61 protein-coding genes (2 of these 61 cut by a window edge) are annotated in these 54,079 nt (G+C 65.0%); 28 read left to right on the top strand and 33 right to left on the bottom strand.

The window, feature by feature from the left end:
• From E5675_RS17630 to E5675_RS17615, 4 genes are all read left to right on the top strand, one after another.
• Positions 1 to 674: the 3' portion of a phage tail protein gene (locus E5675_RS17630; RefSeq protein ID WP_136175644.1), read on the top strand. It extends 1,504 nt beyond the left edge of the window; only the last 674 of its 2,178 coding nucleotides appear in the window; its start codon lies beyond the left edge, outside the window; its stop codon occupies positions 672 to 674.
• A gap of 9 nt (positions 675 to 683) precedes the next feature.
• Positions 684 to 1,136, top strand: a complete 453-nt coding sequence (locus E5675_RS17625) for a DUF2793 domain-containing protein (RefSeq protein WP_136175643.1) — start codon at positions 684 to 686, stop codon at positions 1,134 to 1,136.
• Between the two features lie 131 nt (positions 1,137 to 1,267).
• Positions 1,268 to 2,383: an OmpA family protein gene (locus E5675_RS17620; RefSeq protein WP_136175642.1), complete on the top strand. Its 1,116-nt coding sequence runs from the start codon at positions 1,268 to 1,270 to the stop codon at positions 2,381 to 2,383.
• A 231-nt stretch (positions 2,384 to 2,614) separates the two neighbouring features.
• Positions 2,615 to 3,049 (top strand): biopolymer transporter ExbD, encoded by a 435-nt coding sequence (locus E5675_RS17615; RefSeq protein ID WP_136175641.1) that lies wholly within the window; start codon positions 2,615 to 2,617, stop codon positions 3,047 to 3,049.
• 20 nt (positions 3,050 to 3,069) lie between these two features.
• Here the strand turns inward: E5675_RS17615 and E5675_RS17610 are convergent, their stop codons facing one another.
• Together E5675_RS17610 and E5675_RS17605 are read right to left on the bottom strand one after the other, a co-directional pair.
• Positions 3,070 to 3,606, bottom strand: a complete 537-nt coding sequence (locus tag E5675_RS17610; RefSeq protein ID WP_136175640.1) for a DUF1993 domain-containing protein — start codon at positions 3,604 to 3,606, stop codon at positions 3,070 to 3,072.
• Between the two features lie 19 nt (positions 3,607 to 3,625).
• On the bottom strand, positions 3,626 to 5,425 hold the full coding sequence (locus tag E5675_RS17605) for an ABC transporter transmembrane domain-containing protein (RefSeq protein WP_136175639.1): 1,800 nt from the start codon (positions 5,423 to 5,425) through the stop codon (positions 3,626 to 3,628).
• A 174-nt stretch (positions 5,426 to 5,599) separates the two neighbouring features.
• Here E5675_RS17605 and phaZ point away from each other — a divergent pair, with 174 nt between their 5' ends.
• Positions 5,600 to 6,820, top strand: a complete 1,221-nt coding sequence (gene phaZ, locus E5675_RS17600) for a polyhydroxyalkanoate depolymerase (RefSeq protein ID WP_136175638.1) — start codon at positions 5,600 to 5,602, stop codon at positions 6,818 to 6,820.
• 16 nt (positions 6,821 to 6,836) lie between these two features.
• Here phaZ and E5675_RS17595 read toward each other — a convergent pair whose 3' ends face one another.
• Entirely contained in the window at positions 6,837 to 7,232 is a 396-nt protein-coding gene (locus E5675_RS17595; RefSeq protein WP_136175637.1) for a DUF1232 domain-containing protein, read from the bottom strand.
• A 24-nt stretch (positions 7,233 to 7,256) separates the two neighbouring features.
• Here E5675_RS17595 and E5675_RS17590 point away from each other — a divergent pair, with 24 nt between their 5' ends.
• Positions 7,257 to 8,249 (top strand): dipeptide epimerase, encoded by a 993-nt coding sequence (locus E5675_RS17590; protein ID WP_136175636.1) that lies wholly within the window; start codon positions 7,257 to 7,259, stop codon positions 8,247 to 8,249.
• Between the two features lie 2 nt (positions 8,250 to 8,251).
• On the opposite strand, the gene E5675_RS17585 is transcribed toward E5675_RS17590, so the two are convergent.
• Both E5675_RS17585 and E5675_RS17580 read right to left on the bottom strand, forming a co-directional pair.
• Entirely contained in the window at positions 8,252 to 8,716 is a 465-nt protein-coding gene (locus tag E5675_RS17585; protein ID WP_136175635.1) for a pyridoxamine 5'-phosphate oxidase family protein, read from the bottom strand.
• 65 nt (positions 8,717 to 8,781) lie between these two features.
• Positions 8,782 to 9,177 (bottom strand): VOC family protein, encoded by a 396-nt coding sequence (locus E5675_RS17580; RefSeq protein WP_136175634.1) that lies wholly within the window; start codon positions 9,175 to 9,177, stop codon positions 8,782 to 8,784.
• 85 nt (positions 9,178 to 9,262) lie between these two features.
• Between E5675_RS17580 and soxR the strand changes: the two genes are divergently transcribed.
• Positions 9,263 to 9,733 carry a redox-sensitive transcriptional activator SoxR gene (gene soxR, locus E5675_RS17575; RefSeq protein WP_136175633.1) on the top strand — a complete coding sequence of 157 codons (471 nt, stop codon included), beginning with the start codon at positions 9,263 to 9,265 and terminating at the stop codon, positions 9,731 to 9,733.
• Positions 9,734 to 9,770: 37 nt separating this feature from the next.
• Here soxR and E5675_RS17570 read toward each other — a convergent pair whose 3' ends face one another.
• From E5675_RS17570 to E5675_RS21575, 9 genes are all read right to left on the bottom strand, one after another.
• On the bottom strand, positions 9,771 to 10,130 hold the full coding sequence (locus tag E5675_RS17570) for a hypothetical protein (protein ID WP_136175632.1): 360 nt from the start codon (positions 10,128 to 10,130) through the stop codon (positions 9,771 to 9,773).
• A gap of 76 nt (positions 10,131 to 10,206) precedes the next feature.
• On the bottom strand, positions 10,207 to 10,497 hold the full coding sequence (locus E5675_RS17565) for a putative quinol monooxygenase (protein ID WP_136175631.1): 291 nt from the start codon (positions 10,495 to 10,497) through the stop codon (positions 10,207 to 10,209).
• A gap of 18 nt (positions 10,498 to 10,515) precedes the next feature.
• Positions 10,516 to 11,100 carry a carboxymuconolactone decarboxylase family protein gene (locus tag E5675_RS17560; protein WP_136175630.1) on the bottom strand — a complete coding sequence of 195 codons (585 nt, stop codon included), beginning with the start codon at positions 11,098 to 11,100 and terminating at the stop codon, positions 10,516 to 10,518.
• Positions 11,101 to 11,115: 15 nt separating this feature from the next.
• Positions 11,116 to 12,297 (bottom strand): acetyl-CoA C-acyltransferase, encoded by a 1,182-nt coding sequence (locus E5675_RS17555; protein ID WP_136175629.1) that lies wholly within the window; start codon positions 12,295 to 12,297, stop codon positions 11,116 to 11,118.
• Between the two features lie 65 nt (positions 12,298 to 12,362).
• On the bottom strand, positions 12,363 to 12,821 hold the full coding sequence (locus tag E5675_RS17550; protein WP_136175628.1) for a MaoC family dehydratase: 459 nt from the start codon (positions 12,819 to 12,821) through the stop codon (positions 12,363 to 12,365).
• Positions 12,822 to 12,916: 95 nt separating this feature from the next.
• Entirely contained in the window at positions 12,917 to 14,131 is a 1,215-nt protein-coding gene (locus E5675_RS17545; protein WP_247594674.1) for a mechanosensitive ion channel domain-containing protein, read from the bottom strand.
• A gap of 37 nt (positions 14,132 to 14,168) precedes the next feature.
• Positions 14,169 to 15,179, bottom strand: a complete 1,011-nt coding sequence (locus tag E5675_RS17540) for a DNA topoisomerase IB (RefSeq protein WP_136175627.1) — start codon at positions 15,177 to 15,179, stop codon at positions 14,169 to 14,171.
• A gap of 38 nt (positions 15,180 to 15,217) precedes the next feature.
• Positions 15,218 to 16,600, bottom strand: a complete 1,383-nt coding sequence (locus E5675_RS17535; protein WP_136175626.1) for a putative O-glycosylation ligase, exosortase A system-associated — start codon at positions 16,598 to 16,600, stop codon at positions 15,218 to 15,220.
• Positions 16,593 to 16,757 carry a hypothetical protein gene (locus E5675_RS21575; RefSeq protein ID WP_168707917.1) on the bottom strand — a complete coding sequence of 55 codons (165 nt, stop codon included), beginning with the start codon at positions 16,755 to 16,757 and terminating at the stop codon, positions 16,593 to 16,595. The genes E5675_RS17535 and E5675_RS21575 overlap by 8 nt, the downstream gene beginning before the upstream one ends.
• A 331-nt stretch (positions 16,758 to 17,088) precedes the next feature.
• Between E5675_RS21575 and E5675_RS17525 the strand changes: the two genes are divergently transcribed.
• Together E5675_RS17525 and E5675_RS17520 are read left to right on the top strand one after the other, a co-directional pair.
• The gene (locus E5675_RS17525) at positions 17,089 to 18,294 is read left to right on the top strand and encodes a TIGR04063 family PEP-CTERM/XrtA system glycosyltransferase (RefSeq protein WP_136175625.1); all 1,206 of its coding nucleotides are present in this window, start codon (positions 17,089 to 17,091) and stop codon (positions 18,292 to 18,294) included.
• 59 nt (positions 18,295 to 18,353) lie between these two features.
• On the top strand, positions 18,354 to 19,190 hold the full coding sequence (locus E5675_RS17520; RefSeq protein WP_136175624.1) for a hypothetical protein: 837 nt from the start codon (positions 18,354 to 18,356) through the stop codon (positions 19,188 to 19,190).
• Here E5675_RS17520 and E5675_RS17515 read toward each other — a convergent pair.
• Positions 19,187 to 19,513 (bottom strand): hypothetical protein, encoded by a 327-nt coding sequence (locus E5675_RS17515; protein WP_247594673.1) that lies wholly within the window; start codon positions 19,511 to 19,513, stop codon positions 19,187 to 19,189. The genes E5675_RS17520 and E5675_RS17515 overlap by 4 nt on opposite strands.
• Positions 19,510 to 19,773, bottom strand: coding sequence for a hypothetical protein (locus E5675_RS21830; RefSeq protein ID WP_247594900.1), 264 nt, complete (start codon positions 19,771 to 19,773; stop codon positions 19,510 to 19,512). Before E5675_RS21830 ends, E5675_RS17515 begins: the two co-directional genes overlap by 4 nt.
• A gap of 138 nt (positions 19,774 to 19,911) precedes the next feature.
• On the opposite strand from E5675_RS21830, the gene E5675_RS17505 reads away from it, so the two are divergent.
• Positions 19,912 to 20,580, top strand: a complete 669-nt coding sequence (locus tag E5675_RS17505) for a S24 family peptidase (RefSeq protein ID WP_136175622.1) — start codon at positions 19,912 to 19,914, stop codon at positions 20,578 to 20,580.
• A 3-nt stretch (positions 20,581 to 20,583) separates the two neighbouring features.
• Here the strand turns inward: E5675_RS17505 and E5675_RS17500 are convergent, their stop codons facing one another.
• A complete protein-coding gene (locus tag E5675_RS17500) occupies positions 20,584 to 20,889 on the bottom strand; it encodes a hypothetical protein (protein WP_136176558.1) in 306 nt (101 codons plus the stop codon).
• A 181-nt stretch (positions 20,890 to 21,070) separates the two neighbouring features.
• On the opposite strand from E5675_RS17500, the gene E5675_RS21940 reads away from it, so the two are divergent.
• Together E5675_RS21940 and aqpZ are read left to right on the top strand one after the other, a co-directional pair.
• Positions 21,071 to 22,357, top strand: coding sequence for a methyl-accepting chemotaxis protein (locus tag E5675_RS21940; protein ID WP_281727859.1), 1,287 nt, complete (start codon positions 21,071 to 21,073; stop codon positions 22,355 to 22,357).
• A gap of 99 nt (positions 22,358 to 22,456) precedes the next feature.
• Complete coding sequence (aqpZ, locus tag E5675_RS17490; RefSeq protein ID WP_136175621.1) at positions 22,457 to 23,182, top strand: aquaporin Z; 726 nt, start codon at positions 22,457 to 22,459, stop codon at positions 23,180 to 23,182.
• A 34-nt stretch (positions 23,183 to 23,216) separates the two neighbouring features.
• Here aqpZ and galU read toward each other — a convergent pair whose 3' ends face one another.
• The 6 genes from galU to E5675_RS17460 all read right to left on the bottom strand — a co-directional run bounded on the left by galU (position 23,217) and on the right by E5675_RS17460 (position 28,240).
• The gene (galU, locus tag E5675_RS17485; protein ID WP_136175620.1) at positions 23,217 to 24,080 is read right to left on the bottom strand and encodes a UTP--glucose-1-phosphate uridylyltransferase GalU; all 864 of its coding nucleotides are present in this window, start codon (positions 24,078 to 24,080) and stop codon (positions 23,217 to 23,219) included.
• Positions 24,081 to 24,137: 57 nt separating this feature from the next.
• A complete protein-coding gene (locus tag E5675_RS17480) occupies positions 24,138 to 24,638 on the bottom strand; it encodes an OmpA family protein (protein WP_136175619.1) in 501 nt (166 codons plus the stop codon).
• Between the two features lie 16 nt (positions 24,639 to 24,654).
• Positions 24,655 to 25,884: a diguanylate cyclase gene (locus tag E5675_RS17475; protein WP_247594672.1), complete on the bottom strand. Its 1,230-nt coding sequence runs from the start codon at positions 25,882 to 25,884 to the stop codon at positions 24,655 to 24,657.
• A complete protein-coding gene (locus E5675_RS17470; protein ID WP_136175618.1) occupies positions 25,881 to 26,417 on the bottom strand; it encodes a YfiR family protein in 537 nt (178 codons plus the stop codon). The genes E5675_RS17475 and E5675_RS17470 overlap by 4 nt, the downstream gene beginning before the upstream one ends.
• A 243-nt stretch (positions 26,418 to 26,660) precedes the next feature.
• A complete protein-coding gene (gene msrA / locus E5675_RS17465; protein WP_136175617.1) occupies positions 26,661 to 27,194 on the bottom strand; it encodes a peptide-methionine (S)-S-oxide reductase MsrA in 534 nt (177 codons plus the stop codon).
• A gap of 56 nt (positions 27,195 to 27,250) precedes the next feature.
• Complete coding sequence (locus tag E5675_RS17460; RefSeq protein ID WP_136175616.1) at positions 27,251 to 28,240, bottom strand: M48 family metallopeptidase; 990 nt, start codon at positions 28,238 to 28,240, stop codon at positions 27,251 to 27,253.
• A gap of 104 nt (positions 28,241 to 28,344) precedes the next feature.
• Between E5675_RS17460 and E5675_RS17455 the strand changes: the two genes are divergently transcribed.
• The 4 genes from E5675_RS17455 (at position 28,345) to rpsI (ending at position 31,340) form a co-directional block, all read left to right on the top strand.
• Positions 28,345 to 29,394 carry a COX15/CtaA family protein gene (locus E5675_RS17455; protein ID WP_247594671.1) on the top strand — a complete coding sequence of 350 codons (1,050 nt, stop codon included), beginning with the start codon at positions 28,345 to 28,347 and terminating at the stop codon, positions 29,392 to 29,394.
• Positions 29,395 to 29,417: 23 nt separating this feature from the next.
• Positions 29,418 to 30,197: a hypothetical protein gene (locus E5675_RS17450; protein WP_136175615.1), complete on the top strand. Its 780-nt coding sequence runs from the start codon at positions 29,418 to 29,420 to the stop codon at positions 30,195 to 30,197.
• Positions 30,198 to 30,363: 166 nt separating this feature from the next.
• A complete protein-coding gene (gene rplM, locus E5675_RS17445; protein WP_136175614.1) occupies positions 30,364 to 30,843 on the top strand; it encodes a 50S ribosomal protein L13 in 480 nt (159 codons plus the stop codon).
• On the top strand, positions 30,843 to 31,340 hold the full coding sequence (rpsI, locus tag E5675_RS17440) for a 30S ribosomal protein S9 (protein ID WP_136175613.1): 498 nt from the start codon (positions 30,843 to 30,845) through the stop codon (positions 31,338 to 31,340). The genes rplM and rpsI overlap by 1 nt, the downstream gene beginning before the upstream one ends.
• 61 nt (positions 31,341 to 31,401) lie before the next feature.
• Here rpsI and E5675_RS17435 read toward each other — a convergent pair whose 3' ends face one another.
• The 4 genes from E5675_RS17435 to E5675_RS17420 form a co-directional block, all read right to left on the bottom strand.
• Positions 31,402 to 32,445, bottom strand: a complete 1,044-nt coding sequence (locus E5675_RS17435) for a phosphotransferase (protein WP_136175612.1) — start codon at positions 32,443 to 32,445, stop codon at positions 31,402 to 31,404.
• Positions 32,442 to 33,533 carry a hypothetical protein gene (locus E5675_RS17430; protein ID WP_136175611.1) on the bottom strand — a complete coding sequence of 364 codons (1,092 nt, stop codon included), beginning with the start codon at positions 33,531 to 33,533 and terminating at the stop codon, positions 32,442 to 32,444. Before E5675_RS17430 ends, E5675_RS17435 begins: the two co-directional genes overlap by 4 nt.
• Before the next feature lie 65 nt (positions 33,534 to 33,598).
• On the bottom strand, positions 33,599 to 34,447 hold the full coding sequence (locus E5675_RS17425; protein WP_136175610.1) for a metallophosphoesterase: 849 nt from the start codon (positions 34,445 to 34,447) through the stop codon (positions 33,599 to 33,601).
• On the bottom strand, positions 34,444 to 35,277 hold the full coding sequence (locus E5675_RS17420) for a diacylglycerol kinase family protein (RefSeq protein ID WP_136175609.1): 834 nt from the start codon (positions 35,275 to 35,277) through the stop codon (positions 34,444 to 34,446). The genes E5675_RS17425 and E5675_RS17420 overlap by 4 nt, the downstream gene beginning before the upstream one ends.
• A gap of 120 nt (positions 35,278 to 35,397) precedes the next feature.
• On the opposite strand from E5675_RS17420, the gene E5675_RS17415 reads away from it, so the two are divergent.
• Genes E5675_RS17415 through E5675_RS17405 form a run of 3 tightly spaced genes read left to right on the top strand, consistent with a single transcriptional unit; the run spans position 35,398 to position 37,873 of the window.
• Positions 35,398 to 36,321, top strand: coding sequence for an alpha/beta hydrolase (locus E5675_RS17415; protein WP_136175608.1), 924 nt, complete (start codon positions 35,398 to 35,400; stop codon positions 36,319 to 36,321).
• The gene (locus tag E5675_RS17410; protein WP_136175607.1) at positions 36,318 to 37,112 is read left to right on the top strand and encodes a nucleotidyltransferase family protein; all 795 of its coding nucleotides are present in this window, start codon (positions 36,318 to 36,320) and stop codon (positions 37,110 to 37,112) included. The genes E5675_RS17415 and E5675_RS17410 overlap by 4 nt, the downstream gene beginning before the upstream one ends.
• Positions 37,109 to 37,873: a phosphocholine cytidylyltransferase family protein gene (locus E5675_RS17405; protein WP_136175606.1), complete on the top strand. Its 765-nt coding sequence runs from the start codon at positions 37,109 to 37,111 to the stop codon at positions 37,871 to 37,873. The genes E5675_RS17410 and E5675_RS17405 overlap by 4 nt, the downstream gene beginning before the upstream one ends.
• Here E5675_RS17405 and E5675_RS17400 read toward each other — a convergent pair.
• From E5675_RS17400 to E5675_RS17380, 5 genes are read right to left on the bottom strand one after another with little or no spacing between them, the layout of a single operon-like run.
• The gene (locus tag E5675_RS17400; protein WP_136175605.1) at positions 37,861 to 38,289 is read right to left on the bottom strand and encodes an HIT family protein; all 429 of its coding nucleotides are present in this window, start codon (positions 38,287 to 38,289) and stop codon (positions 37,861 to 37,863) included. The genes E5675_RS17405 and E5675_RS17400 overlap by 13 nt on opposite strands.
• Positions 38,286 to 39,383 carry a CDP-alcohol phosphatidyltransferase family protein gene (locus E5675_RS17395; protein WP_136175604.1) on the bottom strand — a complete coding sequence of 366 codons (1,098 nt, stop codon included), beginning with the start codon at positions 39,381 to 39,383 and terminating at the stop codon, positions 38,286 to 38,288. The genes E5675_RS17400 and E5675_RS17395 overlap by 4 nt, the downstream gene beginning before the upstream one ends.
• Complete coding sequence (locus E5675_RS17390; protein ID WP_136175603.1) at positions 39,380 to 40,519, bottom strand: hypothetical protein; 1,140 nt, start codon at positions 40,517 to 40,519, stop codon at positions 39,380 to 39,382. Before E5675_RS17390 ends, E5675_RS17395 begins: the two co-directional genes overlap by 4 nt.
• Positions 40,519 to 41,229 carry an HAD-IB family phosphatase gene (locus tag E5675_RS17385; RefSeq protein ID WP_136175602.1) on the bottom strand — a complete coding sequence of 237 codons (711 nt, stop codon included), beginning with the start codon at positions 41,227 to 41,229 and terminating at the stop codon, positions 40,519 to 40,521. Before E5675_RS17385 ends, E5675_RS17390 begins: the two co-directional genes overlap by 1 nt.
• Positions 41,226 to 42,773, bottom strand: coding sequence for an oligosaccharide flippase family protein (locus E5675_RS17380; RefSeq protein WP_247594670.1), 1,548 nt, complete (start codon positions 42,771 to 42,773; stop codon positions 41,226 to 41,228). Before E5675_RS17380 ends, E5675_RS17385 begins: the two co-directional genes overlap by 4 nt.
• A gap of 124 nt (positions 42,774 to 42,897) precedes the next feature.
• Between E5675_RS17380 and E5675_RS17375 the strand changes: the two genes are divergently transcribed.
• Genes E5675_RS17375 through zapE form a run of 4 tightly spaced genes read left to right on the top strand, consistent with a single transcriptional unit; the run spans position 42,898 to position 46,281 of the window.
• A complete protein-coding gene (locus tag E5675_RS17375; protein WP_136175601.1) occupies positions 42,898 to 43,680 on the top strand; it encodes a succinate dehydrogenase iron-sulfur subunit in 783 nt (260 codons plus the stop codon).
• The gene (locus E5675_RS17370; protein ID WP_136175600.1) at positions 43,680 to 44,657 is read left to right on the top strand and encodes an MBL fold metallo-hydrolase; all 978 of its coding nucleotides are present in this window, start codon (positions 43,680 to 43,682) and stop codon (positions 44,655 to 44,657) included. Before E5675_RS17375 ends, E5675_RS17370 begins: the two co-directional genes overlap by 1 nt.
• The gene (locus E5675_RS17365) at positions 44,654 to 45,145 is read left to right on the top strand and encodes a PaaI family thioesterase (protein WP_168707916.1); all 492 of its coding nucleotides are present in this window, start codon (positions 44,654 to 44,656) and stop codon (positions 45,143 to 45,145) included. Before E5675_RS17370 ends, E5675_RS17365 begins: the two co-directional genes overlap by 4 nt.
• A complete protein-coding gene (zapE, locus tag E5675_RS17360; RefSeq protein WP_136175599.1) occupies positions 45,142 to 46,281 on the top strand; it encodes a cell division protein ZapE in 1,140 nt (379 codons plus the stop codon). Before E5675_RS17365 ends, zapE begins: the two co-directional genes overlap by 4 nt.
• Here the strand turns inward: zapE and E5675_RS17355 are convergent.
• Entirely contained in the window at positions 46,234 to 47,280 is a 1,047-nt protein-coding gene (locus E5675_RS17355; protein WP_136175598.1) for a polysaccharide deacetylase family protein, read from the bottom strand. The two genes, zapE and E5675_RS17355, sit on opposite strands and share 48 nt — an antisense overlap.
• 333 nt (positions 47,281 to 47,613) lie before the next feature.
• Here E5675_RS17355 and mdh point away from each other — a divergent pair, with 333 nt between their 5' ends.
• The 5 genes from mdh to lpdA form a co-directional block, all read left to right on the top strand.
• Positions 47,614 to 48,576: a malate dehydrogenase gene (mdh, locus tag E5675_RS17350; RefSeq protein ID WP_136175597.1), complete on the top strand. Its 963-nt coding sequence runs from the start codon at positions 47,614 to 47,616 to the stop codon at positions 48,574 to 48,576.
• A gap of 64 nt (positions 48,577 to 48,640) precedes the next feature.
• Positions 48,641 to 49,531 carry a succinate--CoA ligase subunit alpha gene (gene sucD / locus E5675_RS17345; RefSeq protein WP_136175596.1) on the top strand — a complete coding sequence of 297 codons (891 nt, stop codon included), beginning with the start codon at positions 48,641 to 48,643 and terminating at the stop codon, positions 49,529 to 49,531.
• A gap of 86 nt (positions 49,532 to 49,617) precedes the next feature.
• On the top strand, positions 49,618 to 52,440 hold the full coding sequence (locus tag E5675_RS17340) for a 2-oxoglutarate dehydrogenase E1 component (RefSeq protein ID WP_136175595.1): 2,823 nt from the start codon (positions 49,618 to 49,620) through the stop codon (positions 52,438 to 52,440).
• A 33-nt stretch (positions 52,441 to 52,473) separates the two neighbouring features.
• On the top strand, positions 52,474 to 53,724 hold the full coding sequence (odhB, locus tag E5675_RS17335) for a 2-oxoglutarate dehydrogenase complex dihydrolipoyllysine-residue succinyltransferase (RefSeq protein ID WP_136175594.1): 1,251 nt from the start codon (positions 52,474 to 52,476) through the stop codon (positions 53,722 to 53,724).
• A 42-nt stretch (positions 53,725 to 53,766) separates the two neighbouring features.
• Positions 53,767 to 54,079: the 5' portion of a dihydrolipoyl dehydrogenase gene (lpdA, locus tag E5675_RS17330; protein WP_136175593.1), read on the top strand. The gene runs 1,085 nt beyond the window's last position; only the first 313 of its 1,398 coding nucleotides appear in the window; the start codon lies at positions 53,767 to 53,769; its stop codon lies beyond the right edge, outside the window.

The raw sequence follows: 54,079 nt of genomic DNA, 5'->3' as shown, positions 1-54,079 counted from the left end.
GCACGGTGACGGTCGAACTGGTCAATTCGTCGATGATGCTCGAATCGGTTGACGATGCCGCGCTGCTGGCTGGTGCCAACCGGGCAATGGTGGGCGGCGAGCTGCTGCAGTTCGGCGAGGCCGAGGTCGTGGGGCCGCGGATATGGCGTTTGACGCGCTTGCTCCGCGGGCGTTCGGGGACCGCGAGCCAGCTGATTCATCCGGTGGGCGAGCCATTTGTCCTGCTCGACGATCCGGCGTTGCTGATGCTGCCCGAGGTGCTTGCCGCGATGACAGCGGGAGAGGGTGCGGCGCTTCAATGGGCCGCGCGGAACGATACTGCATTCACCGAGATCGAGGTAGTGGCAGCCGGACAAGCGTTGCAACCGCTTTCGCCCGTACACGGGCAAGTCCGCGAGGACGGCGCGGGCGGAATCACGATCGGATGGACAAGACGAAGCCGCGTCGACACCGGCTGGCGCGATCATGTCGACCTGCCGCTGGGCGAAGCCCGGGAAATGTGGCGCGTTTCGATGGTGCCGCCGGTTCCCGGCGTCGGGCCATGGGAACTGGAGACACCGACGCTGAATATCGGCGCCGACGAGTTGGCAGCGCTGGCACCGGGACACGCGATGGAAATTCGTCAAACGGGGGATTTTTCTCAGTCACCACCGCTCTTTCTGACTTTGACATAAGGACAGATCATGACCGACATGCCGATCACGCCGCGCTTTGCGTTACCGTTACTTGCCGTTGCGCAAGCGCAAAAGGAGGTAACTCACAACGAAGCTCTGACCTTGCTCGACGCGCTCGTTCACGCAACGGTCGAAGGGGGGCCGCTTGCGACACCGCCCGCGAATCCGGTTGCCGGAGAATGCTGGGTCGTCGGTGCAGCGCCGGCTGGGGCCTGGGCCGGGCGTGGCAATGCAATCGCGATCTGGACGTCGGGCGGTTGGCGATTTACGGTGCCGCGCGAGGGGATGCGCGTCATCCGGATCGTCGATGGAGCGCGGCTCCGATTCGAGGGCGGGGCATGGGTCGAGCCGGCAATGGTCGCCGCGCCCGCTGACGGCTCGGTGGTCGATTCCGAAGCGCGGAGCGCGATCGCGGCGCTGATCGCGCAGCTTGTCGCGGAGGGTATCTTGATTTCAGGCTGAATTTCCGTGCGTTGACAGAAAAAGTGCGACTTTTTGGCAACAGATTGACGATTTGTTTCACTTGCACGGAACCAAAGCGGCGAGTAGGACGTCTGCCGAGACGTATATCTCAAATTGAAAGGGGAATTACTATGAGGAAGCTTGCCGTCGCTGTGGCGTTGGCCTCCACCACCCTGGCGTCGCCGGTTCTGGCGCGCGACAACTCCTGGTATGTTGGTGTTGGTGCCGGCGCAATGCTCGTCGAGGACCTGGATCTCGATATCGGCACCTTCAACAATGCCGGTACGCTCGATCATCGCGCTGGCTATGATGTCGAAGGTACCGTCGGTTATGACTTCGGCGGTTTCCGCGCGGAAGTCGAAGTCGGTTACCGCGAAGCCGACATCAAGTCGGGCCGCTTCACGAGCCCGGGTATTCCGAGCCGCGCTGACGGCACCGGCGCTTTCACCGGTAGCGCTGATCTGAACGGCGATTCGAACGCACTCAGCTTCATGGTCAACGGTCTGCTCGACTTCGGCGACGACGATGGTCTTCAGGGCTTTGTCGGCGGTGGTGTCGGTGTTGCCCGCGTTTCGGTCGAACCCGTTCTGGCAGGCCCGTTCCTCGACGATTCGGACACGGGCTTTGCCTGGCAGGCGATCGCGGGTGTCCGCGCTCCGCTTAGCGACAGCATCGATGTCGGCCTGAAGTATCGTTTCTTCAACGCCGACAACCTCGATCTGGTCGACCAGGCGGGTCGCGACGTTTCGACGCGCTTCCGTTCGCACTCGATCCTCGGCACGTTGACGTTCAACTTCGGTGGTGCAGAGCCGCCGCCGCCGCCGGCTCCGCCCCCGCCGCCCCCGCCGCCCCCGCCGCCCCCGCCGCCTCCGCCGCCGCCGCCGGTCGTGGAATGCGCGCCTGGGCCGTACATCGTGTATTTCGACTGGGATCAGTCGAACATCACGCCGGAAGCGGCTTCGACCCTCGACAACGCGATCAGCGCCTACAACCGTGGTTGCACGGGTACGCAGGTCATGCTCGCCGGTCACGCCGACCGTTCGGGTTCGGCCACGTACAACGTCGGCCTGTCGAACCGCCGCAACGACGCGGTTCGCAGCTACCTGACGGCTCGTGGCATTTCGGATGGCTCGATCAGCGCGCAGGGCTTCGGCGAAACCCGCCCGGCCGTTGCGACCGCCGATGGTGTCCGCAACGACCAGAACCGTCGCGTGGAAATCACTTACGGTCCGAACTCGGGCATGTAAGACCGATTTCTATCCCCGACGGGATTGGAAAAAGAGGGGCGGCACCGAAAGGTGTCGCCCTTTCTTTATGCGCGATTCGCGCGGGGAGTTATTGGAAGGTGCTTGCGATTTTTCTTGCCGATCTGGAATAATGATATACCATCACGTCTTGGCTATGGGGTGACCCCCAAGTTCTTGACGGGGTGGGGTGCTGATCGATTACGGCGCTCATTCCCGAGCGGGAGAGAGACGATGCGCAAACGCAGCATGTTCCATCGCAGCATTTTTCGCGCCGACCCCAATGGTGATCCCGACATCAACACGACGCCGCTGATCGACGTGATGCTGGTAATGCTGGTGATGTTTATCATTACCATTCCGCCGCCGACGCACAGCGTCGATGTGACGTTGCCGGCCGATGATGTCACCGGCAAGATACTCGACCAAAATCGCGTGACGATCGATACGCGCGACGTGATCCGCTGGAACGACGAAGCGATCGACCTCGCCGAGCTGGGGGTTCTGGTAAGGCAGGCATCGGAGCGTGCCGAGCCGGCGGCGATCCTGCTCGAACCCGATGCCCGGGCGCGTTACCTGCGCGTCGACGAGGCAATCGGAGCAATCCGGCGCAATGGCGGGACCAAGCTCGCCTTTCCAGGTATCGAGGGTTACGCCGGGCTGATCTGAGATTTGAAGGGCGTCGTCGTTTAGGCGGCGGGCGCCGTTCCGGGGCGAAGGTGGCGCATCATATAGGCGACATAGTCGGCCTTGCCGAGCGGGACGCCCATGTGGCGCAATACGGCATAGGCGGCGACGCGATGGAAGTAGAATTGCGGCTGCGCCCAGTCGCGGACATAGTCCGCCGCGCTGAGATCGAAGATCATGCCGTTCGGCAGGTCGAAGCTGACGGCCCGCTCCAAGTCGTCACCAAGTGCGGTGCGATCGACGCTATCGAGGACCGCCAGCGTCGCGGCGATCTGCTCCTGCATTCCGGCGAAGTCTGTCGCATCCTCGGGAAGCTCGTGGATCGCGATGCCCCCGAGCCGGCTCAGCGGCTGCAGTGCCTGGGCGCAGGTAAACCGGATCTGCGCGGCGAGGGGAAACATGTCGGGGGCAAGCCGGGCGATCGCGAACTGCAACTCGCCGATGCCGTTTTCCGTACCCCATGCGCTTGCCTTCGACAGCTCTCCGGACAGCGCCTTGAGGCCGTTCTGGTAGGCCGGTATGGTCAGGTCGTAGAGCATCGTCTTCCTCCGATTCTTGTCAGGCCGCGGCGAGATTGTCCTGGAACTGAAGCCGCGCAAGGCGAGCGTAGAGGCCGTCAGCCGTGACGAGTTCATCATGGCGGCCTTCCTCGACGATGCGGCCATCGTCCATCACGATGATGCGGTCGGCGGCGCGCACGGTCGCGAGGCGGTGGGCGATGACGATTGTCGTGCGATCGGCCATCAGCGTCTCGAGCGCGTCCTGCACGAGCTTCTCGGATTCGGCGTCGAGCGCCGAGGTCGCTTCGTCGAGCAGCAGGAGCGGCGCACGGCGCAGCAGCGCACGGGCGATCGCGATGCGCTGGCGCTGGCCGCCCGAGAGGCGCGCGCCGCCTTCGCCCATGAAGGTGTCGAGTCCTTGCGGCAATTTGCGGAGGAATTCCTCAGCATTGGCAGCGCGCGCGGCGTTCCACAATTCCTCGTCGCTTGCGGTCCAGTTGCCGTAGCGCAGGTTGTCGCGCGCTGAGGCAGCGAAGATCACCGTTTCCTGCGGCACCATTGCTATGCGCGCGCGGATGTCGGCGGGGTCGGCCTCGGTCAGCGGCACGCCGTCGAGCAGGATTTGCCCCGCCTGCGGATCATAGAAACGTTCGGCAAGCTGGAAGAGCGTCGACTTGCCAGCGCCTGAGGGGCCAACGATCGCGACCGTCTCGCGCGGGCGGATCGCGAGCGTGAAATCGTGGAGCGCCGGCGCATCGGGACGGGTCGGATAGTGAAATTCGACCTTCTCGAATTCGAGCATGCCGAGAGCCGGTTCGGGGAAGAGGCGTGGGCTTGCCGGTGCGGCGATCGTCGGTTCGGCATTTAGGAGTTCGCTGAGCCGCTCGGCGGCGCCCGCGGCGCGGAGCAGGTCGCCATAGACTTCGGTGAGCGCGCCGAACGCCCCCGCGACGAGCCCGCCGGTAAGGACGAAGGCTGCGATGGTGCCGCCGGTGATCGTCCCTTGCGCCACGCCTTCGGCGCCGTACCAGAGCAGGGTCGTGATCGCACCGAAAAGCAGGCCGATGACCGTCGCGGTGATGATCGCGCGAAGACGGATGCGGCGCTTTGCGGTCGCGAAATTGGCCTCGACCGCGGCAGAAAAACGATCAGCCTCGCGCGCTTCCTGGCCGAACGCCTGGACGATTTTCATTGCCCCCATCTGTTCGGCGGTTGTCGCGCCGATGTCGGCGACGCGATCCTGACTGGTCCGCGAGACTTTCTGAAGCCGCCGGCCGAGCAGCACAATCGGCAGGATGATGACTGGAATACCTAGAAGGATGCCCGCGGTGAGTTTTGGCGAGAGGCTGAACAGATAGATGATGCCGCCGACGCCCATGACCATGTTCCGCAACGCGACCGACACGGTGGTTCCGACCACCTGCTCGATGATGGCTGTATCAGACGTCATGCGCGACGCAATTTCGGAGGGGCGGTTCTCTTCGAAGAAGCCGGGTGCGAGGCGTAGCAGGTTCTGCTGCACTGCCTGACGGATGTCGGCGACGGTGCGTTCGCCGAGCCAGCTGACGAAATAGAAGCGCAGCGCGGTTGCAAGGGCGAGCGCGACGACGATCGCGTAAAAGAGCCGGAAATGGGGGGCCACGTCGCCGCCGCCGGCGATGAACCCGCTGTCGATCATCTCTTTGAATTGATAGGGAATCGCAAGCGTTGCGAGTGCCGCAATCCCGAGCGCGATCGCGGCGACGATCAGTTGCAGCGGATAGCGGCTGGCATGATGCCAAACCATGCGCAAGCTACCGAGCTTGCGGCGGGGTTCGGCGGAAGCGTTTGCGACGGAAAGATCGGATTGGCTAGCCATTACACTGCCCCTAGCAGCGGCGCCAAGCGCGCTCAACGACCCAGAGCGGCACTTTCACTGCAAAGGGTTTGAAGCATTACGAAATGATGCGTTGCACAATGGCAGTGATTGCCTAGACTGTGAAGCATCAGGGCGCCGGAAGAGCGCCCCCCAGGACGCAAGGAATGTCGATCGATGCTGTACCACGCCTTTGATATGCAGAAAAACTGGCTTGCGGGGGCCAGCGCGCTTGCGACCGCGGGTGCTCAGGTGATGCAGCATCCGGCGAATCCGCTCGGCTATTTCGGCGGCAGCCCGATGTTCGCCTCGGCGCTTGAAGTCTTCGCACATGCGGCGGCGCCGCGCGGCAAGCCGGGGTTCGAACTCTATGACACCGTCGTCAACGACGAGACCGTGCGTGTCGCCGAAGCGATCGAGGCACGCAAGCCTTTCGGCCAGCTCAAGCATTTCAAGCATAAGGGTACGAAGGACGCGCCCAAGCTGTTGATCGTCGCCCCGATGTCGGGTCATTATGCGACACTGCTGCGCGGAACGGTCGAACGGATGCTGCCCGGGCACGATGTGTGGATCACCGACTGGCGCGATGCGCGGAACGTACCGCTGGAGGCGGGCAAGTTCGATCTCGATGATTATGTCGACTATCTGATTTCGTGGCTCGAGCACATCGGGCCCGGTGCACATGTGCTGGCAGTGTGCCAGCCGTCGGTTCCGAGCCTCGCCGCAGCGGCGATCATGGCGGCGAACAAGCATAAATGCCGGCCCAAAACGCTGACGATGATGGGTGGGCCGATCGACACGCGCAAGGCTCCGACCGCGGTGAACGACCATGCGATGACGCGGCCGCACGCCTGGTTCCAGGAAAATGTGATTGCGACGGTGCCGGCCTATTATCCCGGCGCCGGCCGTCGCGTCTATCCGGGCTTTCTGCAGCTCGCCGGTTTCATGTCGATGAACCTTGGCAACCATATGATGAGCCATTGGGAGATGTTCAAACATCTGGTCGAGGGCGACGGCGAAAGCGCGGACAAAACCAAGGAATTTTACGACGAGTATCGCGCGGTATGCGACATGACCGCCGAATTCTATCTCCAGACGGTGGACATCGTGTTCCAGCGCCATCTGCTGCCCAAGGGCGAGATGAGGCACCGTGGCCAGCCGGTTGATGTCGGCGCGATTGAGGACATCGCGATCCTCGCGATCGAGGGCGAGCGCGACGATATTTCGGGGATCGGTCAGACCAAGGCTGCGCTGACGCTGGCGAAGGCGCTGCCGGTGAAGAAGAAGAAATATCTGATGGCGAAGGGCGTCGGCCACTACGGCATCTTCAACGGCCGCAAATGGCGCGAGGAAATCGCGCCGGTGGTCGAGAAATGGATCCGGACGCACGGCGGCTGACGACTGGAAGCGTCGGTCAATGCCAGGGCGAAGTCCGCACAGCCCAATAGACGATATAGAGCAGCCCTGCCCAGAGCAGGAGGATGAACGCCATGCCGGCGCGGCTCGACGGGCGCTCGCCGGCGGTTTCGGCGGTGGCATGGAGTTCTGCCCATAGCGGAGCGGGGATCAATCGCCGGACCACGAGCAGGCCGAGCGGGACGATAACGAGATCGTCGAGCCAGCCGAGCACCGGGATGAAGTCGGGAATAAGGTCGATCGGTGACAGCGCATAGGCGGCCACCGCGATCGCGAGCGCGCGTGCGATCAGAGGCACCCGCGGGTCGCGCGCCGCTAGCCAGGCGGCATGCCCCTCGATCGCGAGGCGGTGGCCGAGATCGCCGATGCGTTCGGAAAGGGATTTGCCGGTCATAGCGATCTACACTAGCCTTCCTGCATGGCTATCCAACTGAAAAGCGCGCGCGTCGAACGTTGGGCCGTCGCCGGTGAGTTCGTTATCAGTCGTGGCGCCAAGACGCATGTAGACGTCGTCGTCGCGGAGATCGAAGGCGGAGGCGAGATCGGGCGCGGCGAGGGAACCCCCGTCTATTATCTCGGCGAGGATGCGGCGGGGTGCCGCGACCAGATTCTGCTCGCCGCGCCGCATATCGGCAATATGGGCGCTGCCGAGGCGCGCGCAGCGGTTCAGGAGCTGATGGCGCCGGGCGCGGCGCGCAACGCGCTCGATTGCGCGCTGTGGGATCTGGAAGCGCGGCAACGCGGGCTCCGGCTCTGGCAGCTCGCCGGGTGCGACGGCGCCCCCACTTCGCGGGTCACGGCCTATACGATCTCGCTCGGCACGCCGGGGGCGATGGCCGAACAGGCGGCGACGGCGGCCGCCGACGGCTATCGATTGCTCAAGATCAAGCTCACCGGCGAAGGCGACCGGCTGCGCGTCGCAGGGGTGCGCAAAGGCGCACCCGAGGCGCGGCTGATCGTCGATGCGAACGAAAGCTGGGGCGAGATCGATATTTTGAGTGAGGCCGAGTCGCTTGCCGATATGGGAGTCGAAATGATCGAGCAGCCAGTGCCGGTGGGGGCCGATGCGCTGCTCGATCCGATTTATGCGCCGCTGCCCTTCATCGCCGACGAAAGCTGTCAAACCGCAGCCGACGTGGTGCGGATCGGACCCTTCTACGACGGAGTCAACATCAAGCTCGACAAGGCGGGCGGGTTGACCGAGGCACTCAGGATTGCGGACGCCGCCGACGCGGCGGGGCTGTCGATCATGGCCGGATGCATGCTTTCGACAAGTCTCGCGATCGCGCCGGCGTTCGTGCTGGCGCAGCGCGCGAAATGGGTCGACCTCGACGGTCCCGCGTTGCTGGCGCGGGACCGCGAAGGCGGGTTCGAATTTCGCGAGGGGCGGATCGGCCCGCCGTTGATCTGACCCTAGAGCGCCACCTCGGCGTGCTTGCCGAGATCGCCGTCTTTCATCGCCATTCCGGTCGCGAGTTTGAACATGCCCTTGATTCCGGGATCGGCGGTCCAGATTTCGGCATCGTCGAGGTCGAAACGCAACAGGACAAGCTTGGGATCGTCCTTGCCGCCCGGATACCAGGCCGCGATGCTGTTGTTCCACAACTTGTCGAGCACGGCGCGATTATTCTCGTGCACCAGCGTTCCCGAAATGCAGGCGAACAGGTCATGACCCTTGGCCGCGAATTGCGCCATTGCCGGGCCGCCGGCCGCCAAGCGATTGTCGGTCGCAGTGAAGAACCAGAACGCGCTGTTCGCATCCTGGTCGAGCTGCGCGTTCATCGGGATATGATGTTCGCGCTCGCCCGTTGCGCCGACCATGACATAGGGGCTGTCGGCCAGGGCTTTCCAAAACTGCTTTTTGATATCGTCGCTCATCGAAAGGCTCCATTTCTGCCCCCCGATGACCGATCAACGCGGCAGCGGTGCACTTGTTGCCCGGTTCAGCGCCGCCGCGGCTCGGCATAGCTGACGACTTCATATTCGATGCCGTCGGGATCGAGGAAATAGAAGCGCCGGCCGGGTTCGTAATCGCCATGGTTGAACGGCGTGAGACCCACCGCCTTGACGCGCATCTCTATCGTATCGAGATCGTCGACCTGCACCCCGACGTGGTTGAGCGGCTCGCCCTTGGGATAATGCGCATCCTGATGTTGGCCGTCGGGGCCGGTATAGAGCGCGATATAGGCGGCGTCGCTGCCGAGGTGGATCGTGCGCCCGCCGTCGCGCGCGGGGCCGCGCCAGCGCTCGTGCCAGCCGAAGATCGCCGACAGGATGCCCGCGGTGCGGTCGGGATCGCTGACGGTCAGATTGACGTGCTCGATGAAGGGATGCGTCACGGGGAACTCCTGATTCGGGTTGACGCAGCGGCTTATGAAAGCTCAAGTGAGGTTTAGATCAAGCGAAAAGCGAGGAGTGCGGATCATGCACCGGACCGACCTGATCGCCATCGGCGAACTCGCCGCGCGCACCGGCGTCGCGGTGTCGGCGATCCGATTTTACGAGGCGAAGGGGCTGATCGAGGCGCTGCGCACCGGCGGCGGACAGCGTCGCTTCCTGCGGGCCGATATCCGCCGCGTCTCCTTCATCCTGATCGCGCAGCAGATGGGTTTGAGCCTCGAGGAGATCGGCGACGAGCTGGCTCGATTGCCTGCGGGGCGGACGCCTAATGGCGCTGACTGGACGCGGATCAGCACCGGATTGCGCGCGCGGATCGATGCGCAGATCGCGGCGCTGACGCGAACGCGCGGGCTGCTCGACCAGTGCATCGGCTGCGGTTGCCTGTCGCTCAAGAAATGCGGGCTCTACAACCGCGGGGACAAGGCGGCGCAGCGCGGTGCGGGACCGCGCTATGTGATCGGCGACCGGGCGGGGGAGATTGCCGAGATCGGCTGACGACTTGGGGCGGTGAACGCTCGTTGCTTCGGGAGGCTCATTCGCCGATGCCGGATTGGCGGCGACACTTCCATTCTTGGAGCTTGATGCCCTTGATTGCAGGGCAGACATATTCATACTTGTCGTGGGAATCGCGTTCTATTTCGGACTTGTCCAGAAACTCCGCTCCTGTCGCGTCGCAGGCGCAATCAGGGCAATCGGGTAAGACACAGCCAACGGGATGATAATCCACCCGAACATAACCTGCCGCTTGCAATTCAGCGATGGTTGGCGCCCCCGCCGCGAGTACTGCCGCATATGGAGCGGAATCCACTTGGCCAGATTCCGGATTGCTGTCGTCTGCGTCTGTGGCGCACCCGCCGAGGATGAAGACTAGTCCCAATATTAGATTGCGCATCGCGGTCTGTCTCAACTCGATCCGGCAAAATCTGCTTGGTATGCCCAATGGCCCGCGATCCGTCGGAACCCGCCACTCAGGCTGCGCTTAGCGTCTCGATCTCGGGGGCGCCCGCAAGGCAGGGGCCGAGCTTGGCGCCGAGGGTGCGGAAATGGTCCGAGGCGCGATGCGCTTCCACCGCGGCTTCGTCGTCATAGCATTCCATGACCTTGTAGGCGCCCGCGTCCGCGGTGCGGAACAGCTTGTAATAGCTGTTGCCCGGTTCGTTCGCTCGAACGGCGGCGGCAAGTTCGGCGAAGACGCCTTCAAACGCTTCTTCCTTGCCGGGTTGCACGCGCAGGGTTGCGATGATGCCGATGCTGCTCATGTCTCTCTCCTCTTGCAATCAGGCTCTGAGATCGGGGTCGACATGCCAGCCGTCCTCGACCTGAATGCCAAAGCTGTTCAATATCATCGATACCTGTGTGTACTGACCGACGGTCATGACGAGGTCCATGCGTCCCTTGTCGCCGAGCGGCGCGAGCGCGGCCCAGCTTGCGTCGGTTACGAAATGATTGGTCGTGAGTTCGTCGGTCGCACGCAGCATCGCTCGGTCGAGGTCATTCCAGCCAGCCGCATCGGGGCCTGCCTTGATCCGCGCGATTTCGTCTTCGGACAAGCCGCAGTCGAGCCCGATGCGTTTGTGCTGAGTCCATTCATAGCCCGATCGGCAATTATAGCCGGTGCGCAGGATGACGAGTTCGCGGTCGCGCGGGGTCAGCGCATTGCGCTTCGACAGGATATAATTGCCCCAGCCGAGGAAGGCGGTCAGCGCCTTTGGGGCATGGGCGAGGGTGCGGAAGATGTTGAGGATCTTGCCGCCCCCCACCTTGCCGCCATCGGTGGCAAGGAAGGGTTCGAGCGCGGCGCGCTGGTCGGCATCGAGCCGGTCCAAATCGACCGGCTCGATACGCGGAGCGTTTAGTCTCATTTAACGGGCCGCAAATCAGAAGACCTCGAACAGGCCCGCTGCGCCTTGGCCGCCGCCGATGCACATGGTGACGACGGCATATTTCACGCCGCGGCGCTTGCCTTCGATCAGCGCGTGGCCGACGCAGCGCGCGCCGGTCATGCCGAAGGGGTGGCCGATCGAGATCGAGCCGCCGTTGACGTTGAGCAGTTCGTTCGGAATGCCGAGCTTGTCGCGGCAATAGAGCACCTGCACCGCAAAGGCTTCGTTGAGTTCCCAAAGGCCGATATCGTCCATCTTGAGCTCGAAGCGTTCGAGCAGCTTGGGAATCGCGAACACGGGGCCGATGCCCATTTCGTCGGGCTCGGTGCCCGCGACCGCCATGCCGACATAGCGGCCCAGCGGCTGGAGTCCGCGCTTTTCGGCGATCTTGGCTTCCATCACGACGCACGCCGACGACCCGTCGGCGAGCTGGCTGGCGTTGCCTGCGGTGATCGTATGGCCTTCGCCCATCACCGGCTTCAGGCTCGCGAGCCCTTCAAGCGTCGTGTCGGGACGGTTGCACTCGTCCTTGTCGGCGACGACGTCCTTGAAGCTGACTTCCTTAGTTTCCTTGTTCACCACCGCCATCGTCGCGTTGCAGGCGACGATCTCGTCGTCATATTTGCCTGCGGCCTGCGCGGCGGCGGTGCGTTGCTGCGACTGGAGCGAATATTCGTCCTGAGCTTCGCGGCTGATGCTGTAGCGCTTCGCGACGACCTCGGCGGTGCCGATCATCGGCATATAGGTGTCCTTGTGCATCGCGATCAGCTCGGCGTCGGTCTCGATGAACACCTTGCCGCTGCCGCTGACCTTCGAGATCGACTCGATGCCGCCGGCGACCGCGATGTCCTGACGATCGACGATGATCTGCTTCGCGGCGGTTGCGATCGTCATCAGCCCCGACGAGCATTGGCGGTCGATCGACATGCCGGGGACGGTGACGGGCAGGCCGGCGCGCAGCGCGACGAGGCGGCCGATGTTCATCGTCTGCGATCCCTGCTGCATCGCGGCACCGAACAGGACGTCGTCGATCTCGCCGCCTTCAAGGCCGGCGCGCTCGACCGCAGCCTTGACCGAGAAGGCACCGAGCGTCGGGGCGAGGGTATTGTTGAACGAGCCGCGCGCCGCCTTGGTCAGCGGGGTGCGGGCGGTGGAAACGATGACGGCGTCACGCATGATAGGGGTCCTTCTTTCTGGTTCCGGTTATCTTAACGGGGGAGGTGGGCCGGTATAACTATGTCTTAGACGAAGAACTGGCTGATCCATTCGGCGATCAGCGCGGGCTTTTCCTCGCCTTCGATCTCGATCGTCACTTCGTTGGTCTGCTGCCACTGGCCGGGACGCTTTTCTTCGAGTTCGAGCAGCTTCACGTGGCTGCGCACGCGCTTGCCCGAACGGACGGGGGCGAGGAAGCGGACCTTGTTGCCGCCATAGTTGACGCCCATTTTCACGCCTTCGATCTTCGGCCCGTCGGTGCGCGCGCCGAGCATCGGGATCAGCGACAGCGTCAGGAAGCCGTGCGCGATCGTGCCGCCGAAGGGCGTGAGCTTTGCCTTTTCCTCGTCGATATGGATGAACTGATGATCGCCCGTCGCGTCGGCGAATTTGTTGATCATGTCCTGATCGACGAGCACCCATTCGGATGTGCCCAGATGCTCACCGATCCTGGCTTGCAGGTCCTGCGGCGTGATGGTGGCCATATCTCATCCCCTCGAATTGCTGGTTCGGGGCGCGTTCTAGGCCTCTCTTGCCGCGTTGCACAAGGGCCAAGCCCCGCAGCCGCGTCGCCGTAGCGTCAGCCCTTGACGGGTTTCGGCGTCTTCATCGTCACGCTCTCGGCATAGGGTAGAATCATCGTGCCGTCGGGCGCCGCGGTGAAGGTGGTCTGCGTCGGATAGGCGAAATCGTAGCCCGCCTTCGTCAGTTCGTCGAACAGGCGGATGCCGATCGCCGTCCGCGCAGCGATCACCTCGTTATAATCGTCGTTGTGGACGTCGGCGACGAGCTCGAAGTCGAGGCTCGACGCGCCAAAGCCGATAAAGCTCGATCGGATAAATTCATGCCCTTCCGCTTCGACCTGCGCCTGGAGCAGCGCCGGCAGCGCACGCAGCATTTCGGGGGTCGTCTGATAGACGACCCCGATGGCGTATTGGATACGCCGCCGATGGAGGTTGGCGTAGTTGGTGATCTCCTTCGACAGCAAATTGGTGTTCGAGATCACGAGGAGTTCGCCATTGATCGAGCGCAAGTGCGTGCTCTTGAGCCCGATGCGCTCAACGGTCGCGACGCTGTTGTCATATTTGATCGTCTCGCCGACGCGGAACGGTCGGTCGAAGATGATCGAGAGCGAGGCGAAAAGGTCGGAGAAGATACCCTGCGCGGCGAGGCCGATCGCGATGCCGCCGATGCCGAGACCGGCGACGAGGCCGGTGACATTGACCCCCATATTGTCGAGGATGACAATGCCTGCGATCGCGAACAGCGCGACACTGATCAGCAGGCGGATGATACCCATCGCATTGGAGAGCGTCTCGTTATGTCCCTCGGAGGCGCGGCGCTGGATCAGCCCCAGCACGATCTCGCGCACCCATATCGCGACTTGCATCACCACCGCGACGGTGAACACGAACTGGATGAGTTGCATCACCAGCGCCGGTGGCTGCGCATAGCCCGCGACCAACCGGATCGAGATGATCGCGAGTACGAGCGACTTGGTCTTGTGGATCACGCGTCCCACGATGTCGGTCAGCGTGAACTGACCCGGCGCTGATTGCGCGCGCTTTAACGCGAAGGTGCGGATCATCGAGAGGAGGAAATAGATGATCAGCCCCGCAGCCACGGCGATGCCGATCTGCAGCCAGTGGTCGTTGATCCACGCTACGCTCGCGTCCCACCAGTAACGCAAATCGTCGAGAGGGCTGACGGTGGCGGCGGGCGGCGCGGCGACCGTTTTCGCGGTTTCGCCGGGTGCGGCTTGTGTCGGGGCGACTGCGAAGAGGGGGAAAATCACATCGATCCTCTTGTTGCGGTAAAGGACAGGGGGTTGATCAAGCGGAGCGCAGCAAGGCAGCCGCGTCCGGCGCCCGCTCCAGATAGGTCAAAAATCCGCGTTCGTAACGCGAAAGATAGCGCGTCGCGCGGGGCAGCGTCCCGACGGCCGCCGCGAAGGCCGTGCGCTCCTGCGCTGCGGCGATCATCGCCGGATGGACATAGGCCTTGCGTGCGATGGCGGGTGTGTTGCCGAGGCGGCCGGCGACATGCTCAAGCATCGCCTTCAGCGTCGGCGGCTCGGGCGCGTCGTAAAGGAAGGCGAAGGCTTCGACGCTGGCCGACCAGGTACGGAAATGCTTGGCGCTGAACTCATCGCCCATCGCCTCGCGGATATAGGCATTCACATCGTCCGATCCGACCGCGCACAGGCTGTCCGCATCCTCATACTGAAAAAGCTTCTGCCCCGGCAGATCCTGCAACCGGCGCACCAGCGTCGAAAGGCTGCGGTCGCTGATCGTCACGTCGCGTTTCGCGCCGCCCTTGGCGACATACTGCAGGCGCAACGTCTTGCCCGAAGCCTTTGCATGGCGCTGGCGCAGCGTCGTCGCGCCAAAGCTCTTGTTCGCAGCGACATATTGCTCGTTGCCGATGCGCAGCGCGGCGAGGTCGAGCAGGCGCACGACCGCCGCGACGACGCGTTCCGAGCAGAGCGTCCGGCGGGCGAGATCGTCGGCAAGGCGCGCGCGGAGCAGCGGCAGCGCATGGCCGAAGGCGGCGCAGCGGTCATATTTGTCGGCCTCGCGCGCCATCCGGAAGTCGGGATGATAGCGATATTGCTTGCGCCCGCGCGCGTCGTAGCCGGTCGCGAGGATATGGCCGTTCGGCGCCGGGCAGAACCAGGCGTCCTCGTAAGCCGGCGGCAGTGCGATCGCGTTGAGGCGGTCGATTTCGTCGCGGTCGCGGATGATCTTGCCCTTGGCATCGCGATAGCGCCAGCCGACCCCCGAACGCTCGCGGCTGATCCCGGGCAGACTGTCGTCGACATGGACAAGGCGGGTTGCGGCCATGCGTCCATAGCGCCTTGCTGCGCCATATGGTTCCGGGGTCAGCCGGGAGTAGCCGCCGGATGCCGTGCCGGAACCTGTGCCGGGCGCGCGGTCAGCGGGCGCCATCCCGCCTCCTGTTCGCGGCGGCGCACATAGGTCGACAGCCCCATTTCGAGCGCGAGCATCATGTAGATGAAGGGCTGAAAGGCGATGCCGACGAACAGCGAGCCGATCATATAGACGATATGGCCATGCTGGAGCGCGGTCGCGAGCGGCGCGATCCATTGCTCCTCGGCGCGCCGTGTCTTGAGATAGCGACGGCGGAGTTGCTCCATTCGCAGCAGCCCGACCGCATGCAGGAGCAGCCATAGCGCGAGCCCCGGATAGCCCTGTTCGCCGAGCATCTCGAAATAGCTCGAATGATAGGCGCGCGAATGTTCCTCATAAACTGTCGGTTCGTCATTTTGCGGAGCGTCGGGGTCATAGCCGCTCGCCGCTTTTTCGACGCGGACATGGTTCTGGATATAGGCATTGAAGCCGCCGCCGAACGGATTTTCCTTCGCATATTCCCACGTCCACGCCCACACCGCGACGCGCGTCGATGCCGACTGGTCGGACTTGTGGTCGCGGATCGTCTCCATCCGCTCTGTAAAGCTTTGCGGCAGGAAAGGTATCGCGGCGAGCGCGAGCAATCCCGCACCTGCCATATAGAGGAAGCGATGCTTCACAGCGCGTAGCGACAGGATCGCGAGAATGACGAGGCAGACGAGCCCGGTGCGCGCCTGCGTGCCGACCGGGAGCAGCGCGCAGGCGAAGACGAGCGCGAAGCAGAAGATCGACACGCGCCAGTCGGGCGGGAAGATCGTGCCGTGCCTCCGATACCAGAGGATCAGCGGGATGATCGAAATTCCGACCGCCGACATGATCGAGCCTTCGTAAAGGCCGTAATTCTCGTTGAGCAGCAACTGCAGCGAGCCATAGCCGCCGCCGCCCGCCGCGGTCTTGATTCCGCCCGCGATCGCGATCGCCGCGGCCGACAGCAGCATGACGAGAATCAGCGATTCGATACGCAGCTTGGTCCGGAGCGTGAGCGGCAGGAAGATCGCCCAGACGAGCGCCTTCCATACCCAGCTCCATTTTTCGGCTGCCTCGACCGGGAAGTCGGCCTGGATCGTCGTCATCCAGCAATAGAGGAGCAGCGCAATCAGCAGGGCTTGCCGCCCCGACCATCTTACGTCCTTCTTGTCGTCGACTGCGAGCCAGCCGACGATCGCCAGCCCGAAAACGATCAGCGAGATCGGGATCGAGTTGATGAGGAAATAGCTGAGGCGCTGCGGCGCGACGATGTCGATATAGCAAAAGCACAGCACGAACAGGAACGGCTTGCGAAAGCCGAGCCCGATGAAGGCGAAGAGAAAGGCAACAAAGGCGATGTCACGCATCGGGGCGGGCATCCGCTTCGGCACGCTCGGCATCGCGGCGCTGCTGCCACAGCATGCGCGGGCTCACTTCGCGATCGAGATCGTTGCGATGGAGCAGGCGCCAGAGCGCGATCGCCATCAAGACGTGCGTCAGGCCAATGGAGAAATTGTCGACCATGTCGGCTCCCGCTACGCGACCTGGGTTGACGCCGCGTTAAGGCTTGTATGTCAATGCGCTCAGGGTCAGGACCTGCCAAGTGCACGTTCGAGGTTTGAAGCGATTTTGTTCAGGGCAAGGAAGCGAGACGCAGGCATATGACTATATTCCAAGGCTCGCTGACGCAGTCATGGACAAAATCGGTCAAATCCCGGAGGGACGCCGAAATGGCTTCGATCTCGCCTCCGCGCGGCCTTGCAGATGGAACCACCATGTGCGGCGGCCACACGAAGCCGATATCTTCGCCATTTCGGCGCCTCGAACGCGCTCTTGGCAGGTCCTGACCTTTGTCATGACACGCATATTGCACGTCCTTGACCATAGCCTGCCCGCGCACAGCGGCTACACCTTTCGCACTCGCGCGCTGATGAAGGCGCAGACGGCGAAGGGGTGGGAGGTCGCGGGGGTCACCGGCGTGCGCCATCCCGAACCCGGACCCGATGTCGAAACGGTCGACTGTCTGACCTTCTATCGCACCCCACGGATCGCACCGGTGCCCTCGCCGTTCCGCGAATGGCGCGAAATCGGCGCCTTGGCGAGCCGTGTCGAAACGCTGGCGAACGAGTGGAAGCCCGATGTGCTCCACGCTCATTCCCCTGTGCTTGACGGGCTCGCGGCGCTGCGTGTCGGCAAGAAGCTCGGTATCCCGGTCATCTATGAAATCCGTGCTTTTTGGGAGGATGCGGCGGTCGGAAATGGCACGGGGCGCGAAGGCAGCCTGCGTTACCGGCTGACAAAAATGCTCGAAACTCACGCGGTAAAGTCTGCCGACGCGGTGGCGGTGATCTGCGAAGGGTTGCGCGGCGACCTGATCGCGCGCGGCATCGATCCCGCCAAGATCACCGTGTCGCCGAACGGCGTCGACCTCGATCTCTTCGGCGATCCGCTGCCGCGCGACGATGCGCTCGCCGAAACGCTCGGCCTGACCGCGGACGATATCGTGATTGGCTATATCGGCAGCTTCTACGACTATGAGGGAATCGACGATCTGATAGCGGCGATGCCCGCGCTAGTGGTCGCGCAGCCCAAGGCGCGGCTTCTACTGGTGGGTGGCGGCCCTATGGAGGCTGCGCTCAAGATGCGGGCCGCCGCTTCGTCCGCCGCGGCGCATATCCATTTCGTCGGCCGCGTCCCGCACAGTGTGGTCGAGCGATATTATTCGCTGATCGACATCCTCGCCTATCCGCGCAAGAAGATGCGGCTGACCGACCTGGTCACGCCGCTGAAGCCGCTTGAAGCGATGGCGCAGGGCAAGCTGGTCGCGGCGTCCGATGTCGGCGGCCACCGCGAGCTGATCGCGGACGGCGCGACGGGGACGCTGTTCGCGCCCGATGACCCGGCCGCGATTGCGAACGCGCTGGCCGGCTTGCTCGACAATCGCGCGATGTGGCCCGAACGCCGGCGGACCGCACGTATTTTTGTCGAAAGCCATCGTAACTGGTCGTCAAACATTTTACGTTACGAACCGGTTTACCAGCGATTGCTGCGCGGCGCTTGAGCGTGACGCGTTTGATGTGAGGACAGTACGGCCCGGCGGGCCGACGGATTTGGGACGATATGGAAGAAACCAGCGAGAATCGGGCCAAGGCCATAGCGACCGCGCTGCTGCGCGCGCTCCAGCCCGCGATCCCGGCGGTGATCGGCGCCGCGGCGCTGACCTTCTTGTTCGCCGCATTGATGCCTTTTTCATGGGTCGCCGCGATCAGCTGGAACCTTTACCTCGACCGTCTCTCCGATCTGTTCGTGCCGCCGATCGGCAATGGTGGACGGCTCGCGCTCGCGCTCGGCATGTCGGCGGTCGCCGCCGCGATTGCGGGGCTCGCTGCGCTGCTGATCGCACGGCCCGAGGCGGCCGGCCTGACCTCGCTGCGCAATGTTTTTCGGCGCGGGTCCGAAGAGGCCGGCGATGACGAACCCGTTCTGACGCGGCGCCGCGTCGATCTGCATCCCGACGATCCCCCGCGGCCGCCGATCCGCGCAGGCCGAGACCTGCCGGCGGGCGGGCTGGGCGCGGTCGGCACGACGAGCGCCTATGAACCTGCAGAATTCGACCCTTGGCTTGGCGGAGCGACGGTCGAGGCACGCGAAGAAGCCGAAGACGAACTCATGCTCGCCGACCTTGCTTCCGAAGAGGATTTCGGTGACGAGGCGCCCTGGTTGCAGCCCGCCGAGATGAGCGCGCCGTCAACATTGTCAGATCCCGCCGACAAATCGCTCGGCGCGATGGTCGCGCGGTTCGAAGCAGGGCTGGCGCGCCGACGTCAGGATGCCGCCATGCAGGAGACAGCCTCGGCGGCGACGGGTATAGAAGGCGAAGAAGAACCGGAGGTCGACTTCGCGCTCGAAGCCGCGCTCTCCACCTTGCATCGGATGACGCGCCAGTCGGTTGGTTAATCCTCGACCGTCAAGATCTCGATCCGCAAAGTCCGCGGGTCGGTTCCGCATTCCACGACGACATCGGCAACGATATGCCCAGGCAGCGTCCATTCCGCCACGCCCAGTTCTTCCTGCAGCGCGCGCCGCGTCGCCTCTGCGTCTCCTGCCGCCAGCACGCAGGGAAAGATGTGGCGCGCTCCGACGAAGCTCGCGCTCGCCCAAGGGCGGAAGGTCGATGCTCCGGCAGCGAGGCCGGGCGGCAATTCGCGCGTCAGCAGATGACGGAGCCGGCGATGCGGACAGCCGGGGCGCGGCGGCAGGGCGGGGGACCAGCGCATCATGCTTCGCTCCCCGCGTCGAGGCGCCAGAAGGCACGGGTTCGGCGGTCGCCCAAGGGGGCGGCATTGCCGACGCGGTGGTCGGCTCGCCATTTGTTCATGAAATGTTCCACGCGGCATATGACCGCACGTCCCGGTTGACGGCCGCTCCGCAGATCGCTGACAAGGCGCGGGTCGCGCACCGCGTGGCGGCCGAAAACGCTCGGCGGCATCGCGGATTCCTTCAGAAAGGCCTCTATATGTTGCAACAGGCTGCGCTCCATCATTTCCTCCTGATCGCGCTTGAACACCGGGCGACTCACCCGATAGGATATTTCCTATCTGAAGTTCGATTTCCTACTTGTCTAGGAAAAATCCGTTTGGTAGAGACGAAATAGGAAGGACCAGCCCCGCACGACCCCATGGCCGAATTCGTTCAGGATCCCCGCACGGCGCTCGACCGCCTCTTGGCCGAAAAGGGCATCGACTATGCGCGTCTGTCGCAGGTGATCGGGCGCAACCCGGCCTATATCCAGCAATATATCAAGCGCGGCTCGCCGCGGCGGCTCGCCGAGCAGGACCGCGCCCGCATCGCAGCCTATCTGGGGGTGTCGGAAGCGATGCTCGGCGGGCCGGTGCAGCGCGTCGCGACCCCGGCGCGCGGGCGCGGAACCGGGATGGTCCTCGTGCCGAAACTGGCGATCGGCGCATCGGCGGGCGCGGGGGCCAGCGTCGACGGCGAACCGGTCGAGGGCGAGGTCGCCTTCGATCCCAAATGGCTGCGCGACCTCGGCGCCGATCCGCGCGCGCTCAGCATCATTCGCGTCGAAGGCGATTCGATGGCGCCCACGCTTAACGATGGCGACGATATATTGGTCGATGGTGGCGATGCCGCGGCACGGCTGCGCGACGGCATCTATGTGCTGCGCATGGACGATGTGTTGATGGTGAAGCGTATCGCGCGCGCGCCGGGGCAGGGGCGCGTTTCGGTGATCAGCGACAATCCGCATTATCGCAGCTGGGACGATTTGCCGATGGCGGCGATCCAGCTGGTCGGCCGGGTCGTGTGGACCGGACGGCGGGTGCGGTAGCGTCTAGCGCGGCGCCGCCATCTCAGCCTCGATTTCGTGGTCGAGTACTTCGGCGCGCCGGCATTCTTCCTCTTTGCCGTCGCGGCATTTTGCGAGAGCCTTGTCGCGCTGACGCGACAATTTGCCGACGCGCTCCTCGCGCTTGCGCATCTCGCGGCCGCGGTTGCGGTCGGATTCGTCCTGGCTCGTGGTCGACCAGTCGGCGACCTGACCGACGGCTTTCACCGGCGCGGTGACGACCGTCTTGACCGCGCTGACGCAGCCGGCGAGCAAGGGCGCCGCCAAAAGGGCAACGATCAAAATGCGCATGTCCTTCTCCTCGCCGATCGGGCGCCTCATCGCATAATCGCCACGCTCTGAACAGGATATTGCGATGGAGCGACAGTCAGTTCGGCCCATGTGTCACATCACTGAAATAAATGGTTAAATTGCTGTTTACTCTCTCGCTCTAGTCGAAGCGCGAACCGCGTCGCAACTTGAAGAGGATCGAATGAACGCCATCGGACATGCCTTTGAGCCGGCGTTGGGTCACGCGTCCGCGATCGGCGCCGACGCGCATATGTCCGCGGTCATCGATCTTTTCCGTACCACCCCCCAATTGCGCGCGCTCGCGGTGGTCGACGCGGAGGACCGCCCCGTGGGCATCATTCGCGAACAGCGGGTGCGCGAACTGCTTTTCTGCCCCTTCTGGTTTTCGCTGATGCAGAATCCGACGATCGGCGGTTCGATCGCCTCGATGATCGAGCCCTGCCCGACCGCCGACGTCGCGCGCTCGACGACCGACCTTTTGCGGATCGCTGCGCAATCGGCGGGGCAACAGGAACTGATCCTCGTCGATGCGGGCCGGTTCGTCGAGACACTCGACAGCGGCCAGATCGCCAAGCTCGCGATGCTGCGCGAGGTCGAACTGGCGCAGGAACGCGCCGCGCGCGTGACGCATATCGACGACGCCGGACGGCGGTTCCAGCAGGATATCGCGGCGCTCACCGCTAAGCTTTCCGAAACGGCGAAAAAGGTCGAGTCGGTTGCCGGCGCGCTGTCCGAACGCGCGCAGCAGACGGGCCGCGACGCGGTGACGGTCGCCGGCGCGACGGCGCAGACGCTGGCGGGGCTGCAGGACCTTGGCGATCGCGGCCATGCGCTGGCCGCGACGATGACCAGGATCGTCGACGACGGATCGCGCGCGCGGGCGGTTCGCGGCGATGCGCATATCAAGATCAAGCAGGCCAGCGAACGCGCGGCGGCGCTGAAGGCGGAGAGCCAGTCGATCGAGCAGATGCTCGCGCTGATCATCGACATGGCGAGCCGCACCAACATGCTCGCGCTCAACGCGGGGATCGAGGCCGCGCGGGCGGGTGAGGCCGGTCGCGGTTTCGCCGTCGTTGCATCGGAAGTGAAGACACTCGCCAGCCAGACGCGCACAGCCGCGGGCGACATCGCCCAATATGTCGATCGCATCCGCGACATCGTGGGACAGGTCGCCGCGGGCTTCGACGAGGTCGAACGGGCGATCGACGCGAACAACGGCTTTTCCGACGCGATCGACCGCGCGGTCGACGGCCAGAGCGCGACGACGCTGACGATCGCGAGCTATGTCGAGCAAGCGGTGTTCGCGGGGCGAGAGATCGATGCGCGGGTGCGCGAGATCGGCCACGGCGCCACCGCGGTCGGGGACGGCGCGCAAACGCTAGGCCGATTGTCGGCCGGGCTGGGCGAGGCCGCGCAGTCGCTGCACCAGCGTGCGCAGCGCTTCGTCGAGGCCGTCGCCGCCGCCTGATTCCTTCCGCTCGGACAAGAGCTTGCCCGATCCTGCAACGCTGATAGGATGAAGCCGCGCCGGAGGCGTCAGAGGCCGCCGGCGGGGAGGAGGGTCATCATGACGAATATCCAAAAGGGCTTGGCCGAATTCATCGGCACGTTCTGGCTCGTTTTCGGCGGTTGCGGCAGCGCGGTTCTGGCCGCCGCCTTTCCCGAGGTCGGCATCGGATTGCTCGGCGTTTCGCTTGCTTTCGGCCTGACGGTCGTGACGATGGCCTATGCCATCGGCCATATCTCGGGCTGTCACCTTAATCCCGCGGTCACCGTCGGCTTGTGGGCAGGCGGGCGTTTCGATGCGCGCGACATTCCGCTCTACGTTATCGCGCAGGTGCTCGGCGCGATCGTTGCGGCGTTTCTGCTCTTCTATATCGCGAGCGGCAGTCCCGCCTATGATCTCGCGACAAACGGCCTTGCCGCGAACGGCTTCGGTGAAGGATCGCCCGGCGGTTACGACATCTGGTCGGCTGTGCTGATCGAGATAGTGCTGACCGCTTTCTTCCTGTGGATCATCATGGGGTCGACCGACGGGCGCGCCCCCGCGGGCTTTGCGCCGCTGGCGATCGGCCTCGCGCTGGCGCTGATCCACCTCATCTCGATCCCGGTGACCAATACCTCGGTCAATCCGGCGCGCAGCACCGGCCCCGCGCTTGTCGTCGGCGGACTGGCACTCCAGCAATTATGGCTGTTCTGGGTCGCGCCGCTGGTCGGCGGGGCGGTCGGGGGGCTGCTCTACAAGATGCTCGGGGCCGATACCTTCCCCAAGCCGAATATCGAGGGCGAATAATCACCCTTCTGGCGGGGGCGCCGCCTCCGCCAGACTATTTCAGCAGGTCGATCGCAAAGGCGCGGACCTCGTCCGCCATATCGGGGCGTTCGAGCGCAACCGCCAGATTGGCCTGGATATAGCCGGCTTTCGACCCGCAATCATAGCGCGCGCCGGCGAAGGTGACGGCGTGGAAGGGCTGGTTGCCGATCATCGTCGCCATCGCGTCGGTGAGCTGGATTTCGCCGCCGGCCCCCTTTTCCTGCCCTTCGAGCACGCGCATCACTTCGGGCTGGAGGATATAACGGCCCGAGATGATGAGGTTCGACGGCGCGGCATCGACCGCGGGTTTCTCGACGAGGCCGGTCACCTCGGTCAGCGCCCCGTCGCGCGCGCCGGGCGCGATCACGCCATAGGAAGACACCTGTTCGCGCGGCACTTCGAGCACCGAGATCAGGTTGCCCCCGACCCGGGCATAAGCATCGACCATCTGCTTCATACAGCCGGGCGACCCGTGCATGAATTCGTCGGGCAGAAAGATCGCGAAGGGCTCGTCGCCGACGATGTCGCGCGCGCACCAGATCGCATGCCCCAGCCCTAGCGGTTCCTGCTGCCGGACATAGGCGCAATTGCCGGGGCCGAGCCGCGTCGGTTCGAGCACCGACAAATCCTTGCCGCGTTCGGACATCGTCTTTTCGAGTTCGAAGGCGACGTCGAAATGATCCTCGATCGCACTCTTTCCGCGGCCGGTGACGAAGATCATCTGTTCGATCCCGGCCTCGCGCGCTTCGTCGACAGCATATTGGATCAGCGGCCGGTCGACGACGGGCAGCATTTCTTTCGGAATCGCCTTGGTTGCGGGCAGGAAGCGCGTGCCGAGGCCGGCGACGGGAAAGACGGCTTTGCGGATCGGTTTCATGGACCAAGGCCTAGCGGCGAACGCCGGTCAAGGAAAGGCGGCAGGCCGCTAGCCGAACTATTCTGGCGTCACGATCACGACCACGCGGCGGTTGTCCTGCCGCCCTTCGGGGGTCGCGTTGCTCGACAAGGGCAGGGTTTCGCCGCGGCCGACGACCTGATCGGCGGTCAACCGCATTCCGCCCGCCTGCATCGGCGTCGCTACCGCCTCCGCGCGCGCCTGCGACAGCCAAAGATTATAGGCCGACGTTCCCGTCGAATCGGTGTGCCCTTCGACCCGCGCGGTCGTGATGCCGACCGAGACGAGCTTGGCGGCGATGTCGGTGATCCGCTTTTGCTGATCGGCCGGCACGCTGCTTTCGTTCGAGGGGAAAAGCAGTCGTTCGGGCATGCTCAGTTCCCAGCCGAGACCGGTATCGACGAATCCCTCGGATTGCAGCGTCGCGATCTGCGCCGCGCTGAAGTCGCCGGCGCGCGGCGCGCTCTGGCACGCCGCGAGCAGCGCCGCCAAAACGGTGATCGCGAAGAGGCGAATATTATATGGGAAGGCGTAAGTCATGGCGTCTCTCCGGTGGTCATCGGGAACGGTTGGCCAATTTGTCCGCATACATCGCGGCATCGGCGGCGGTGAGCAGCGCGGTCGCGTTGCTGCCGCTGTCCGGGAAGGTGGCGACTCCGACGCTGACCGACGCGCGATAGGTTTGCCCGTCCGGCAACGTGATGGGTTGCGAAACGCAGGTGCGGATCCGGTCGGCAAGCTCGTCGGCGGCCGCACCGACGTCGAAGGGATCGATGATGACGACGAATTCGTCGCCGCCGATGCGGGCAGCGAAATCGTCCTTGCGAAGCGTTTCCTTGATACACGCCGAAAGCGCGACGAGCACGGCGTCGCCCGCGGCGTGGCCGAAATTGTCATTGGCTGCCTTGAAATTGTCGGCATCGATGAACAGCAGCGCAAAGCGGCTGCCGCGTGCCGCCGCTGCATCGATACGCCGTGCGAGCTGTTCGTCGAAGGCCGCGCGGTTCGGCATCGCGGTCAGCGTGTCGTGCGACGCGCGGTGGGCGAGCATCGCGCGTTCGCTTTCCATATGACCCTGCCAGCCCTGCAATTCATCGAGCAAGGCATTGATGTCGCCCCCCAGCCGGTCGAGTTCGGCGATGCCGAGCGGCTGGACCCGCTTGTCGAAGCGGCGATGCAGCCGCACGTCATGCGCGACGGTCGCGATTTCGTTAAGCGGCTTGACGAGCTCATATTCGAACCGCCGCGCGAGAAAGATCGTGCCGAATGCGGTAATGAGCAAGCAGGTCAGCCCGGCGAGCAGACCGAGCCGGACATAGTCGACCAGCGTCGAACTGTCGCCCCACACCTCGATCGTCCCGATCGTCGATCCGTTGCGCTGGACCGTCACCGCGAAGGGGCGGGGGAAGAATATACGGCTGAGCATGGGGGCCGGATCGGCGGTAGGCGACGTCCACTCGGTCACGGGTCGGCCGACATCGTTGAGTACCCGCAACCGCGCTATGCCGGGAATGCGGGTCAGCGGTTCGAGCCCTTCGCGCGCCGCGACCGGATCGTTGAACACCAGCGCCGGCTCGACGCCATAGGCGCCGAGCTGCGCGGCCAATTCCATGTTGCGGTCGGCATAACCACGCAGCGCCGTCACCCCGGCAAGCAGGATCGTCAGTCCCGACAAGGCGACGGCGAACAGCGTGATGCCGAAATGGAAGCGTGACAGCAGTTTTTGCAGCGTTGTGCGCGCGCCGATGCGTGGGGCGGAGCGAGGCAGATCGGATCTGCTCATCATGCGCCTCCCTGCCCGGAACCGATGCGCAGCACGCGCGGGTCGATCCGCAGCGGGCCGCGACCGATCGCGTCGAGATTGACCGAGAAGCTGAGGCTCGAGGCGCGGCTGTTGAGGCAGAACATCGCGCCATAGATGCAGGCCGCGTCATCGTCGGTGATCGTCAGAACCGGGCGGCCGTGAACCCATGCTATCAATTGCCGGCGGTCGGCAACCGGCATCCGGCCTAGGAACAATATGTCGCAATCGGGGGTGACGCCGGCTGCAGGGGTCAGACGGACCGAGATCGAACCCCGGCCCGGCGTATCCGGCGCCATGCGGGGAGCGAGGCGCGGCGTTCCGACGACGCACATCCGGCGGTTGGCGGCGGACGACCCGTCGGGCCAGCGGGCATAGCTCACGATGCCGCCGATCATCCGGTTGACCGCCTGCGTCATCCCGCCGGCGCTTTCGTCGATGACCGACTGACCTGCCGCCTGAACCGACATCTGCGGCGTCGTCACCAACGCGCCGATCAGAAACAGTGATGCCAGCACTTGGCCGTGCCCCCCAACTGCGCTTCAGGGCCACCCTGCCCCAGCGAAGGCGCGTCCGCTAGTCAAAACAATTGGAAAGTCAATGAATAGTGACGTCATGCGGTCATATTGCAACAATCGACGAGAGCCGACGGACAGGCGTGCAATGACCCAAATTCGTCATCCCGGCGACGGCTGGTTCTCCGTGTCGCGTCATATCGTAATGCGAGATCCCGGCTTTGCCGCGATTGACGACGAACGGAATCAGGCGCGCAGCCGGTCGCTGAAACCCTTGCGAAGTTTGGCCAGCTTAGGGGGGATTACCGCCATGCAATAGGGATTGCGCTGTCCTTCGCCTTCCCAATAGGCCTGATGATAATCCTCCGCCGGATACCATTCGGAAGCGCTTTCGACCGTCGTGACGATCGGCGCGGGCCAGTCGGCCGCGGCACGCGCGATTCCGTCGCGCGCCGCATCGGCTTGCGCGGCATCGAGCGGGAAGATGGCGCTGCGATACTGGGTTCCGATGTCGTTGCCCTGACGGTTGAGCTGCGTCGGATCGTGCGTCGCGAAAAAGACGTCGAGCAGGTCGGCATAAGAAATCACCGAGGGGTCGAAGGTGATGCGGATCGCCTCGGCGTGACCGGTGTCGCCGCCGCACACCTGCTTGTAGGTCGGGTGCGCGACATGGCCTCCGATATAGCCGCTCTCGACGCCGTCGACGCCTTCGAGCGACTGGAACACGGCTTCGGTGCACCAAAAGCAGCCTCCGGCGAAAATGGCGGTTTCACGGGTCATGATGGCGATCCTTATCGGGGAGACGGGAATATCCCCCAAATAGGGTGTGGCTCGCCCTATTCCAAGGGCGGCGGCGCGTCGATCAACGGTGGGTGCAGCGGCTGGCCGAACATCCGCGCTGCGGCGATGGCTGCGGCTTCGGCTTCGAGCGCGGCGACGCGGTCGCGCCACGAGGGATGGGTGCTCGCCTGGAACAGTGGTCGGCCCTTTCGCTGGCCGAAACGCGACCAGAAACGTGCCGCTGCGGCAGGGTCGTAGCCCGCCCCGGCGAGCAGCCACACCGACAGGCGGTCGGCCTCGATCTCGGTCTGCTTGAATATGCGCGCATTGCGGCCGAACTGCTTCGCCAGCCCGCGATCGACCCCCGCCGCGTCGAGCCGCGCGCGGTGGCGTAGGATATTGTGCGCCAGCTCGTGCGCGATCGCCGCTGCAAGTTCTTCGTCATCGGGCGAAAATTCGACGAGTCCTTGGTTGACGAGCACCATGCGTCCGTCAGCAACGGCGCCGGGTTTCTCGTTCGCCTCGACGCGAAAGTCGCTGACGCATCCGGGTTTGGGCGTGACGTCGACAGTGCGCCCCGCGCCGGTATGAAGCGCCAGATCGGCGTCGGCGGGCAGCGCTGCAAGATAAGTTTCGATTGCGGTGATCCGCGCAAAGGGGTGATTGCCGCCACCGTCGGGGACGGGCGCTTCGCCGACTCCAGTCACCGGTGTACCGACGCCGAGCCCCGCCGACGCGGCCGGCGCTGCCGACGCCAGCGCGGCGATGAAGGCATGCGCCCGATCGTGGGCGCCATAGACGGCGAGCGCCTCGTCGCGCCGGTCCGTATCGTAAAGGCGCGGGTCGCCCCAGATCCAACCGAACTGTGGCTGGCGCACCGGGCACCAGGCGGCGTTTTCGGTCGTCAGGCGAAAACCGATCGCCGCCACGCGCGCCTCCGCCGCTGCCAGCGCTGCATAGGGCGATGGCTCGGCGGATGCCGCCATTGCCGGCGCGGCTATCGACAGCATCAGGGCGGTCAGGATTCGTCGGGCGCGGCGCGGCATCGGCCTTCCCTATCAAGGCGCGCCTGTCGCGACCATGAATTTCCCCTAGCGGTGGTGTTCCCGGCCTCTTGCCTATCGTTCGGCAAGCGCCGATAGGGCGGGCGATGATGCAAATCTCTACCTTGCCCGCGCCTGCTACGCGTCAACCCCGCCCCGCGACGCTGGCGCGCTGGCTCTGGGCGGTCGCGCTCCTCGTGATCATCGTGGTCGGCGTCGGTGGTATCACCCGACTGACCGAATCCGGGCTGTCGATCACCGAATGGCGGCCGGTCTCGGGCGTCATTCCGCCGTTGACCGAAGGCGGATGGGTCGAGGAGTTCGAAAAATACAAGCGGATTCCCGAATATCAGGCGATCAACCTTGGCATGACGCTCGAGGGTTTCAAGGCGATTTTCTTCTGGGAATGGCTGCACCGCATCCTCGGGCGGCTGGTAGGCATGGCGCTGCTCGTCCCGCTGATCTGGTATGCTTGGCGTCGCGCCATTCCGGCGGGTTATGGCTGGCGCCTGTTCGCGCTCGCGGCCCTGGTCGGGCTGCAGGGCGCAATTGGCTGGTGGATGGTGGCTTCGGGGCTCGAATATCGCACTGACGTCAGCCATTTCCGCCTCGCGACGCACTTGCTGACCGCGCTGTTCCTGCTCGCCGGGCTCGTCTGGACGGCGCGCGACCTCAACGGGCTGGCGCGCGATCCGGCCAGCCCGCCCGCGCGGCTGACTCGTCCTGCGGTGGCTGTGATCACCATCCTCTTCGTTCAGTTGCTGCTCGGAGCATGGGTCGCGGGACTCAACGCCGGCTATGTTTCGAGCACTTGGCCGTTGATGAACGATCATTTCGTGCCCGAAGGCATCGACTGGGCAGGGGGCGCGTGGTTCGCGCTGACCAACGATCCCTTCCTCATTCATTTTCTCCATCGCTGGTGGTCGTGGATCGCGGCGCTCGCATTGCTGCTTCTCGCGCGGACGCTGTCGCGGCGCGGTGCTGTGCGCGAGGCCGGGCTGCTCGTCGCGGTCGTTGCGGTGCAGATACTGCTCGGCATCTGGACAGTCGTGTCGGGCGTGTCGATGTGGGTCGCCGTGCTGCATCAGGTCGTCGGCGCCATCCTTGTCGCCGTGGCGGCGGCATCGCTCCACCGACTGGGCCGCGACGACGCATGATACTGGCGGGGGCTCTCGGTGCCTTGCTGCTGCTGACGCCCCCATCGCAGGCGGTGGCCGCTCCGGGCGACGCCTCGCCCGCCGCAGCCGCGCAAGTCCGGTTCGCGCCGCCGGTGGGTGTGCCGCTGCGCTATCGGGTAACGACGCGCCGTATCGGCCGTGACGGAAAGCTGATCGATTTCGCACTCGTCTATGTGCTCGAATGGCAGCGGGCCGGGCGGGGCTATCGGCTCGACACCGTGCTGCAACGAATCGAATCAGGTGCGCAACCCGACGTGACGCGCATGGTGACGGTAATGCTCAACCCCCTTGTCGGCGAAAACATCGCTTATTTGGTCCCGTCCGACGGCAGCCGCATCGAGCTTGTCGATCCTGACCAATTATGGGAGCGGGTGACGACACGGGTGGAGCGGGCGGGTGCCGAAGCGGAGCGAGCCGAAGCCCGGCAACTTGCGCAAATGATCGCCGCTCTCCCTGCCGCCGAGCGCGACCGGCTCGCGACCGCCGACATCCGTGCGCTGATCGCGCCCGCGAACGCCGCCATTTCTGCCGCCGCAGTATCCGACGATACGGACGTATCGATCCACACCGACGGCGCCCGGCGCACCATTGCCAGGATCGAACGGGATTCAACCTTGATCGCCGGGAAAGCGCAGTCGCTCGAGATCGATAATTTGTGGACCGTCGACACCGGTACGGGGCTGGTCATGCGTGAGCACCGCCAGAGTTGGATTGCCGGGCCTGATGGCGAGGGCCGCAAGCTGATCGAAGAGCGCGTGCGGGCGCTGGAACCAGTGTCTTGAAGCTTAGGGTATTATAATACCCGTCAGCAAAGCCGCGCTACGCTTGACTTTTCGTTCGCCTGACGCCATTGGCCCGCTCCGAAGCGCCGCATCGCCCTATGGGATTAGGCGGCGCATTTGTTTCGGGGCGCTCGTGCTCCGGTCCATATCTGTCAAGGAGCGTGCCATGAAGGCGCTGACCAAGACGACCCAGTCGGCAAACGCCGCGACGGTCGAAAAGAAATGGGTGCTGATCGACGCCGAGGGCCTTGTTGTGGGCCGCGTCGCGACGATCATCGCCAACATCCTGCGCGGCAAGCACAAGCCGTCGTTCACCCCGCACGTCGATTGCGGTGACAATGTCATCGTCATCAATGCGGAGAAGGTGGCGTTCACCGGCAAGAAGCTGCAGGACAAGCGTTACTACAAGCACACCGGCTATGCCGGCGGCATCAAGGAAACCAGCCCCGCGAAGATCCTCGAAGGCCGTTTCCCCGAGCGCGTGCTCGAAAAGGCCGTGGAACGCATGATCCCCCGCGGTCCGCTCGGCCGCCAGCAGATGCGCAACCTGCGCATCTTCGCCGGCACCGACCATCCGCACGAAGGGCAGAACCCCGAAGTGATCGACGTCGCGTCGATGAACCGCAAGAACAAGGTGGGTGCATAATGGCTGACGAACAGACCATGACCGATCTCAAGGACCTCGGCGGCGCCGTCGAAGGCACCGTCGCTCCCGCAGCTTCGACCGCGCCGCTGCGCGAAAAGATCGTCGACAAGCAGGGTCGCGCTTATGCGACCGGCCGCCGCAAGGACGCCGTCGCGCGCGTATGGGTTAAGCCCGGCACGGGCAAGATCACGATCAACGGCCGCGACCAGGAAGTCTATTTCGCGCGCCCGACGCTGCGCCTCGTCATCAACCAGCCGTTCGGCCTGACCGAGCGCGTTGGCCAGTATGACGTTGTCGCGACCGTCAAGGGCGGCGGTCTGTCGGGCCAGGCGGGCGCCGTTCTTCATGGCATCGCGCAGGCGCTCACCCGCTTCGAACCGGCGCTGCGTAGCCCGGTGAAGGCGGCCGGCTTCCTGACCCGCGACAGCCGCGCCGTCGAGCGCAAGAAGTACGGTAAGGCGAAGGCCCGCCGCAGCTTCCAGTTCTCGAAGCGTTAAGTTTTTTCCGCCGACGGGTGGAGAAGGAAAGGGCGGTCCGGCAACGGGCCGCCCTTTTTCGTCAGAGCAGGTCGAGACTTCCCAGCATCAGCGCCTGCCGCGCGGGGCGCTCGGCCATCACAGCGAACATTTCGTCGCCGCGCGCCGTGCGTTCGACGCTCATCGACGCGAAAACCGCCATGAAATAGCCGCTGAGCGCACCAGCGCGGTAATCGTCCCACAGCGCATCCGCGTCGGGCGCAATGCCGCGCTGTTCGAGTGCTGCTATCCAGCGGTCGAACCCCGGCCGGTCGGCCGCTGCGCGCTCGAGCGGGTCGGCGATGCTGGTGCCGATGAGATAGGCAAGGTCGACCGCACCGCTGCCGCGCCCGAGCGTCTGCCAGTCCACAAGCCAGCAACTTTCGCCATCGGGCGCAAAGAGGATGTTGTCGATGCGCAGGTCGCCATGGACGATCGTGCGCGCCGCAGCCTGCCGCTCGAGATAGGCGTCGAGCCGCTCGACGATCCCGGCGCCAAGGTCGAGCACCTCCGGGTCGAGCCGCTCTGCATAGCGTTCGCGAAAGCCGGCATAGAGCTGGGGAAACAGCGCCCGGATCACTTCACCATTGTCGCGCGCCAGCCAGGGAAGCGCTTCGAGTCGCGGGTCGTTCCACAGCAGGGCGTGGAGCCCGGCCGCGGCGTCGATGCACGGGACGAGCCCATCCAGCCCCAGTCCCGCAAGCTGGTCGCCCTGTCGCGCGGGTGCGAGGTCCGACAGGATCAGGACGAAATCGACATCGTTATCCGCGATCTCGGCATGATGGCACAAGGGTGCGGCGACACCGCTCTCCGCTGCCAGTTCGCGGTACCAGTTGACTTCCTTGACGTAAGTGCCGGTCAGCTTTGCGATATGGCGGCTCGCCTCGTCATGGCTCGGGCATTTGGCCACGACCGTTGACGGCGTGCCGACATCGCCCGTCCAGTCGAGCGTCAGGCGAAAGCTGTCGCACATCTGACCTGTGCCGACCTTGGCGACGGTGAAGCCGCGCAGTGTGTCGGGGTCCTGTCCCAATGTTCCGGCCAGCCACGCGGACGACATCGCCTCGGGGCAGGTAGGGAAGCTCACCGCACCGGGTCCATCAGGCCGGAGAGACCGGTGGGTTCGTGCGGGCCGACGAACAATTGTTCGAGCACGCCGACGCCGCGATGGACGCTGTTGCCGTCGACAAGCTCGGCGGTGACGAGCGCCTGAATGTGCATTGCAAGCGGATTGCCCCAGCCGCGATCGGCTTCTGGAAGACTGTCGTGCGCGACGGCGAGTTCGGCGCCGTGGTCGAGGCCGTGGCCCCAGACGGGGTGTGTATAGCCAAGCCCGCTCATCGCGAAGACGGGTCCGATGGGGGTCAGCGTAAGCGACTGCCCATGCCCCAAATCGGCGGTCATCCGCGCAATCCGCCGCGACCCGGCCTGCCAGTCGGCGCTGAAGGTAGCTGCGTCGAAGTGTCGCTCGGTCCCGCCGTCGCCTACGATCGCGGCACGGCGGTTCCACGGATTGCCCGCGCCGTCGTCGTTGCTGTGGAAGAAAAGCGAACTGTCTTTGAAATTGCACGGCGTCCACAACCAGAAAAATTGGCTGAAATTGCCTTCGGGCGGCGGCTGCGGTTCGCGCGCGCCGACGGGACGAATGCCCCAGCTGCGGTCGCGCGTCCCCACCCATCCGGTTCCGGCCTCGATGCGCTCTCCGCCGACGGCCAGCCAGCCCGACCACTGGCCGTTCTGCGTCATGCGCGTATAGTCCATGAACAGCCGCGTGCCGTTTCGGCGGACGAAGCGCGGTTCCTCGATCGGGAAATGGCGGCCGGTGAAGCGTAGCTCGGCCGCGAGCGGTCCGTCATTGGGCGCGATCCGCAGGGTGACGATTTCGAGCGGGACGTCGATGTCGAGCGCGATCGGCCCCACAGACAGTTCGAGCCGCTCGCCGCGCGATCGACGGCTGGCGCGAAGATTATGTTGGACCCCGCCCACGATAACGCAGAAACTCGCATCGACGATACCGAGCTGCGGATAAAATCCCATCGCGGCAGCGAAGAAGATCGATCCGTCGGGCGAATAGCCGTTGAAGAAATAGCGATCGTAAAAATTGCGGTCGGTCCCCGCAAACGCAATTGGCTCGCTGGTCTGATGCAACGGATAGTCGTCGCCCTTTGTCAGCATATGTCCTCATCCCGTTTTTTGTTGCAACCTAACGGCCCCCCGGGATGCGTCAATGGGGCGCGGCGTCAATGCACCGGTGGATCGACGGGCGGCACCGCCGCGATGGGGGCCACCGGTTCGCCGGGTTCGCGCGGCGGCAGCGCGTCGGGCGGCACATCGTCGATCTGCATGTCGGGGGTCGCGATATGATCGAGATTGCGCACGCGGAGGTCGATCGCCGCACCTTCGAAGGTCAGATCGTTGAAACTCGGCGGGGTCGAGCGGATGCGCTGCGACAGCGTGCCCGCTCCGATCATGCGGATCGGGCCCGCGGCGGTCGTCTTTGTCAGGTCGAAGGCGTCGTGGACATGGCCGGTCAGCACGGCTGCCACGCCTCGCTTCGCCAAGGCCGCGAGCGCGCGTTCGCCGCCGCGCGTCAAGGCGCGCCCCTTGGTCCCGGCCTCGACCAGCGGGTGATGCGCGGTCACTAATACCGTCGTTCGGCGCGGCAAGGTGTCGATCGCAGCAAGCGTTCTTTCGAGCGCCTTCTTCGTCACCCATCCCTTCGACCAGTCGAGCCGCCATTGCGCGCGCGCGGTGGTCTTGAGCGGGACGACCGCTACGCCCGGCAGGTCGAGTTCGCGTTCGACCAGCCGCCTGATCCCGCGGATGCGGCGATAGGGGAAGAGGAAGCGTTCGATGGGGTTGAAATAGGGAAGATCGTGATTGCCGACCTCGACCGTCACCGGCACGTCGAGTTCGCTGATCCAGTCGCACGCCGCGGCGAACTCGCGGGTCCGCGCGCGCATCGTGAGATCGCCCGTGATCAGCACCGCATCGGGCCGATCGCGCCGCACGCAATCGGTGAACCAGCCGAGCGCGGCGCGATCCTCGAGCCCGAAATGCAGGTCGCTGATGTGGAAAAGCCGGGTCATGCCGTCGCGACGAAGTCCACCCCGCTCGTCCCGAGCCTGAAGCGTGCGGGCGAGGGTGTTTCGCCGAGCTCGCCGTCATATTCGAGGCTGATCGGCGCCCCGCTTTCGAGGATGATCGTTTCGCCGCTGATGATTTCCTCGCTCGGCCCGTCGCGAAAATCTCCGCCGAGCCAGGCCAGGCCATGACGCAGCACGTCGGCGGTGCCCTCGGTCAATATTCCGTCGGCGCGGATGCCTCGCGCCGTTGGGGTAAGGATGATCGCCGGATAGACGCGGCCGTGTCCGGCCACCGCGACGCCGGGCGCGTTCAGCATCGTGTCGAGCGCATCGGGCGCCGAGCGGCTTGCTTCGATCAGCCCGTCCTGCCGCATCGTTTCGCGCACTTCTGCCCATTGCGTCGCGGGGCCGGCCACGATCGTGATAAAGGCGTCGCCATCGTCGGACCGGATGATGGGCACCGGTTGCCGCCGCGCCTTGCCCTGGAGTGCGTCCGTCAGGATTTCGGTCACTGGCCGGTCGCCGTGCAGTTCCTTCGACAGAAGGTTGAGCGTCCCGCCGGGGAGCGGCAGGATCGCGCCATCCCAGCCTGCGGCCCCGGTCGCGGCGGCATTGATCGTCCCGTCGCCGGTCCAGACGAGCAGCAGGTCGATGTCTTGCCGGACGAGTTCGCCAGCATCGGGAATCTCGTCGTCGGGGAGCTCGAAGAGAGCGATGAGCGGCGCGCCCGCACTGCGGCAGCTTTCGACGATCTCGGAAACGACGGCGTCATCGTGACTGCCGCTCTGGCTGTTGCAGACAAGGGCGGGCCGGGTGAAGTTTGCTGTCGTCATCGTACTTTCCTACGCGTGAGGGCGGAAAAGGTCGCTTGGCTATCGCGCGGCCGTCTTGTTCGTCGCTTCGCTGCCCTGTAGGGCGCAAAACATGACGCGCCGGTTTCCAAAGGACAACGATTGATCAAGATTCTCTTCGTCGTTCTGCTGCTTGTGCTGTTGTTCGGCGGCGGCGCCAAGATGATAGTCGCGGGCGGCGCGAAGTCGCTCGACATGGCGGACCGGCTGCTCGGGCAGGGCGAGGGCGCGCGGCTGTTGCTCGCCGACCAGCCCTATGGCCGCGGACCGCGCCAGTCACTCGACATCTGGGTTCCCGATAGCCTCGAAAAGGGCGACCGGTTGCCGGTGGTCGTTTTCTTCTACGGCGGCGGCTGGGACAGCGGCGAGCGGGGTAGCTATGGCTTCGCCGGGCGCGCATTGGCGCGGCAGGGCTTTGTCGTGGTGATTCCCGATTACCGTCTGGTGCCCAAGGCGCACTGGCCCGACTTTATCGAGGATAGCGCGGCGGCGGTCGCGTGGACGCATGAACATATCGCCAAGCTTGGCGGCGATCCCGAACGGATCGCGCTGATGGGCCATTCGGCGGGTGCCTATAATGCCGCGATGCTGGCGCTCGACCCGCAATGGCTGCGCGCGGCGAAGAGCGATCCGTCGATTATCCGGGGCGTCGCAGGGCTGGCCGGACCCTATGATTTCCTCCCGCTCGAAAAGGGTGGTCGCGGCGACCGGGCGATGGGCAAGGTCAAGCCGATCGAGAAAACGCAGCCGATCCATTTCGTGCGCGGCGATGCGCCGCCCTTGTGGCTGGCGACGGGCGACGAGGATGATACAGTGCGCCCGCGCAACAGCCAGAATCTCGCCGCCGCGATCGAAAAGATGGGGGGCTCGGCGACGCTGCGCATCTATCCGGGCATGGGGCATACCGGCATCGTCATGGCGCTCGCCGCGCCGTTCAGGAGCCGCGGGCCGGTGCTCGACGAAGCCACCGATTTCCTGCGCGGCGTGACCGGCCGCCGCATCGCGCCCGCCGAGGCGGCAGGATGAGCGCGCCGATCCCCGCGATCGTTCTCGCGGGCAGCCGACCCGGGCCCGATCCGCTGCTGTCGGGAAGCGGGGTAGCGACCAAGGCGTTGCTGCCGATCGCGGGACGGGCGATGCTCGTCCATGCCGTGGAAGCGCTCCGGAACTCGCCGTTGGTCGGGCCGATCACGATCCTGGCGCAGAATAGCGCCGAACTGGCCGCCGAGCCGGGTCTCGCGGATTTCGCCGACCTGCATTTCGCCGATTCGGGGCAGGGGATCAGCAGCTCGCTTGCCGCCGCATTGCCGCCGAGCGATGATCCGCTGCTTGTCACCACCGCCGACAATGTGCTGCTGACGCCGACGATGATCGCTGAATTCCTCGGCGGTGCGGCGGACAGCGATGTGGCGGTGGCGATGGTCGAGCGTGACGTGCTGCTTGCACGCTATCCGGAATCCAGGCGCACCTGGCTGAAGTTCCGTGGCGGCTGGTGGTCGGGCGCGAACATGTTTTGGCTTCGCGGACGCCGCGTGTTGCCGCTGCTCGATTTCTGGGGGCGAATCGAGCGCGACCGCAAGAAGGGGCTGAAGATCATTGCCGCCTTCGGTCCCTGGCTGCTCATCGGAGCGTTGCTGCGCTTCTTCACGATCCAGCAGGGGATCGCGCACGCCGGACTGCGTTTCGGGCTGAAAGCAAAGGTGGTACCGATGTCCGAGCCCGAGGCGTGCATCGACGCCGACAAGCCCGTCGATATCGAGCTGATCGAAGCGATATTTGCCGCGCGGCGCCGAGCGGCTATAGGGCGGCTCCTATGACCATCGAGAAAGCCATCATCCTGTCGGCCGGGCAAGGATCGCGCCTGCTGCCGCTGACCCGCGACATCCCCAAATGCCTGATCGAGTTCAACGGCCGCAGCCTGATCAGCTGGCAGGTCGCGGCGCTCGTCGCGAACGGGATCAAGGACATCGTGGTCGTCACCGGCTTTCGAACCGAGCGCGTCGAGGATCACGCGCTGCAGCTTTATCGTGACACCGGTGCGCGGATCCGCACCCTGTTCAACCCCTTCTTTCAGGTAGCCGACAATCTGGGCACCTGCTGGATCGCGCGCGAGGAGATGGACCGCGATTTCATCATCCTCAACGGCGACACCATCGTCTCGGACGAGATCGTGGCGAAGCTGATCGCGGGCGCGAACGAGCCGATCAATGTCACCGTCGACGTCAAGGCCGACTATGACGATGACGATATGAAGGTGAACCGCGACGACGAAGGGCGGCTGCATCACATCGGCAAGCGGCTGCTGCCGCCCGACACCAATGCCGAATCGATCGGCATGCTGGCGTTCGTCGGCGACGGCCCGTCGATCTTCCGCAATCAGGTCGACCAGATGATGCGCACCCCCGACGGTGTCGAGCGCTGGTATCTGCGCGCGATCGACATCATCGCGAAGGGCAACCGCGTCGGCACCGTGTCGATCGAGGGGCTCGAATGGCAGGAAGTCGACTTCCCGCAGGATGTCGAAGCCGCCGATGCGCTCACCGAGAAATGGGCCGAAGAAGGCCGCTACGCGAAATAGGGTTTGAGCCAGCCGGCGAGCGCGGCGATCTGTGCGTCGCCCAGCTTCACCGCCTGCCCGAGGTCGGGTTGCGCTGGCCAGCCGGCATCGCCGATCGTTAAGCCTGCACCGCTACGGTCGCCCTCATAGCGGGGCAGCACGTGGAAATGGACGTGCGGATCGACCATCATCAGCATCAGATAGTTGATCTTCGTATAGCCGACCGCCTCGCTCAGCGCGGCCTCGATTGCGGCGGTTACGGTTTTCAGTTCGGCATGCGCTTCGGTGGGTAAGTCGCCGAATGCGGTCGCATCCGATTTCGCCGCCAGCACGAGCGCGCCGAGCACCGGCTGCGCGGGGCGGATCAGCACGACCCAATGATCATATTCGGCGATCAGCGTCGCGGGGTGGCCGAACTTCTCGATCGTTGCGTTCATGCTTCTTCCATCCAGCTGACGATCGGGCGGCCCGAACGCTTGGCGGCATAGGCTTGCACCAGCCGCACGGCGTGGACGACCAGCGAGATGATTGTCCACCAGGCGAGCGCGATCAGGCCAATGTCGGGGCGCCCGGCGAGCGTCGCGAAAAAGAGGATCGCGAAATTGGGATTGCGGCGCGCGGTGATGAGGCGGAACTGGCTGTCGAACCTTTGCCAGACATGGATGTCCATGCCGAAGTCCTTGATGAACAGTCCCTCGATCACGCGCTGGAGTATGTAGCCCGCGACGACCGCGATCATCACCCAAAGGAAGGTCTGGCCGGACAGCGCAAGGCCCCAGGTGCCAAGCCCGACGCCCCAGAAATACCACCAGAAGGGCGGATGGATCAGGTCAACGCCATGGTCGGCGACATTGCCCCATTTCGACGAGGTGATCGTGCAGCGCGCGAGCTTTCCGTCGACCGTGTCGAGCACCATGAAGATGAAGCCCGCGAGCATGCCGGTCCAATAATGACCATAAGCGAAGAGGTAGGTCGCATAGGCGCAGAGCGCCGCGCCGATCGCGGTGACCATGTTCGGGGTCATCCCGATGCTCGCGGCGCCGCGCGTCAGCCATAGCGCGAGTTCGGGCCAGAGATATTTGGTCAGCGCGTCGGTGACGCCCTTATAGGCGCCGAAATAGCTTTTCCGCTCGATCGCACGCCGCGTTTCGGGCGTCAGCCGCTGGATGAAGGGGCAATCGAGCTTGCGTAGCTGGCGGTTGTAGATCTGCGGGTTGTCTCGATAGTCGATGACGGTCAGTGCGCCGCAATGCTGCGCGATATCGGCCGGGGTCATGCCGCCGGTCAGATGCGCCATTATGAGGTCGCCGCCATCCATCACCACGGCGCCGGGCAGCATGACGATATGGCGCAGCCACACCGGGTCGAAGACATAGTCGAGATTGACGTAAAGTCGTGCTGTCGCGGATGTTTCAGGCAGGCCTTCGGCGCGCGCCAGTCGCCGTAGCCGCTCGGCATTGGTCATGCCCCACAGCGGCGTCGAATTTTCGCCGATCGGGGTCAGCGCGGGCAGAGGGTCGGCGTCGGTCATCCGCCGCTCTTATCCTGCCCGGCGTTCTTTGCAAGGAAGCCGAGGATCGCTTCGGCGCCGCGCCGCGCCGCGCCCGCCGGATCGCCGCCGATCGATTCGGCCAGCCGTTCGCGCTGGGCGTTGGCATACAGCGGATGGTGTGCGGGCGCCCGTTCGAGCGCGTCGGGAAGCTCTGCAAGATCGCTGACGACATCGCCGAGCGTCCAGAAGAGGTAATCGGGATCGTCGGCCCAATCGACCTGATGCGCGTTGAGAAACAGGCAGGGGCGCGGGGTGGCGAGAAATTCATATACCTGGCTGCTGACATCGCCGAGATAGATGTCGGCGCCGCTCGTGTAGCTCATGTCGAACAGGCGGTCGGATCCAAGGTCGATCAGCAGCTTGCCCGGCACCGCCAGCTTCGTCACCACCGCGCGCTCGGCATCGCTCGCCTCGGCGAACAGCCGGACGTGCGGTGCGACGATCAGGTTGTAGCGGTCTTGGCCTGCGAACCAGGCGATGATGTCGCGGCCGAAGCTATCCCACGACGATAGCTCGCGCTTGAAATGCGGCGCGTAGAGGACGGTTGGCCGGCCATTGGCGAACAATGGTTCGCGCGCCGCCTGCAACCGCGGCATCAGGTCGAGCTTTACATAGCCGTTCACCGCATAATGGCCCCGCCGGATTGTCCCGGCATCGAGCAGGCGTTGCTCGCTCTTCTCACCCGCGACGAGCACGAAATCGAAATGGCGGTCGCGTGGATCGAGCATGATCGCGCGGTCGCCCGCGCCGTGCGGCGTGAAGATCAGCCGCGTCCTGCGCGGCAGGAAATGCCGGATCGAGGTGGTCGTCCGCTCGGGCACGACGATCGCATCGAATTGCCGCAGAAAGGGCAGGGCATCGAACAGCATCGGCAGGCGCGGATTGCGGAAGAGGCCCATGTCACGAAGCCAGCGGGGCAAGCCCTTCTGGCCGAGCAGGGTGGTGTTCGGAGAGAAGCCCGGATAGGCTGGCGCGACCTGCTCGACCACGCGCAAATGATCGGCGCTCGTGACGGCGACGTCGATGACTTGCCCCGCCGCGGCCATCTCCGCTGCGATGGGCAGCGCATGGAACACATGATGCGGCTCGCCGATGAAGAGGAAGAGGATGCGCATCAAAGATGTTCCGCCACTGCGGCGTCCTCGAAATTCGCGGCGCGCCAGCCATGCTTCGCGGCGAGCCGGATATATTTGTCGCCGCGCCCGATCAGCCAGGCCTCACCGGCCAGCGCGAAGGTCGGCGCGTCGCTGAGATGATCCGAATAGGCGCGAATATGCGCCGCGCCGCCCGGGGCGTTCACGGCGAGCCATTCGCTGACGCGCCGCGCCTTTTCCTCGCCGTAACAATTGGGCCCGTCGAGCAGCGGTAACCAGCTACCCGCATCGTCGCGCCGGTGGCGCGAGGCGACGATGGCGTCGAAGCCGAGCGCCTCGGCGATCGCACCCGCGTAGAATTCGGGGGCGGCGGTGGCCATCAGCAGCCGATAGCCCTCGGCCCGGTCGCGCGCGATGCACGCGGCGGCGCCCGGCGGGACGTCGCGCGGAACGCGCCACGCGGCAAAGGCGGCGGCAAGCGTTTCGGCCCGCTCGGGCGCGATGCTCGCACCCAGCATCAGGCGAATGGCGGCGGGCTTGAACCGGTCGCGCCCGTAAAGACGCAGCGCATGGCCGATCATCAGCGCTGCGAGCGCGGGCAGCAGCAGCAAGCGCCAAGGCGCCTCGCGCCACGCCGCCCACAGCAGGAACAGCGTGAAGGTCGGTGCACGAAGCACGGTCCGGTCGAGATCGTAAATCGCGACGCGGGGGAGGGATGTCGCGTCGGTCATGCGGTTTCGGGTTCGAACAGCCGAAGCTTGCGGCCGGTCTTGCCGAGCGACATACGATCGCCGAGCGGCAGGGCGAAGCGCAGCGCAAGCCATATAGACGCGGCGGCGATCAGCCCGAGCAGCGGCAGCGAAAGCGCGTCGGGCAAAAGGTCGGCGAGCACCGCGGCGGTGCCGGCTGCGAGGGTGATCGCAAGGCCGCGCAGTGCCACCGCCGGAAATTGGGCGTCGAAGGGGTGAAGCTTTTCGGTGATCGCCAGCTGCACCATCGGGATCGCCGCCATCACGACGAGGCCGAGGGCGGTCGCGAGCGTCACCCCCGTCAGCGGGTCGAGATGGCCGACGATCAGCCAGCCCGCGCCGATCGCGACGGCGACGCCGAAGATGCTGGCGGTGAGCTGATGCCGGAAGGCGGCGACGACCTGCAGCACTGGCGCCGAAATGCCGAGCACCGCTTCGGCGGCGCGGGCGAACAGCAGGACGACCAGCGCGGCTTGCGCCGCCTGCGCGCCGTGCCCGAACAGACCGAGCAGCGACGCGCTGCCCGCCGCGAGCACGGCAGCGAGCGGCAGCGCGATCGCGAGGATAAGTCGCGTGGCATAGGCATAGATGTCGGCTACCTGGCGCCGGTCCTCGCGCTCGGCGCTGGCGGCGAGCGGCGCCATCACATAGGTGAAGGCGATGCGCACAAGCTGGACGACGCTCGACAATTTGCGCGCGATCGTGAACAGCCCCGCGGCCGCCGCGCCCGCCGCGCCCGGCAGCAGCATGTTGAGGATCAGCGCCGGGGCGTCGCCGAACAGCCGCGCGATGATGTTCGAGGGCAGGATCGAGAGGCCCGCCAAAAAGGTGTTGCGCGCGGTCTCTCCCGCCCACGGCCCGCGCCACAGGTCGGCGAAGCTGTAGTGGCGCGCGAGCAGCCGGATGCTGAGCGCCGCGGTGATGCCAAGCGAACAGAGGTGTGCGATGAACAGCCCCTTGAGGCCGAGGCCGCCCGCGAAGAACAGCCCCGCGAACACGAGCCGCATCACCTGTTCCCATACGATCCGCAGGCGTATCTCGGCACCGAATAGCATGCGCGCGCGCAATGCCGAGGTCGCGATCTCGACGAAGGCCCAGAGCGGCAGCGCCCAGACGAAAATGCGGATCGCTGGGGTGACGAGCTCGCGGTCCTTCGCCGCGACGTTGAGCAACGGCGCGAGGTCGGCGGCGAAGACGGCGACGAACGCCGCGACGAGGATGCACGGCCCGACGCCGAAGACCATCGCCGTGCGCAGCGCCGCCGCGGCTTCGGCATTGCTGGCCGATTGCGGGACGGTGCGCTGCATCGCGCTTGTCATGCCGAGATCGAAGATATTCTCGAGCAGGTTCACCGCCGCCCACAGCACCGCGTAGAGGCCGTAACCCGCGAGCCCGAACATCAGGACGTAGAGCGGCTGCGCGACGATTTCGACCACCGCGCCCAGCCGCGCCAGCACGGTCGTGCCGAGCCCGCGCGCGACGCTGCGGCTGGTAACGGCGGGCTGGGCGGCGCTTTCGCTCATCATCGCCGCCCTAGCGTCTTGCCCGCGCGCCTGCCAGCGGCTTTCGCGCTTTCACTCGCCATCACCCCCTTGTCGACTCCGCCAATCGGGTCTAGGCAGCCCGCGATTGCATAGGGAAGACCGCGATATGGCTCAATTTGTCCTGCCCAAGAACAGCCGCCCGCAAAAGACGGGCACGGTCCACAAGGCCGAGGGCGCGACCGCTGTCAAGAAATTCAAAGTCTATCGCTATGACCCCGACAAGGGGCAGAATCCGCATTTCGACACGTTCGAGATCGATACCGAAAAATGCGGCCCGATGGTGCTCGACGCGCTGATCAAGATGAAGAGCGAGCAGGATTCGACGCTGACCTTCCGCCGCTCGTGCCGCGAGGGCATTTGCGGCAGCTGTTCGATGAACATGAACGGCAAGAACGGCCTCGCCTGCACGACCGCGATCGAGGATCTGAAGGGCGACATCACGATCACCCCGCTGCCGTCGATGGACGTGATCAAGGATCTCGTCCCCGACTTCACCCATTTCTATGCGCAATATGCGTCGATCGAACCCTGGCTCAAGACCAAGACCACGACGCCGAGCGGCAAGGAGCGGCTGCAGTCGCCCGAGGAACGCGAAAAGCTCGACGGGCTTTACGAGTGCATCCTCTGCGCCTGCTGTTCGACGAGCTGCCCAAGCTATTGGTGGAACAGCGACAAGTTCCTCGGCCCTGCGATCCTGCTGCAAGCCTATCGCTGGCTCGCCGACAGCCGCGACGAGATGACCGGCGAACGGCTCGACGAGCTGGAAGATCCGTTCCGCCTCTATCGCTGCCACACGATCATGAACTGCGCCAACGCCTGCCCCAAGGGCCTGAGCCCGGCGCGCGCGATCGCCGAGATCAAGAAGCTGGAAGCCGAGCGGCAGGTCTGATGCGCGGCGCGCTCGCGGCATTCGCTGCGCTGGCGCTCGCTTCCTGTGCATCGACGACCGAACCGCGAAACGTTGTCGAACTCCCCGGTGCGGTCGCACTTGGCGATACGACCTGGCTTGTTCCCGGCCGCTTCGATCCGGAGCGTTCGCCCGACGGCAACAGCGTGATCCTGAAAGGGACGGCGGGTGCCATCCTCGTCGATACGGGGCGTTATCCGAGCCACGCAGAAAGAGTGGAAAAGGCTCTCGACGAACTCGGCCTGCCGCTCGCCGCGATCGTCAACACGCACTGGCATCTCGATCATGTCAGCGGCAATCTGGCGCTCAAGGCGGGACGGCGCGATGTGCGCGTCTACGGAACCTCCGCCATCGACGGCGCGCTCGCCGGCTTTCTCGCGGACAGCGCGGCGGCTTCGAGCAAGGCGCTCGCCGAGGGGCGCATTCCCGCCGCGGCGGTTCCGGACGTGAAAGGCGATCTGGCGACAATCGGGCGCGGGCGGAAATTGCGCGCCGACATCGTCGTCGACGAGCCGCACGATGCCGTCTTCGCCGGCCGGCCGCTGTCGTTGCGGATCGCGCGCCGCGCGGCGACCGAACGCGATCTCTGGATATACGACGCCGATGCCGAACGCGCGATCGTCGGAGACCTAGTCACGCTTCCCGTCCCCTTTCTCGATACTGCTTGCCCCGAAGGCTGGCTGGAGGCGCTTGGCGATGTTGCGCGGTCGAGCGCCCGGCAGATCGTGCCCGGCCATGGCCCGGTCATGGACATGCCCGCCTTTGCACGCTGGCGTGCCGCATTTGGCGATTTTATCGCTTGCGCGCGCGGGCGGAGCGCGCTTGAGACCTGTTCGGCCGGATGGGTTTCCGGCGCCGCCGAATGGATCGGCGGCGATAGCGCCCGCGCCAAGGCGATGGCCGATTATTATGGCGAACGCGTTCGCTCGGGAAAACTGGACGGATATTGCAGGGCATGAACGACGGGATCGAAGAGCCGAAGCGGCGCGAGAATTTCAGCGCCGAACAATTGGCCGACGGATGGGTCAGCTGGAACCTCAAGGATCAGAGCCGGTTCAACGCCTTTATCGAGCCGCTTTCGGTGCGCGTCGAGCCCCCGACCGACGACGGTCGGCCGCGCGCGCGGGTTCGCATGTTGCCCGAGCGCAAGCACAGCAACCTCGGCGACAATGTCCATGGCGCGGTCAGCCTTGCGCTCGTCGACATCGCGCTGTTCGCTGCGTCGCACCAGTTCGGGTCGCTCGATGCCGGCCATTCGGTCACGCTCGACCTGTCGACGCAATTCGTCGGCGCGGGCCGCGTCGGCGAGCCGCTTGACGCCGTGGTCGAGCTGGTGCGCGAAACCGGCCGGCTGATCTTCCTGCGCGGGCTGGTCGTGCAGGGCGAGGATGACGGCCATATCGTGCTGAGCTTCGCCGGAACGATCCGCAAGGCGAGCCGCAAGTGACCGCCGTCCTTGCGGCTTATGACGCGCTTGTCGCGGCGGGCGAGCTCCGCCCGGATCCCGAGCAGCGCGCGGCGGCCACGCGGTTGAATGAGCTACAGGGCGAACTTGAGGCGGTGCCCAAGCGCGGCAGCCTGCTCTGGCGTCTCGCGGGGCGCAAGCCCGATGCACTGCGCGGCGTCTATCTGTGGGGCGCAGTCGGGCGCGGCAAATCGATGCTGATGGATCTCTTCTACGACCAGCTCGCGATCCAGCGGAAGCGGCGCGTCCATTTCCACGCCTTCATGCTCGACGTCCATGCGCGAATGCGCGAGGTCAGGAAGACCGAGAGCGGCGATCCGATCCCGCTCGTCGCCGAAGCGCTTGCCGAAAATACCCGCTGCCTCGCCTTCGACGAGATGGTCGTGAACAACAGCGCCGATGCGATGATCCTCTCGCGCTTGTTCACCGCGCTGATCGATCATGGCGTGACGATGGTGGCGACGTCGAACCGGCCGCCGAAGGATCTCTACAAGGACGGGCTCAATCGCGAGCATTTCCTGCCCTTCATCGCGCTCGTTGAGGAACGGCTCCACGTCATGGGGCTGAACGGCCCGACCGATTACCGCCGCGACCGGCTTGGCGACGGCGCGCGCTGGTTCGTTCCCGCCGACGATGCCGCGAGCGCGGCGCTGTCGGCCGCCTTCTTTCGCCTGACCGACTATCCGCCCGAGGACCGCGCGCATGTGCCGAGCCTCGACCTCGATGTTGGCGGCGGGCGAACGCTGCATGTGCCGAAGGCGCTGAAGGGCGTCGCGGTCTTTTCGTTCAAGCGGCTCTGCGGCGAGGCGCGCGGGGCGGCCGACTATCTCGCCGTCGCGCGCCATTTTCACGCCGTGATCATCGTCGGCATCCCGCGCATGGGGCCCGAGAACCGCAACGAGGCGGCGCGCTTCGTCACGCTGATCGATGCGCTTTACGAATATAAGGTCAAGCTGCTCGCAAGCGCCGCGGCGATGCCCGACCAGCTTTATGTCGCGGGCGACGGCGCGTTCGAATTCGAGCGCACCGCAAGCCGCCTCGCCGAAATGCAGTCGGACGATTACCTCGCGCTAGGCCATGGCCAACAGGATGCCGCCGGCGATCTTTCCCCAGCGTGATGTGTTTGCGGCGACATAGGTGAGGCTACGGACATAGCGCATTTCGTGCGCGAGATGTCCCGCCGCCTGTTCGGCGGTGCGGCGGAGCGTCCGTAAGGGTCGCGGTTCGGGCGGCCTGATTGGCCCCGGTCGCGCCGGTGGCAAGGGCAGGTCGGCAAAGCCCCCGTTTGTCACGCGGTGGTCGGCCGCCACCGCCTGGCACATTGCTTCCATGCGGGCGATCGCCAGCCGGTTCGGTACCGCGCGATCGCGACTCAAGAGTTCGAAGCTATGGCTGAAGGCAGAGAACTGGATCGCTCCGCTTGCCGCCGCATGGTCCAGCGCATCGCGCATCTCCTCTTCGGACATCGCGCACAATTGCGCCGGGCGAAAGCTGTCGGCGCCATCCATCAGCCCGCTGACTGGCACTTCGCAGACGCCATGGTGCAGGCGCATCCCGATATTGCGTCGGTCGAGCGCAATGTCGCAGCCCTGGCCCGCATAAGCGCCGTTGAAGCTGCTGTCATAATCGAAACCCAGCGCTGCGAGCGCGCGCAGCGTATCGTCGTTGGCGCCGAAATTGCCAGCGCGAAAGGCGACCGGATCGGGCGCGCCCGCGCGCATCAGCATATCCGCCGCCAGCCCGATCAGCTTTTTCTGCGCCGCGAGTGGAAAGTCGCCAATGTTCCGCCCCGTCAGCCGTCCGACCGGGGTGAAGCGCGCGAAGGCGAGCCATTCGGTGTGGATATGGAGTTGCACTTCGTGACCGCGTGCGACGATAGGGGCGACGATATCGCGGACGATCGACGGGCCATGGACGAGCGCCGGCATCGGATCGACGAAGAACACGCCTTTCAGGCCGTATCTTTCGAGCATGTCCATCTGGAAATGGATGCCGAAATCGCCGTCGCGGCAGCGGCCGAGGATCGAGCTTTCGAAATTGGCGCGCGCGTCATGGCCCCGTTGATAGAGGCCGGCCGACAATTCGGTATCGAAGCTGATGATCGCGCGCGTCACCATGAGCACGTAACAAAGCGGGGATAAGACAGGGTTAATCGGTGCCGGGGCGATCCCCTATGCGGACGACGCATTTTTGTTCCATTCCACCGCGAACGCGTTGCGATCTTGTCATATCTCGCGCCAGCCTATTGTCGAAATCATATCTCAGACGCTTTATTGTTATTGCGAACTATTATCAGAAAAAGGCGGTTTTTCGTCCTTTTGGCGGTTGTTTCGTTAAGGGAATCGGCGTAGGGCGTCGCCAGTCTTGGGACCGGAGCGGAGCTTTAGCCCGTGCTCCCGCCGGTCTGTGAACCAATTGCCGGGCTTGCCAGGAAGGGAGTGCCGCGCGCCATGGGACGCAAGAAGATCGCTTTGATCGGAGCCGGGAATATCGGCGGAACGCTGGCGCTGCTCGCCGCGCAGAAGGAACTGGGCGATGTCGTCCTGTTCGACGTCGTCGAAGGCGTGCCGCAGGGCAAGGCGCTCGACCTGTCGCAGGTCGGCCCGATCGCGGGCTTCGACGCGAAGATCACTGGCTCGAACGATTACAAGGACATCGCGGGCGCCGATGTCATCATCGTCACCGCCGGTGTCGCCCGCAAGCCGGGCATGAGCCGCGACGACCTGCTCGGCATCAATCTGAAAGTGATGAAAGCCGTGGGTGAGGGCATCAAGGCCAACGCCCCCGACGCCTTCGTCATCTGCATCACCAACCCGCTCGACGCCATGGTCTGGGCGCTGCGCGAATTCTCGGGCCTCCCGCACAACAAGGTTGTCGGCATGGCCGGCGTGCTCGACTCGGCGCGCTTCAGCCACTTCATCGCCGACGAATTCGACGTGTCGGTGAAGGATGTGAACACCTTCGTGCTCGGTGGCCACGGCGACACGATGGTTCCCGTCGTCCGCTACTCGACGGTCAACGGAATCCCCGTTCCCGACCTCGTCAAGATGGGCCTGTCGTCGCAGGACAAGATCGACGCGATCGTCAAGCGCACCCGCGGCGGCGGCGGCGAGATCGTCGCGCTGCTCGGCACCGGTTCGGCTTTCTATGCGCCGGCAGCCTCGGGCATCGCGATGGCCGAAGCCTATCTGGGCGACCAGAAGCGCATTCTGCCCTGCGCCGCCTATGTCGACGGCCAGTACGGCGTCGATGGCCTGTATGTCGGCGTGCCGGTGATGATCGGTGCGGGCGGCGTCGAGAAGATCGTCGAAATCGAACTCGACGATGCCGACAGGGCGGGCCTGCAGGTCTCGGTCGATGCGGTCAAGGAACTGCTCGACGCGTGCAAGAATCTGGATTCGAGCCTCGCCTGAACTCTTTCTAGCCCGCTCGGCCGAAACGGCAGGGCGGGCTGACTCTCCCCGGGAGATTTAGAACATGTCCATCCTCATCGACAAGAATACCAAGGTCATCACGCAAGGGATGACCGGTGCCACCGGCACCTTCCACACCGAACAGGCGCTCGCCTATGGCACGCAGATGGTCGGCGGCGTGACGCCGGGCAAGGGCGGCACGACGCACATAGGTCTGCCGATGTTCAACACGGTCGCGGAAGCGAAACACGCGACCGGCGCGACCGCCTCGGTCATCTATGTGCCGCCGCCGTTCGCCGCCGACTCGATCCTCGAGGCGATCGATGCCGAGATCGAGTTGATCGTCGCGATCACCGAGGGTATTCCGGTGCTCGACATGGTCAAGGTCAAGCGCGCGCTCTCGGGTTCGAAATCGCGCCTGATCGGCCCGAACTGCCCCGGCGTGCTGACCCCCGACGAGTGCAAGATCGGTATCATGCCCGGCAACATCTTCAAGAAGGGCAGCGTCGGCGTCGTCTCGCGTTCGGGCACGCTGACCTATGAAGCCGTGTTCCAGACCTCGAACGTCGGCCTCGGCCAGACCACCGCGGTCGGCATCGGCGGCGACCCGGTCAACGGCACCAACTTCATCGACGTGCTCGAACTCTTCCTCGCCGACGAAGCGACCAAGTCGATCATCATGATCGGCGAAATCGGCGGCGACGCCGAAGAACAGGCCGCGCAGTTCCTGATCGACGAGGCGAAGCGCGGCCGCAAGAAGCCGATGGCCGGCTTCATCGCAGGCCGCACCGCGCCTCCGGGCCGCCGCATGGGCCATGCCGGGGCGATTGTGTCGGGCGGTAAGGGCGACGCCGAAAGCAAGATCGCGGCGATGGAAGCTGCCGGCATCAAGGTGTCGGCGAGCCCGTCGGAACTCGGCACAACGCTCGCCGAAGTGCTCAAGGAACGCGTCTGAGCCAAGCGGCCCGCCGGTACCCTTTGTCGGCGGGCCTCCGCTCCCCATATGGAAATACCCACCCCTTCCTCCCCGTGGAAAAGCAGATGAACCTCGAACGACAAAGCTTCGACATCGACGAGCCGCAGGCCGGCCCGAGCTGGGCGCCAAAGAACTGGCCCCGGATCGACAGCGACGACTTGACCGCCGCGCTCGACCCGCAGCAGATGCAGGTCGCGGTGAAGGCAGCCGCCGCAAAGGCGGGCGCCGCGCTGTCGAGCGCCGAGGTCGAGCGCGCCGCCGACGATTCGATCCGCGCGATGATGCTGATCCGCACCTATCGGGTGCGCGGCCACCTCGCCGCCACGCTCGATCCGCTGGGGCTCAGCCAGCGCGAGCTACCCGCCGACCTGACGCCCGAATATCACGGATTCGTTGGCGCCGATCAGGACCGGCCCGTGTATATCGGTGGAACGCTGGGGCTCGAAAAGGCCACGATCCGCGAGATCGTCGCGATCCTGCGCGCCAATTATTGCGGCCATGTCGGCCTCGAATATATGCACATCTCCGACGTCGAGGAGCGCCGCTTCCTGCAGGACCGGATGGAGGGCGCCGACAAGAGCGTCGAATTCACCCGCGAAGGCAAGCGCGCGATCCTCAACAAGGTGATCGAAGCCGAGGAGTGGGAGAAATTCCTCGCGCGCAAATATGTCGGCACCAAGCGTTTCGGGCTCGACGGCGGCGAATCGATGATCCCCGCGATGGAATCGATCATCAAATATGGCGGCCAATATGGCGTGAAGGAAATCGTTTACGGCATGGCGCACCGCGGGCGGCTCAACATGCTCGCGAACGTCATGGCCAAGCCCTATCAGGTGATCTTCCACGAATTCGCCGGCGGCAGCGCCAACCCCGACGACATCGGCGGTTCGGGCGACGTCAAATATCACCTCGGAACCTCGACCGACCGCGAGTTCGACGGGGTCTCGGTGCATATGTCGCTCGTCCCCAACCCCTCGCACCTCGAGGCGGTCGATCCGGTCGTTCTCGGCAAGGTGCGCGCGCAGCAGGTGGTGCGCGACGACCTCGCCGAACATACGCAGGTGCTGCCGGTCCTGATCCACGGCGACGCGGCCTTCGCAGGGCAAGGGATCGTCTGGGAATGCCTCGGCTTCTCGGGCATCCGCGGTTACAATACCGGCGGCTGCATCCACTTCATCGTCAACAATCAGATCGGTTTCACGACCAGCCCGCAGTTCGCGCGTTCGTCGCCCTATCCTTCAGACGTCGCCAAGGGCGTTCAGGCGCCGATCCTTCACGTCAACGGCGACGATCCTGAAGCCGTGACCTTCGCGTGCAAGCTCGCGATCGATTTTCGCCAGCAGTTCAAGCGCGACGTCGTGATCGACATGTGGTGCTATCGCCGTTTCGGCCATAATGAAGGCGACGAGCCTTCTTTCACCCAGCCTTTGATGTATGAACGCATCCGCAAGCATCCACCGGTGTCGCAGCTTTGCGCAGCGAAGCTGCAGGATGAGGGCGTGATCGACGCGGGTTGGGCCGACGCCCGCCGCGCCGAATTCACCGCGCGGCTCGAAAGCGATTTCGAGGCGGCGAAGACGTACAAGCCGAACAAGGCCGACTGGTTCGCCGGGCGCTGGTCGGGTCTCTATGCGCCGACCGATTCCGAACATGCGCGCCGCAACATCGCGACGGGCGTTTCGGAAAAGCTGTTCGATTCGATCGGTCGCACGCTGACGACGATCCCCGCCGACGTCGAGGTTCATAAAACACTGCGCCGCGTGATCGACGCGCGCGGTGCGATGTTCGCCGACAAGAAGGACGGCGAAGTGTTCGACTGGGCGACCGCCGAAAGCCTCGCGTTCGGCACCTTGCTCAGCGAAGGCTATCAGGTCCGCCTGTCGGGACAGGATTCCGGCCGCGGCACCTTCAGCCAGCGCCACGCCGTCTGGGTCGACCAGAAGAGCGAGCAGAAATATGTCCCGCTGACCACCGTGCCGCACGGCCGGTTCGAGGTGCTCGACAGCCCGCTTTCCGAATATGGCGTGCTCGGCTTCGAATATGGCTATGCGATGGCCGATCCGAAGAGCCTCGTGCTCTGGGAAGCGCAGTTCGGCGATTTCGCCAACGGCGCGCAGATCATGATCGACCAGTTCATCGCTGCGGGCGAAGCCAAGTGGCTGCGTGCCAACGGCCTCGTAATGCTGCTGCCGCATGGTTATGAAGGGCAGGGGCCCGAGCACAGCTCGGCGCGCCTCGAACGCTTCCTCCAGCTGTGCGCGGGCGACAATATCCAGGTGTGCAATATTTCGACCCCGTCGAACTATTTCCACGTCCTGCGCCGCCAGATGCTGCGCTCGTTCCGCAAGCCGCTGATCATCATGACGCCCAAGTCGCTGCTTCGCCACAAGCTGGCGGTGTCGCAGCGGTCGGACTTCATCGGCGAGGCGCATTTCCGCCGCATCATGTCCGACCGCACGCCGCCCGCCGATGCCGACATCAAGCGCGTCGTCCTTTGTTCGGGCAAGGTGGGTTACGACCTGATGGAAGCGCGCGACGCAGCGGGCCTCACCGACACGACGGTGATCCGTATCGAGCAGCTCTATCCCTTCCCGGGAGAGGCGCTGGCGGTTCGCCTGAAGCGGATGCCGAAGCTCGAAGAGGTCGTCTGGGCGCAGGAAGAACCGCGCAATAACGGCGCGTGGTTCTTCGTGGGCGAATTGATCGAGGAATCGCTCATCGATGCGGGCCACAAGGGCATGCGTCCGCGCTACGCCGGCCGCGCCGCCGCGGCATCACCCGCGACTGGCCTGATGAGCCGCCACCAGACCGAACAGTCGGCGCTCGTCGCCGACGCGCTCGGCCTGTCGGTTCGCGCCGAAATCCGCCGCACCAAGAAAAAAGCCTGAGCCCAAAGCCCAAGTCCCCAAGGAACTGCACCTATGAGCACCGAAGTCAAAGTCCCCACGCTGGGCGAAAGCGTCACCGAAGCGACGATCGGCGAATGGCTGAAGAAACCCGGCGAGGCGGTCGCTCTCGACGAGCCGATCGCGAGCCTCGAAACCGACAAGGTCGCGGTCGAAGTGCCTTCGCCGGTCGCCGGCGTGATGGGCCAGCAACTCGTCGCGGTCGGCGATACGGTGAATGTCGGCGCTGCGATTGCGACGATTGAGGCGGGCGGCGCTGCCGCTGTCCCGGCGCCTGCCGCTACCGCTGCCGCGCCTGCTCCCGCACCGGCCAAGGCTGAGGCCGCCGCTCCGGCGCCCGCCGCGACCGCGGCATCGGCTGGCGAAGCGGTTGACACCGTCACGACCATGTCGCCCGCCGTCCGCCGCCTCGTGCTCGAACATGGCGTCGACCCGACGAAGATCCAGGGCAGCGGCAAGGACGGCCGCCTGACCAAGGAAGATGTGCTCGCCGCCGCCAGCGCGGCGCCTGCTGCTGCCCCCGCACCCGCTGCCGCGCCGTCGGCACCTGCCGCCGCTGCGCCGGGCCGCCAGGAAGAGCGCGTCAAGATGACCCGCATGCGCCAGACGATCGCCAAGCGGCTGAAGTCGGCGCAGGACACCGCGGCGATGCTCACGACATTCAACGACGTCGACATGTCGGCGGTGATGGCGACGCGCGAAAAATACCGCGACAGCTTCGAAAAGAAGCATGGCGTGCGCCTCGGCTTCATGAGCTTCTTCACCAAGGCGGTTGCGCTCGCCGCGCACGACATTCCGGCGGTCAACGCGCGGATCGACGGCGACGAGATCGTCTATCACAATTATCTCGACGTCTCCGTCGCGGTCAGTGCGCCGAACGGCTTGGTCGTGCCTGTCGTCCGCAACGCGGATAGCATGTCGTTTGCCGACATCGAAAAGGCGATCGCCGACCTCGGCAAGCGCGCCAAGGACGGCACGCTGACGATGGACGACATGACCGGCGGCACCTTCACCATCTCGAACGGCGGCGTGTTCGGCGGGTTGATGTCGACTCCGATCATCAACCCGCCGCAGTCGGCGGTGCTCGGCCTCCACCGCATCGAGGATCGCCCGGTCGTGCGCGACGGCGAAATCGTGATCCGTCCGATGATGTATATCGCGATGAGCTACGACCATCGTCTGATCGACGGGCGCGAAGCGGTGACCTTCCTCAAGACGATCAAGGAAGCGATCGAGGATCCGACGCGCATCCTGATCGACCTCTAAAGATATTTCTCCCCGTCCCCCCGTGGGGTGAAAGGAACGATAATGGCTGATTACGACTACGACGTCCTTGTCATCGGTGCCGGTCCCGGCGGTTATGTCGCGGCGATCCGCGCCGCGCAGCTTGGCCTCAAGACCGCATGCGCCGAAGGGCGCGAGACGCTAGGCGGCACCTGCCTCAACGTCGGCTGTATCCCGTCGAAGGCAATGCTCCACGCGTCCGAATATTTCGAGGCTGCGGCGGGCGGTGCGATGGCGGCGATGGGCATCAAGGTGAAGCCCGAACTCGATCTCGGCACCATGCATGGCCAGCGCAAGGATGCGGTGAAGGGTCTGACCGGCGGCATCGAATTTTTGT

The sequence above is a fragment of the Sphingopyxis sp. PAMC25046 genome (assembly GCF_004795895.1).
Lineage (GTDB): Bacteria > Pseudomonadota > Alphaproteobacteria > Sphingomonadales > Sphingomonadaceae > Sphingopyxis.
Note: the sequence above shows the minus strand (reverse complement) of the source record. Positions and strands in the feature narration are given on the sequence as shown.

Excerpts from the sequence above, each read along its gene's own strand:
- E5675_RS17625 (WP_136175643.1), top strand. The coding sequence starts at position 684 with ATGACCGACATGCCGATCACGCCGCGCTTTGCGTTACCGTTACTTGCC.
- E5675_RS17620 (WP_136175642.1), top strand. The coding sequence starts at position 1,268 with ATGAGGAAGCTTGCCGTCGCTGTGGCGTTGGCCTCCACCACCCTGGCG.
- E5675_RS17615 (WP_136175641.1), top strand. The coding sequence starts at position 2,615 with ATGCGCAAACGCAGCATGTTCCATCGCAGCATTTTTCGCGCCGACCCC.
- E5675_RS17610 (WP_136175640.1), bottom strand. The coding sequence starts at position 3,606 with ATGCTCTACGACCTGACCATACCGGCCTACCAGAACGGCCTCAAGGCG.
- E5675_RS17605 (WP_136175639.1), bottom strand. The coding sequence starts at position 5,425 with ATGGCTAGCCAATCCGATCTTTCCGTCGCAAACGCTTCCGCCGAACCC.
- phaZ (WP_136175638.1), top strand. The coding sequence starts at position 5,600 with ATGCTGTACCACGCCTTTGATATGCAGAAAAACTGGCTTGCGGGGGCC.
- E5675_RS17595 (WP_136175637.1), bottom strand. The coding sequence starts at position 7,232 with ATGACCGGCAAATCCCTTTCCGAACGCATCGGCGATCTCGGCCACCGC.
- E5675_RS17590 (WP_136175636.1), top strand. The coding sequence starts at position 7,257 with ATGGCTATCCAACTGAAAAGCGCGCGCGTCGAACGTTGGGCCGTCGCC.
- E5675_RS17585 (WP_136175635.1), bottom strand. The coding sequence starts at position 8,716 with ATGAGCGACGATATCAAAAAGCAGTTTTGGAAAGCCCTGGCCGACAGC.
- soxR (WP_136175633.1), top strand. The coding sequence starts at position 9,263 with ATGCACCGGACCGACCTGATCGCCATCGGCGAACTCGCCGCGCGCACC.
- E5675_RS17570 (WP_136175632.1), bottom strand. The coding sequence starts at position 10,130 with ATGCGCAATCTAATATTGGGACTAGTCTTCATCCTCGGCGGGTGCGCC.
- E5675_RS17565 (WP_136175631.1), bottom strand. The coding sequence starts at position 10,497 with ATGAGCAGCATCGGCATCATCGCAACCCTGCGCGTGCAACCCGGCAAG.
- E5675_RS17560 (WP_136175630.1), bottom strand. The coding sequence starts at position 11,100 with ATGAGACTAAACGCTCCGCGTATCGAGCCGGTCGATTTGGACCGGCTC.
- E5675_RS17555 (WP_136175629.1), bottom strand. The coding sequence starts at position 12,297 with ATGCGTGACGCCGTCATCGTTTCCACCGCCCGCACCCCGCTGACCAAG.
- E5675_RS17550 (WP_136175628.1), bottom strand. The coding sequence starts at position 12,821 with ATGGCCACCATCACGCCGCAGGACCTGCAAGCCAGGATCGGTGAGCAT.
- E5675_RS17540 (WP_136175627.1), bottom strand. The coding sequence starts at position 15,179 with ATGGCCGCAACCCGCCTTGTCCATGTCGACGACAGTCTGCCCGGGATC.
- E5675_RS17535 (WP_136175626.1), bottom strand. The coding sequence starts at position 16,600 with ATGCGTGACATCGCCTTTGTTGCCTTTCTCTTCGCCTTCATCGGGCTC.
- E5675_RS21575 (WP_168707917.1), bottom strand. The coding sequence starts at position 16,757 with ATGGTCGACAATTTCTCCATTGGCCTGACGCACGTCTTGATGGCGATC.
- E5675_RS17525 (WP_136175625.1), top strand. The coding sequence starts at position 17,089 with ATGACACGCATATTGCACGTCCTTGACCATAGCCTGCCCGCGCACAGC.
- E5675_RS17520 (WP_136175624.1), top strand. The coding sequence starts at position 18,354 with ATGGAAGAAACCAGCGAGAATCGGGCCAAGGCCATAGCGACCGCGCTG.
- E5675_RS17515 (WP_247594673.1), bottom strand. The coding sequence starts at position 19,513 with ATGATGCGCTGGTCCCCCGCCCTGCCGCCGCGCCCCGGCTGTCCGCAT.
- E5675_RS21830 (WP_247594900.1), bottom strand. The coding sequence starts at position 19,773 with ATGGAGCGCAGCCTGTTGCAACATATAGAGGCCTTTCTGAAGGAATCC.
- E5675_RS17505 (WP_136175622.1), top strand. The coding sequence starts at position 19,912 with ATGGCCGAATTCGTTCAGGATCCCCGCACGGCGCTCGACCGCCTCTTG.
- E5675_RS17500 (WP_136176558.1), bottom strand. The coding sequence starts at position 20,889 with ATGCGCATTTTGATCGTTGCCCTTTTGGCGGCGCCCTTGCTCGCCGGC.
- E5675_RS21940 (WP_281727859.1), top strand. The coding sequence starts at position 21,071 with ATGAACGCCATCGGACATGCCTTTGAGCCGGCGTTGGGTCACGCGTCC.
- aqpZ (WP_136175621.1), top strand. The coding sequence starts at position 22,457 with ATGACGAATATCCAAAAGGGCTTGGCCGAATTCATCGGCACGTTCTGG.
- galU (WP_136175620.1), bottom strand. The coding sequence starts at position 24,080 with ATGAAACCGATCCGCAAAGCCGTCTTTCCCGTCGCCGGCCTCGGCACG.
- E5675_RS17480 (WP_136175619.1), bottom strand. The coding sequence starts at position 24,638 with ATGACTTACGCCTTCCCATATAATATTCGCCTCTTCGCGATCACCGTT.
- E5675_RS17475 (WP_247594672.1), bottom strand. The coding sequence starts at position 25,884 with ATGATGAGCAGATCCGATCTGCCTCGCTCCGCCCCACGCATCGGCGCG.
- msrA (WP_136175617.1), bottom strand. The coding sequence starts at position 27,194 with ATGACCCGTGAAACCGCCATTTTCGCCGGAGGCTGCTTTTGGTGCACC.
- E5675_RS17460 (WP_136175616.1), bottom strand. The coding sequence starts at position 28,240 with ATGCCGCGCCGCGCCCGACGAATCCTGACCGCCCTGATGCTGTCGATA.
- E5675_RS17455 (WP_247594671.1), top strand. The coding sequence starts at position 28,345 with ATGATGCAAATCTCTACCTTGCCCGCGCCTGCTACGCGTCAACCCCGC.
- rplM (WP_136175614.1), top strand. The coding sequence starts at position 30,364 with ATGAAGGCGCTGACCAAGACGACCCAGTCGGCAAACGCCGCGACGGTC.
- rpsI (WP_136175613.1), top strand. The coding sequence starts at position 30,843 with ATGGCTGACGAACAGACCATGACCGATCTCAAGGACCTCGGCGGCGCC.
- E5675_RS17430 (WP_136175611.1), bottom strand. The coding sequence starts at position 33,533 with ATGCTGACAAAGGGCGACGACTATCCGTTGCATCAGACCAGCGAGCCA.
- E5675_RS17425 (WP_136175610.1), bottom strand. The coding sequence starts at position 34,447 with ATGACCCGGCTTTTCCACATCAGCGACCTGCATTTCGGGCTCGAGGAT.
- E5675_RS17420 (WP_136175609.1), bottom strand. The coding sequence starts at position 35,277 with ATGACGACAGCAAACTTCACCCGGCCCGCCCTTGTCTGCAACAGCCAG.
- E5675_RS17410 (WP_136175607.1), top strand. The coding sequence starts at position 36,318 with ATGAGCGCGCCGATCCCCGCGATCGTTCTCGCGGGCAGCCGACCCGGG.
- E5675_RS17405 (WP_136175606.1), top strand. The coding sequence starts at position 37,109 with ATGACCATCGAGAAAGCCATCATCCTGTCGGCCGGGCAAGGATCGCGC.
- E5675_RS17400 (WP_136175605.1), bottom strand. The coding sequence starts at position 38,289 with ATGAACGCAACGATCGAGAAGTTCGGCCACCCCGCGACGCTGATCGCC.
- E5675_RS17395 (WP_136175604.1), bottom strand. The coding sequence starts at position 39,383 with ATGACCGACGCCGACCCTCTGCCCGCGCTGACCCCGATCGGCGAAAAT.
- E5675_RS17390 (WP_136175603.1), bottom strand. The coding sequence starts at position 40,519 with ATGCGCATCCTCTTCCTCTTCATCGGCGAGCCGCATCATGTGTTCCAT.
- E5675_RS17385 (WP_136175602.1), bottom strand. The coding sequence starts at position 41,229 with ATGACCGACGCGACATCCCTCCCCCGCGTCGCGATTTACGATCTCGAC.
- E5675_RS17380 (WP_247594670.1), bottom strand. The coding sequence starts at position 42,773 with ATGATGAGCGAAAGCGCCGCCCAGCCCGCCGTTACCAGCCGCAGCGTC.
- E5675_RS17375 (WP_136175601.1), top strand. The coding sequence starts at position 42,898 with ATGGCTCAATTTGTCCTGCCCAAGAACAGCCGCCCGCAAAAGACGGGC.
- E5675_RS17370 (WP_136175600.1), top strand. The coding sequence starts at position 43,680 with ATGCGCGGCGCGCTCGCGGCATTCGCTGCGCTGGCGCTCGCTTCCTGT.
- E5675_RS17365 (WP_168707916.1), top strand. The coding sequence starts at position 44,654 with ATGAACGACGGGATCGAAGAGCCGAAGCGGCGCGAGAATTTCAGCGCC.
- E5675_RS17355 (WP_136175598.1), bottom strand. The coding sequence starts at position 47,280 with ATGGTGACGCGCGCGATCATCAGCTTCGATACCGAATTGTCGGCCGGC.
- mdh (WP_136175597.1), top strand. The coding sequence starts at position 47,614 with ATGGGACGCAAGAAGATCGCTTTGATCGGAGCCGGGAATATCGGCGGA.
- sucD (WP_136175596.1), top strand. The coding sequence starts at position 48,641 with ATGTCCATCCTCATCGACAAGAATACCAAGGTCATCACGCAAGGGATG.
- E5675_RS17340 (WP_136175595.1), top strand. The coding sequence starts at position 49,618 with ATGAACCTCGAACGACAAAGCTTCGACATCGACGAGCCGCAGGCCGGC.
- odhB (WP_136175594.1), top strand. The coding sequence starts at position 52,474 with ATGAGCACCGAAGTCAAAGTCCCCACGCTGGGCGAAAGCGTCACCGAA.